52 protein-coding genes, 1 pseudogene and 2 riboswitches (1 of these 55 only partly in view) are annotated in these 55,986 nt (G+C 64.3%); of the genes and pseudogenes, 25 read left to right on the forward strand and 28 right to left on the reverse strand.

Annotation, left to right across the window (positions count from 1 at the left end; genetic code table 11):
- Positions 1–472 precede the first annotated feature (472 nt).
- A complete protein-coding gene (locus ACO550_RS01860; RefSeq protein WP_315596479.1) occupies positions 473–1,582 on the reverse strand; it encodes a 4-hydroxyphenylpyruvate dioxygenase family protein in 1,110 nt (369 codons plus the stop codon).
- 224 nt (positions 1,583–1,806) lie between these two features.
- On the opposite strand from ACO550_RS01860, the gene ACO550_RS01865 reads away from it, so the two are divergent.
- The 3 genes from ACO550_RS01865 (at position 1,807) to ACO550_RS01875 (ending at position 5,152) form a co-directional block, all read left to right on the forward strand.
- Positions 1,807–2,640 (forward strand): shikimate dehydrogenase, encoded by an 834-nt coding sequence (locus ACO550_RS01865; RefSeq protein WP_315596480.1) that lies wholly within the window; start codon positions 1,807–1,809, stop codon positions 2,638–2,640.
- 65 nt (positions 2,641–2,705) lie between these two features.
- On the forward strand, positions 2,706–4,031 hold the full coding sequence (locus tag ACO550_RS01870; protein WP_315596481.1) for an MFS transporter: 1,326 nt from the start codon (positions 2,706–2,708) through the stop codon (positions 4,029–4,031).
- Between the two features lie 56 nt (positions 4,032–4,087).
- Positions 4,088–5,152: a porin gene (locus ACO550_RS01875; RefSeq protein WP_315596482.1), complete on the forward strand. Its 1,065-nt coding sequence runs from the start codon at positions 4,088–4,090 to the stop codon at positions 5,150–5,152.
- Between the two features lie 49 nt (positions 5,153–5,201).
- Here the strand turns inward: ACO550_RS01875 and ACO550_RS01880 are convergent, their stop codons facing one another.
- The gene (locus ACO550_RS01880) at positions 5,202–5,969 is read right to left on the reverse strand and encodes an IclR family transcriptional regulator domain-containing protein (protein WP_315596483.1); all 768 of its coding nucleotides are present in this window, start codon (positions 5,967–5,969) and stop codon (positions 5,202–5,204) included.
- A gap of 134 nt (positions 5,970–6,103) precedes the next feature.
- Here ACO550_RS01880 and ACO550_RS01885 point away from each other — a divergent pair.
- Positions 6,104–6,970 (forward strand): annotated as a pseudogene (locus ACO550_RS01885) (sugar phosphate isomerase/epimerase family protein); the annotation flags it as partial.
- A gap of 92 nt (positions 6,971–7,062) precedes the next feature.
- Here the strand turns inward: ACO550_RS01885 and glmS are convergent.
- Entirely contained in the window at positions 7,063–8,901 is a 1,839-nt protein-coding gene (gene glmS / locus ACO550_RS01890) for a glutamine--fructose-6-phosphate transaminase (isomerizing) (RefSeq protein ID WP_315596484.1), read from the reverse strand.
- A 12-nt stretch (positions 8,902–8,913) separates the two neighbouring features.
- The gene (glmU, locus tag ACO550_RS01895) at positions 8,914–10,278 is read right to left on the reverse strand and encodes a bifunctional UDP-N-acetylglucosamine diphosphorylase/glucosamine-1-phosphate N-acetyltransferase GlmU (RefSeq protein WP_315596485.1); all 1,365 of its coding nucleotides are present in this window, start codon (positions 10,276–10,278) and stop codon (positions 8,914–8,916) included.
- Between the two features lie 266 nt (positions 10,279–10,544).
- On the opposite strand from glmU, the gene ACO550_RS01900 reads away from it, so the two are divergent.
- The gene (locus tag ACO550_RS01900) at positions 10,545–11,351 is read left to right on the forward strand and encodes a DUF6279 family lipoprotein (RefSeq protein ID WP_315596486.1); all 807 of its coding nucleotides are present in this window, start codon (positions 10,545–10,547) and stop codon (positions 11,349–11,351) included.
- A gap of 35 nt (positions 11,352–11,386) precedes the next feature.
- Here the strand turns inward: ACO550_RS01900 and ttcA are convergent, their stop codons facing one another.
- The 3 genes from ttcA to ACO550_RS01915 form a co-directional block, all read right to left on the reverse strand.
- Positions 11,387–12,322 carry a tRNA 2-thiocytidine(32) synthetase TtcA gene (ttcA, locus tag ACO550_RS01905; protein WP_315596487.1) on the reverse strand — a complete coding sequence of 312 codons (936 nt, stop codon included), beginning with the start codon at positions 12,320–12,322 and terminating at the stop codon, positions 11,387–11,389.
- 114 nt (positions 12,323–12,436) lie between these two features.
- On the reverse strand, positions 12,437–12,835 hold the full coding sequence (locus ACO550_RS01910) for a dihydroneopterin aldolase (RefSeq protein WP_315596488.1): 399 nt from the start codon (positions 12,833–12,835) through the stop codon (positions 12,437–12,439).
- 24 nt (positions 12,836–12,859) lie between these two features.
- Positions 12,860–13,666 (reverse strand): SDR family oxidoreductase, encoded by an 807-nt coding sequence (locus ACO550_RS01915; protein WP_315596489.1) that lies wholly within the window; start codon positions 13,664–13,666, stop codon positions 12,860–12,862.
- A gap of 28 nt (positions 13,667–13,694) precedes the next feature.
- Between ACO550_RS01915 and ACO550_RS01920 the strand changes: the two genes are divergently transcribed.
- Complete coding sequence (locus ACO550_RS01920) at positions 13,695–14,873, forward strand: class I SAM-dependent methyltransferase (protein WP_315596490.1); 1,179 nt, start codon at positions 13,695–13,697, stop codon at positions 14,871–14,873.
- Between the two features lie 9 nt (positions 14,874–14,882).
- Positions 14,883–15,077, forward strand: coding sequence for a DUF2905 family protein (locus ACO550_RS01925; protein ID WP_315596491.1), 195 nt, complete (start codon positions 14,883–14,885; stop codon positions 15,075–15,077).
- A 168-nt stretch (positions 15,078–15,245) separates the two neighbouring features.
- Here the strand turns inward: ACO550_RS01925 and ACO550_RS01930 are convergent, their stop codons facing one another.
- The 4 genes from ACO550_RS01930 to ACO550_RS01945 all read right to left on the reverse strand — a co-directional run bounded on the left by ACO550_RS01930 (position 15,246) and on the right by ACO550_RS01945 (position 20,394).
- A complete protein-coding gene (locus ACO550_RS01930) occupies positions 15,246–16,487 on the reverse strand; it encodes a multifunctional CCA addition/repair protein (RefSeq protein WP_315596492.1) in 1,242 nt (413 codons plus the stop codon).
- Between the two features lie 2 nt (positions 16,488–16,489).
- On the reverse strand, positions 16,490–17,179 hold the full coding sequence (locus ACO550_RS01935) for a glutathione S-transferase N-terminal domain-containing protein (protein ID WP_315596493.1): 690 nt from the start codon (positions 17,177–17,179) through the stop codon (positions 16,490–16,492).
- A gap of 156 nt (positions 17,180–17,335) precedes the next feature.
- Positions 17,336–18,358: an NAD-dependent epimerase/dehydratase family protein gene (locus ACO550_RS01940; RefSeq protein WP_315596494.1), complete on the reverse strand. Its 1,023-nt coding sequence runs from the start codon at positions 18,356–18,358 to the stop codon at positions 17,336–17,338.
- Between the two features lie 68 nt (positions 18,359–18,426).
- On the reverse strand, positions 18,427–20,394 hold the full coding sequence (locus ACO550_RS01945) for a lytic transglycosylase domain-containing protein (RefSeq protein ID WP_315596495.1): 1,968 nt from the start codon (positions 20,392–20,394) through the stop codon (positions 18,427–18,429).
- A 101-nt stretch (positions 20,395–20,495) separates the two neighbouring features.
- On the opposite strand from ACO550_RS01945, the gene ACO550_RS01950 reads away from it, so the two are divergent.
- Together ACO550_RS01950 and ACO550_RS01955 are read left to right on the forward strand one after the other, a co-directional pair.
- Positions 20,496–21,104 carry a 5-formyltetrahydrofolate cyclo-ligase gene (locus ACO550_RS01950; RefSeq protein WP_315596496.1) on the forward strand — a complete coding sequence of 203 codons (609 nt, stop codon included), beginning with the start codon at positions 20,496–20,498 and terminating at the stop codon, positions 21,102–21,104.
- 86 nt (positions 21,105–21,190) lie between these two features.
- Positions 21,191–22,471, forward strand: a complete 1,281-nt coding sequence (locus ACO550_RS01955; RefSeq protein WP_315596497.1) for a trypsin-like peptidase domain-containing protein — start codon at positions 21,191–21,193, stop codon at positions 22,469–22,471.
- A 1-nt stretch (position 22,472) separates the two neighbouring features.
- Here ACO550_RS01955 and ACO550_RS01960 read toward each other — a convergent pair whose 3' ends face one another.
- The 4 genes from ACO550_RS01960 to ahcY all read right to left on the reverse strand — a co-directional run bounded on the left by ACO550_RS01960 (position 22,473) and on the right by ahcY (position 26,123).
- Positions 22,473–23,249 carry a Mut7-C RNAse domain-containing protein gene (locus ACO550_RS01960; protein ID WP_485994034.1) on the reverse strand — a complete coding sequence of 259 codons (777 nt, stop codon included), beginning with the start codon at positions 23,247–23,249 and terminating at the stop codon, positions 22,473–22,475.
- 69 nt (positions 23,250–23,318) lie between these two features.
- Positions 23,319–24,149, reverse strand: a complete 831-nt coding sequence (gene metF, locus ACO550_RS01965) for a methylenetetrahydrofolate reductase [NAD(P)H] (RefSeq protein ID WP_485994036.1) — start codon at positions 24,147–24,149, stop codon at positions 23,319–23,321.
- 37 nt (positions 24,150–24,186) lie between these two features.
- Positions 24,187–24,534: a phage holin family protein gene (locus tag ACO550_RS01970; RefSeq protein WP_485994038.1), complete on the reverse strand. Its 348-nt coding sequence runs from the start codon at positions 24,532–24,534 to the stop codon at positions 24,187–24,189.
- Between the two features lie 170 nt (positions 24,535–24,704).
- Positions 24,705–26,123, reverse strand: coding sequence for an adenosylhomocysteinase (gene ahcY, locus ACO550_RS01975; protein WP_315593341.1), 1,419 nt, complete (start codon positions 26,121–26,123; stop codon positions 24,705–24,707).
- 129 nt (positions 26,124–26,252) lie between these two features.
- A riboswitch (S-adenosyl-L-homocysteine riboswitch) is annotated at positions 26,253–26,325 on the reverse strand.
- Between the two features lie 100 nt (positions 26,326–26,425).
- On the opposite strand from ahcY, the gene thiD reads away from it, so the two are divergent.
- Positions 26,426–27,256 (forward strand): bifunctional hydroxymethylpyrimidine kinase/phosphomethylpyrimidine kinase, encoded by an 831-nt coding sequence (gene thiD / locus ACO550_RS01980; protein WP_315593342.1) that lies wholly within the window; start codon positions 26,426–26,428, stop codon positions 27,254–27,256.
- 6 nt (positions 27,257–27,262) lie between these two features.
- On the forward strand, positions 27,263–27,715 hold the full coding sequence (locus tag ACO550_RS01985) for a PGDYG domain-containing protein (RefSeq protein WP_315593343.1): 453 nt from the start codon (positions 27,263–27,265) through the stop codon (positions 27,713–27,715).
- Here ACO550_RS01985 and ACO550_RS01990 read toward each other — a convergent pair.
- From ACO550_RS01990 to thiC, 6 genes are all read right to left on the reverse strand, one after another.
- Positions 27,712–28,188 carry a PaaI family thioesterase gene (locus tag ACO550_RS01990; RefSeq protein WP_315593344.1) on the reverse strand — a complete coding sequence of 159 codons (477 nt, stop codon included), beginning with the start codon at positions 28,186–28,188 and terminating at the stop codon, positions 27,712–27,714. The genes ACO550_RS01985 and ACO550_RS01990 overlap by 4 nt on opposite strands.
- 155 nt (positions 28,189–28,343) lie before the next feature.
- The gene (locus ACO550_RS01995) at positions 28,344–29,474 is read right to left on the reverse strand and encodes a thiamine phosphate synthase (protein ID WP_315593345.1); all 1,131 of its coding nucleotides are present in this window, start codon (positions 29,472–29,474) and stop codon (positions 28,344–28,346) included.
- The gene (locus tag ACO550_RS02000) at positions 29,471–30,319 is read right to left on the reverse strand and encodes a thiazole synthase (protein WP_315593346.1); all 849 of its coding nucleotides are present in this window, start codon (positions 30,317–30,319) and stop codon (positions 29,471–29,473) included. The genes ACO550_RS01995 and ACO550_RS02000 overlap by 4 nt, the downstream gene beginning before the upstream one ends.
- Before the next feature lie 6 nt (positions 30,320–30,325).
- On the reverse strand, positions 30,326–30,523 hold the full coding sequence (gene thiS / locus ACO550_RS02005) for a sulfur carrier protein ThiS (RefSeq protein WP_315593347.1): 198 nt from the start codon (positions 30,521–30,523) through the stop codon (positions 30,326–30,328).
- Between the two features lie 13 nt (positions 30,524–30,536).
- Positions 30,537–31,745, reverse strand: coding sequence for an FAD-dependent oxidoreductase (locus ACO550_RS02010; protein WP_315593348.1), 1,209 nt, complete (start codon positions 31,743–31,745; stop codon positions 30,537–30,539).
- Positions 31,746–31,925: 180 nt separating this feature from the next.
- The gene (gene thiC / locus ACO550_RS02015) at positions 31,926–33,803 is read right to left on the reverse strand and encodes a phosphomethylpyrimidine synthase ThiC (protein ID WP_315593349.1); all 1,878 of its coding nucleotides are present in this window, start codon (positions 33,801–33,803) and stop codon (positions 31,926–31,928) included.
- A 114-nt stretch (positions 33,804–33,917) separates the two neighbouring features.
- Positions 33,918–34,019, reverse strand: a riboswitch (TPP riboswitch).
- Positions 34,020–34,258: 239 nt separating this feature from the next.
- Here thiC and ACO550_RS02020 point away from each other — a divergent pair.
- On the forward strand, positions 34,259–35,941 hold the full coding sequence (locus ACO550_RS02020) for an acyl-CoA dehydrogenase family protein (protein ID WP_315593350.1): 1,683 nt from the start codon (positions 34,259–34,261) through the stop codon (positions 35,939–35,941).
- A gap of 169 nt (positions 35,942–36,110) precedes the next feature.
- Positions 36,111–37,652, forward strand: coding sequence for a methyl-accepting chemotaxis protein (locus ACO550_RS02025; protein ID WP_315593351.1), 1,542 nt, complete (start codon positions 36,111–36,113; stop codon positions 37,650–37,652).
- Between the two features lie 65 nt (positions 37,653–37,717).
- Here ACO550_RS02025 and ACO550_RS02030 read toward each other — a convergent pair whose 3' ends face one another.
- Positions 37,718–39,400 (reverse strand): GMC family oxidoreductase, encoded by a 1,683-nt coding sequence (locus ACO550_RS02030; protein WP_315593352.1) that lies wholly within the window; start codon positions 39,398–39,400, stop codon positions 37,718–37,720.
- A gap of 236 nt (positions 39,401–39,636) precedes the next feature.
- Between ACO550_RS02030 and ACO550_RS02035 the strand changes: the two genes are divergently transcribed.
- Complete coding sequence (locus ACO550_RS02035) at positions 39,637–41,040, forward strand: aldehyde dehydrogenase family protein (RefSeq protein ID WP_315593353.1); 1,404 nt, start codon at positions 39,637–39,639, stop codon at positions 41,038–41,040.
- Between the two features lie 24 nt (positions 41,041–41,064).
- Here the strand turns inward: ACO550_RS02035 and kdoO are convergent, their stop codons facing one another.
- Together kdoO and metK are read right to left on the reverse strand one after the other, a co-directional pair.
- Complete coding sequence (gene kdoO / locus ACO550_RS02040) at positions 41,065–41,952, reverse strand: Kdo hydroxylase KdoO (RefSeq protein ID WP_315593354.1); 888 nt, start codon at positions 41,950–41,952, stop codon at positions 41,065–41,067.
- 130 nt (positions 41,953–42,082) lie between these two features.
- Positions 42,083–43,246, reverse strand: coding sequence for a methionine adenosyltransferase (gene metK, locus ACO550_RS02045; RefSeq protein WP_315593355.1), 1,164 nt, complete (start codon positions 43,244–43,246; stop codon positions 42,083–42,085).
- 241 nt (positions 43,247–43,487) lie between these two features.
- Here metK and ACO550_RS02050 point away from each other — a divergent pair, with 241 nt between their 5' ends.
- From ACO550_RS02050 to ACO550_RS02065, 4 genes are all read left to right on the forward strand, one after another.
- Positions 43,488–44,414: a lysophospholipid acyltransferase family protein gene (locus ACO550_RS02050; RefSeq protein WP_315593356.1), complete on the forward strand. Its 927-nt coding sequence runs from the start codon at positions 43,488–43,490 to the stop codon at positions 44,412–44,414.
- Positions 44,411–45,304, forward strand: a complete 894-nt coding sequence (locus tag ACO550_RS02055) for a lipid A biosynthesis lauroyl acyltransferase (RefSeq protein WP_315593357.1) — start codon at positions 44,411–44,413, stop codon at positions 45,302–45,304. The genes ACO550_RS02050 and ACO550_RS02055 overlap by 4 nt, the downstream gene beginning before the upstream one ends.
- 14 nt (positions 45,305–45,318) lie before the next feature.
- Positions 45,319–46,185, forward strand: a complete 867-nt coding sequence (gene dapF / locus ACO550_RS02060; protein WP_315593358.1) for a diaminopimelate epimerase — start codon at positions 45,319–45,321, stop codon at positions 46,183–46,185.
- 75 nt (positions 46,186–46,260) lie between these two features.
- A complete protein-coding gene (locus tag ACO550_RS02065; RefSeq protein WP_315593359.1) occupies positions 46,261–47,070 on the forward strand; it encodes a polyphosphate kinase 2 family protein in 810 nt (269 codons plus the stop codon).
- A gap of 30 nt (positions 47,071–47,100) precedes the next feature.
- On the opposite strand, the gene ACO550_RS02070 is transcribed toward ACO550_RS02065, so the two are convergent.
- Positions 47,101–48,432 (reverse strand): DUF3734 domain-containing protein, encoded by a 1,332-nt coding sequence (locus tag ACO550_RS02070; protein ID WP_315593360.1) that lies wholly within the window; start codon positions 48,430–48,432, stop codon positions 47,101–47,103.
- A 52-nt stretch (positions 48,433–48,484) separates the two neighbouring features.
- Positions 48,485–49,162 carry an orotate phosphoribosyltransferase gene (gene pyrE / locus ACO550_RS02075; RefSeq protein ID WP_315593361.1) on the reverse strand — a complete coding sequence of 226 codons (678 nt, stop codon included), beginning with the start codon at positions 49,160–49,162 and terminating at the stop codon, positions 48,485–48,487.
- A gap of 30 nt (positions 49,163–49,192) precedes the next feature.
- Between pyrE and ACO550_RS02080 the strand changes: the two genes are divergently transcribed.
- Entirely contained in the window at positions 49,193–49,969 is a 777-nt protein-coding gene (locus ACO550_RS02080) for an exodeoxyribonuclease III (RefSeq protein ID WP_315593362.1), read from the forward strand.
- 10 nt (positions 49,970–49,979) lie between these two features.
- Here ACO550_RS02080 and ACO550_RS02085 read toward each other — a convergent pair whose 3' ends face one another.
- The gene (locus tag ACO550_RS02085) at positions 49,980–50,381 is read right to left on the reverse strand and encodes a type II TA system antitoxin MqsA family protein (protein ID WP_315593363.1); all 402 of its coding nucleotides are present in this window, start codon (positions 50,379–50,381) and stop codon (positions 49,980–49,982) included.
- A gap of 34 nt (positions 50,382–50,415) precedes the next feature.
- Positions 50,416–50,712 (reverse strand): type II toxin-antitoxin system MqsR family toxin, encoded by a 297-nt coding sequence (locus ACO550_RS02090; RefSeq protein ID WP_315593364.1) that lies wholly within the window; start codon positions 50,710–50,712, stop codon positions 50,416–50,418.
- A 163-nt stretch (positions 50,713–50,875) separates the two neighbouring features.
- Here ACO550_RS02090 and argC point away from each other — a divergent pair, with 163 nt between their 5' ends.
- The 6 genes from argC to ACO550_RS02120 all read left to right on the forward strand — a co-directional run.
- Positions 50,876–51,823, forward strand: a complete 948-nt coding sequence (gene argC / locus ACO550_RS02095; RefSeq protein WP_315593365.1) for an N-acetyl-gamma-glutamyl-phosphate reductase — start codon at positions 50,876–50,878, stop codon at positions 51,821–51,823.
- Positions 51,824–52,073: 250 nt separating this feature from the next.
- A complete protein-coding gene (locus tag ACO550_RS02100; RefSeq protein WP_019726269.1) occupies positions 52,074–53,273 on the forward strand; it encodes a tyrosine-type recombinase/integrase in 1,200 nt (399 codons plus the stop codon).
- Positions 53,270–54,334, forward strand: coding sequence for a PDDEXK nuclease domain-containing protein (locus ACO550_RS02105; protein WP_019726270.1), 1,065 nt, complete (start codon positions 53,270–53,272; stop codon positions 54,332–54,334). Before ACO550_RS02100 ends, ACO550_RS02105 begins: the two co-directional genes overlap by 4 nt.
- Positions 54,335–54,698: 364 nt before the next feature.
- Positions 54,699–55,208 carry a RadC family protein gene (gene radC, locus ACO550_RS02110; protein WP_019726271.1) on the forward strand — a complete coding sequence of 170 codons (510 nt, stop codon included), beginning with the start codon at positions 54,699–54,701 and terminating at the stop codon, positions 55,206–55,208.
- A gap of 283 nt (positions 55,209–55,491) precedes the next feature.
- The gene (locus ACO550_RS02115; RefSeq protein WP_019726272.1) at positions 55,492–55,842 is read left to right on the forward strand and encodes a DUF2958 domain-containing protein; all 351 of its coding nucleotides are present in this window, start codon (positions 55,492–55,494) and stop codon (positions 55,840–55,842) included.
- Positions 55,843–55,907: 65 nt separating this feature from the next.
- Positions 55,908–55,986, forward strand: partial view of a hypothetical protein gene (locus ACO550_RS02120; protein WP_019726273.1) — the start only. 200 nt of this gene lie beyond the right edge of the window; the window shows 79 of its 279 coding nt (coding positions 1–79); its start codon is at positions 55,908–55,910; its stop codon lies off the right edge, out of view.

The following is a 55,986-nucleotide window of genomic DNA, read 5'->3' on the forward strand; positions in this document are numbered from 1 at the left end:
TGTTGTTTGCATGATGATTGACAGGCTCCTGAAGGCTCTCTACGATCTCACCTGAGACGTCGGCAAGCTTTCCCCGCAAGGGCGCACCGGCGTAAAGAGTGAAAGGCCTCCCAATCGGGAGGCCTTTCGCTTTGTAGCTCACTGAAAACTGCCGGGCTATGAGACAACGCCGCAATTTCTATCCCGAGCGCGAATTGCGTTTTACTCAATCCGAAAAGAATAAAAACCAACAACCTCGTCTATCGTTTTTTCTTGAATTAATGTCTAGAACTATTCAAGCGTGGCAAAGAGACGACGCGATCAAAATGCGCGAAAAAAGATGTGCGCATGGCAATTGACAGTGTTGGATCGGGTCTCTAGGATTGACCCCGGCGCGTCGACAGGCACAACCCGCAAGGGCGCCCCGGCGTAAAGAGTGAAAGGCCTCCCAATCGGGAGGCCTTTCGCTTTGTAGCGCAATTAAAGACGCTACCTAGCCTTGCGCCAACGCTTCAAGCACCGGCAGGTTGCCCTCGCCAAAGCCGTGATGCCCGTCGCGCTGGACGATCTCGAAGAAGAACTCGCCCGCTTCGCGTCTGGCGAATGCCTGCAGGAAACGTTCGTGGCTGCCGTCGGGGCGCACGGCACCATCGATCAGTATGCCGTAGTGGCATAGTGCCTCGAGGTCCAGGCCGTGGCCGGGCAGGCGGGTATCGACCGATTCGTAGTAGGCGGCAGGCGGCTGGACAAACGACACGTCGTTGCGCGCGAGCGCGGCCGCGCTGGCGACCAGATCGTCGGTGGCTAGCGCGATATGCTGAATGCCTTCGCCATGTGCATCGGACAGGTAGTGGCGCATCTGGTCATGGCGCGCGGTACCTTTCTCGTATAACGGAATGCGAATCCGGCCACAGGGTGACAGCAGCACGCGCGACTCGCTCGCCAGTTGCCAGCGCGGATTGACCTCGTGGATCTCGCGGAAGCCAAGCACGCGTCGATAAAAATCGAGCCATTCATCGAGGTGGCCGGCATCGACCGCCTGCGTCAGGTGGTCCACACGCAGCAGGCCAGCATCGGCAGAATGCGCGGCGGCGGGCAGTGGCCGGAAGTCGACGTCGTAGATCGAGATGTCACCCACATCGCCGGGCCGCCCCTCCTTGCCGCGCCAGCGGTCAATGAAATAGATCACTGACTGGCCAATGCCCTGGATTGCGGGAATATTCAGTTCCATCGGCCCGACCGTGCCGCCTTCGAACGGCCACGCGCCAGCCTCCACCGCCTGCGCATAGGCTGCGGCAGCATCCTGCACGCGCAGTCCGACCGCACAGATCGACAAGCCGTACTCCGACGCGTAGCGCATGGCAAACGAATCGGGCTCCGCGTCGACGATGAAGTTCATCTCGCCCTGGCGATACAGGCGCACAGCCTTGTGGCGATGCTGGGCAATCGCGGCAAAGCCAAAGCGTTCGAATGTGCGTCCGAGCTGGGCAGGATCCGGTGATGCGAATTCGATGAATTCGTAGCCCTGGATGCCAAGCGGGTTGTCCCACGTCTGGAATCCATCGGCGCTTGGCACGAAGGCGTTTGCGGCGACGTCGGTCATGGTCTGTCTCACGAAAAAGGGGGCATCGGGATCATGCCCCGGACCCGGCCGGACCACCCCTCCGTAGAAACCCGTGCTCCGAGCATTGATCGCCCACTAGCGTTCATTAATCGCGCGAAGTTACGCGCGCTACGCTTGGCCTGCAGCCCTTGCGGCATCTACTGTTACGTCATGACAGGTTGCCGCACCGACGACCACCACTACCCAATCGCTCCGGAATTCACATGATCAATGGCAAGACGCTCCTCATCGCGCACCTCGGTTACCCGACCGAATCATTCAAGGCGCCGATGATCTACAACCCCTGGTTCGAGAAGCAGGGCATCAATGCCGTGGTAGTCCCGATGGGCGTGCAGGCCGACGACTACCCGGCGTTTTTTCGCTCGCTGTTCCGCCTGACCAATATCCGCGGCGCGCTCGTCACGATGCCGCACAAGGTCACTACCGTCGGGCTGGTCGATGAACTGACACCCACTGCAAGCATCGCCGGTGCGTGCAATGCCGTGCTGTTGCGCGACGATGGCAAGCTCGTGGGCGACCAGTTCGACGGCGCGGGCTTCGTCAATGGCATTCGCCGCAAGGGCTGCCAACTCGACGGTGCCCGTGCCATGGTGTCCGGCTGCGGCGGCGTGGGATCGGCCATTGCAGCATCGCTGGCCGCAGCCGGCGTGGCTGAACTGGCACTTTACGACACCCGCGATGCCACGGCACTGGCCTTGCGCGAGCGTCTGGCCGAGCACTATCCCGCACTACGCGTGACCACGGGTTCCAACGACCCGCATGGCTACGGCGTGGTGGTCAATGCCACGCCGCTCGGCATGAATGCGGGCGACCCCTTGCCGTTCGACATCGAGCGCATCGCACCTGACGCAATGGTTGGCGAAGTGGTCATGAAGTCCGAGTACACCCCACTGCTTCAGGCAGCTGCGGCGCGCGGCTGCAAGGTGCAGGTCGGCACCGACATGCTGTTCGAGATGATTCCGGCCTACCTGTCGTTCTTCGGATTCGGCACCGCCACACCCGACGCGCTGCGGGAGGTTGCAACGATCCGCTACTGACCCCTGCTGATCCGCTTCATAGACTGCATACACATAAATCACCACATCCCGGTGGAGACAGACAAATGACTACGACTCACAAGCCGCTGGCCGCGCCCCCTGCCATGAACGGCTCCATGTTCGACAAGATGCGCGGCAGCCTGGCGATTGGCAAAGTCCGCTGGGGCATGCTGGCCCTGGTGTTCTTTGCCACCACGCTCAACTACATCGACCGTGCCGCGCTGGGCGTGCTGCAGCCCGTGCTGGCCAAGGCGATGGCGTGGACCGCGCAGGACTACGCCAATATCAATTTCTGGTTCCAGGTGGGCTATGCGATCGGCTTTGCGCTGCAAGGCCGCTTTATCGACATGGTGGGCGTCAAGCGCGCGTTTGCGCTGGCCGTGCTGCTCTGGAGCATCGCGTGCGGCGCGCACGCGCTTGCGGCCAGCGCGGTCGGCTTCATGATCTGCCGCTTCTTCCTGGGCTTGACCGAAGCGGCCAACTATCCGGCCTGCGTCAAGACCACGCGCATGTGGTTCCCGGCTGGAGAGCGTGCCATGGCCACCGGCATTTTCAACGCAGGGACCAACGTGGGCGCAATGATCACCCCCGTAATGCTGCCGCTGATCCTGCAGGCATGGGGCTGGCAGGCGGCGTTCCTGGTGATTGGCGCGCTGGGTGCAATCTGGCTGGTGGTCTGGTGGCTCAAGTATGCAAACCCGGAACAGCATCCCACCGTCAGTGCCAGTGAACTTGCCTATGTGACCAAGGATTCCGAGCCTTCGCCGCAACGCATTCCGTATTCGCGCATCCTGCGCATGCGTGGCACCTGGGCGTTTGCGCTGGCCTACGCCATCACCGCGCCGGTGTTCTGGTTCTATCTCTACTGGCTGCCGCCATTCCTGAACCAGCAGTACCAGCTTGGCATCAGCGTGACGCAGATGGGGATCCCGCTGATCGTGATCTACCTGTCAGCCGATGTCGGCAGCGTAGGCGGTGGTGCGCTGTCGTCGTGGCTGATCAGCCAGGGCATGCAGGCCGTGAAGGCCCGGTTGCTGTCGATGCTGATCTTTGCCGTGTGCATCGCCTCGATCGTGTTCGCGGCCGGCGCCAGCAGCCTGTGGACCGCCGTGGCGGCCATCTCGGTGGCCATCGGCGCGCACCAGGCCTGGACCGCCAATATCTGGAGCATGGTGATGGACTACACGCCCAAGCATGTGATCAGCTCGGTGTTTGGCTTCGGCGGCATGATCGGCGCGATTGGCGGCATGTTCATGACGCAACTGGTGGGCTATGTACTGACCACCACCCATAACAACTACGCGGTCCTGTTCACGATGATTCCCTGCGCATACTTCATTGCGCTGACCTGGATGTTCCTGATGGCTCCACGCGAGGTCCCCACGGAATAACGCCCCGCTCGTCCCGCACGGAACCGGAATAACAACTTACAGGGAATCTGCAAACCATGAAGAAGCAACTGATGACGCTGCTCGCGCTTGGCGCGGGCAGTGCGGGGGCGGTCGCCCAAACGACGGGTGGCGTGACGCTGTACGGCCTGGTCGATACCACCATTCGCTACAGCACCCATGAAGACGCGGCCGGCCACGGCAAGGTGCAAATGACCGATGGCGTGCTGACCGGCAGCCGCTGGGGCCTGCGCGGCACCGAGGATCTCGGCAACAACCTCAAGGCGTGGTTCATTCTCGAATCGGGCTTCAATCCCGAAGTCGGCACCAGCCAGCAAGGTGGCCGGCTGTTCGGCCGCACCGCAGTGATCGGCCTCGATGGCGACTATGGCAAGCTGGCACTGGGCCGCCAGTACACGCTGGCCCACGAGGTGCTGTCATCGTATGAAGCCATGGCGTTTGCCAACAACTCGATCGTCGGCTACCAGGGTGGCAACTACACGGGCCTGCGCTACGACAACACGCTCAAGTACATCAAGGCCTTCGGTGGCTTGCAGGTAGCCGGCGCCTACACGTTTGGCGAGGTTCCGGGCAGCATCAAGAACAGCTCGGCCGCCGCTGGATCACTGGCCTACAGCTACGGCCCGTGGGAAGTGGGCGCGGTGTACCAGCAGACGCAGAACGTCACGTCGGCATTCTTCGGCGCCGTGCCCGCCGCGCAGGCCAGCAAACAGACTGTATGGGGGGTGGGTGGCACATACAAGGCCGCGCGCGGACAGTATTACCTGGGCTATACGAACAACCGGCTCGATGTGGCCGACTATCGCAATAATGTCGGTTACATCGGGGCACGCTATCCGATCACCGATGCCTTGAGTTTTATCGGCACCTTGCAGTACGACTGGTTGCGCCACGCGGGCCAGGGCGGCAAGCGGCTAACCACGGCCGGCATGCTCGACTACGCGTTCAGCAAGCGCAGCGACATCTATATCGAAGTCGACTACACCCATCTGCAGGGGCAATGGATCGCACTGAACAGCTCGCCGAATTTCTCCAACAGTGGCAACACCTACGGTAACGCCACGCGGCTCGGCGTGATGGCCGGCATACGGCACAAGTTCTGATCTTGCCAGGCAAGCCCGGCAACAGCACGCCGGGCAAAGCTGCGCCCTCCTACAGCACGCGCATGATCGACAATGCCGTGTCCTGCAGCACATGCAGGACACGGCCCAGCGCCTGCTCGGCGGTCTCGTCGCCAATCTGCATGTTGACCGACAGCGCGGCAATCACTCGCCCGTGCCGGTCGCGTAGCGGCACAGCCACGCCGCGCACGCCAATCTGCAACTGCTGCTCCACCACCGAATAGCCCTGGGCGCCAGCCTTGCGGACTTCCTGCAGCAGCCTGTCGTGCTGCAGGATCGTATAAGGCGTGTAGGGCGCCAGCACGACCTTCTCAAGCCACTCCCGCACATTCTCTTCTGGCAACGACGCCAGCATCATCACGCCGGCTGACGCCAGCGGCGCGGGCACGCGCGCCCCCAGCACGAAGCCGGTACTCATCACGCGGCTGGTGCTGGTGCGCGAGATAAAGACCAGCTCCCAGTCATCGAGCACGCTCAGGTAGGCGGCCTCGCCCACTGCCGCCGTGATCTGCTGCAGGAATGGCTGCACGGTGCGCGGCAGACGCGCCGAATCGAAGTACGACCAGCCCACTTTCAGCACGCGCGGCGTCAGGCTGAACAGCGTCCCTTCGCTGGTGGTGTAGCCCAGGTGTTCGAGTGTCAGCAGGTAGCGCCGCGCCGCCGTGCGGGTCAGGCCCGTCAGTTGCGCGGCCTGGGTCGGCGTCAGGCGCGGATGATCGTTATCGAAGGCCTCCAGGATGGCCAGCCCCTTTTCCAGTCCGGCGATCCAGTCGCGGCGGTTCATCGGTTCGTCATTCATGGCGTAAACCCGCATTTTGCGCGGCAGTCGATCCTGATGGCGCGATTGTCGCACGCTACGGGGCGAATAGTGGTTGTTGTGGCAACGGCCGACTTCTAACCTAGGGTCATTGCAGCCGCCTCCCTGTATGCGCCATGTCAGCTTCCAGCCTTCACCCCACCTCGATCGCAACCGTTTCCCTGTCCGGCACCCTGCCGCAGAAGCTTGAAGCCGCGGCGGCAGCCGGGTTCGATGGCGTGGAGATCTTTGCCAAGGATCTGGAGGACTTCGCGGGCACGCCAGCCGATATCCGCAAGCTGGCGGCAAGCCTGCACCTGGAAATCGTGCTGTACCAGCCGTTCCGGGATTTCGAGGCCATGCCCGCCGAACAGTTTGCAGCCAATATGGCGCGCGCCACGCAGGCGTTCGATGTAATGGAGCAACTGGGCACGGACCTGATACTGGCCTGCAGCAACGTGCAGGACACCGCGATCGACGACCCGGAGCGTGCTGCCGCCGACCTGTGGCAGATGGCCGAAGCCGCCGCGCAACGCGGCATGCGCGTGGGCTACGAGGCGCTGGCGTGGGGCCGCCACGTCAGGCACTGGCGGCAGGCGTGGGACATCGTCCAGCGCGCCGACCACCCTGCCCTGGGGCTGATCCTCGACAGCTTCCACACGCTGGCGCTGGGTGCGTCACAAGGCGAAGCGCTGGCCGACTCGCTGCGCGGCATCGAGGCGATTCCCGCCGATCGCCTGTTCTTCGTGCAACTGGCCGATGCGCCCCGCATGGCGCTCGATGTGCTGTCATGGAGCCGCCATCACCGCAACTTCCCGGGCCAGGGCGAACTCGCGGTGCTCGACTTCGCACGCGCCGTGCTGAAGACCGGTTACGCCGGGCCGCTCTCGCTGGAGATCTTCAACGACGTATTCCGCGTCACGCCGCCCCTGCCGGTTGCCCGCGATGGACTACACGCGCTGCAGTGGATCGAGGATCATGCCGCCGGCGCAGCGCTGCGCGCATGAAACCTTGGGACATGGCATCAACATAACAAAGGCCGCCCGAAGGCGGCCTTGGTTCATTGCTTCATCGGTTCACTGCAACGGCGCGGAAATTACTCCACGGTCACCGACTTCGCCAGGTTACGCGGCTTGTCGACATCGGTGCCACGTGCGCAGGCCGTGTGATAGGCCAGCAACTGCAGCGGCACCACATGCAGGATGGGAGACAGCGCGCCGTAGTGTTCTGGCATGCGGATCACCTGGATACCGTCCGACGACTGGATATGCGTGTCGGCATCGGCAAACACGTACAGGCGGCCACCACGCGCACGCACTTCCTGGATATTGGACTTCAGCTTCTCCAGCAGCGCATCGTTCGGCGCCACGGTCACCACCGGCATCGCCTCGGTCACCAGCGCCAGCGGGCCATGCTTGAGCTCGCCGGCCGGGTAGGCCTCGGCGTGGATATACGAGATTTCCTTGAGCTTGAGCGCGCCTTCCAGTGCGATCGGATAGTGCAGGCCACGGCCCAGGAACAGCGCGTTCTCGCGGCGTGCGAAATCTTCGGACCACGCGATGATCTGCGGCTCCAGCGCCAGCACGCCGTGCAGGGCAGCGGGCAGGTGTCGCAGGTTGGTCAGTGCATCAGCTTCCTGTGCCTCGGTCAGATGGCCGCGCACCTTGGCCAGCGCCAGCGTCAGCATGTACAGCGCAGCCAGCTGCGTCGTGAATGCCTTGGTCGATGCCACGCCGATCTCGGTGCCGGCACGCGTCAGGAAACGCAGTTCGGTCTCGCGCACCATCGCGCTCGTAGCCACGTTGCAGACCGCCAGCGTATGCGTATGGCCCAGCGAACGCGCGTGGCGCAATGCGGCCATGGTGTCGGCGGTCTCACCCGACTGCGAGATCACCACCACCAGCGCGCGCGGATTCGGCACCGTGTCGCGGTAGCGGTACTCGCTGGCCACTTCCACCTGGGTCGGGATCTTCGCGATCGATTCCAGCCAGTACTTGGCCGTGCAGCCCGAGTAGTAGCTGGTGCCGCAGGCCAGGATCAGAATGCTGTCGATCCCGGCAAAGACCTGCTCGGCGTTATCGCCAAACAGCTCCGGCGAGATCGCGGCAATGCCTTCCAGCGTGTCGCCCAGTGCGCGCGGCTGCTCGAAGATCTCCTTCTGCATGAAGTGGCGATACGGACCGAGATCCACCGCGGCGGCATGCGCTTCCACCACGCGCTCTTCGCGCTGCACTTCGTGGTCGTGCACGTCGCGGATCGTCGCGCCGGCGCGCGTGAGTTCCACGACGTCGCCTTCTTCCAGGTAAATGATGCGGTTCGCGGTACCGGCCACGGCCAGTGCGTCCGATGCCAGGAATGATTCGTCAGTGCCCAGCGCCACCACCAGCGGCGAACCGGCACGCGCGCCCACCACCACATCGGGCTGGTCCTTGGCCACCACGGCAATCGCGTAGGCACCATGCAGGCGCTTGGTCACCGCGCGCACCGATGCGAACAGGTCGCCACGCGTGGCGCTGCTCGGATACGTGTAGGCCTGGTGCACCAGGTGAGCCACGACTTCGGTATCGGTCTGCGATTCAAAGCCGTAGCCAACCGCGCGCAGTTCGTCGCGCAACGGCTCATAGTTCTCGATGATGCCGTTGTGCACGAGCGCGATGGTCTCGTCCGAGAAATGCGGGTGCGCATTGACCGTGTCGGGCTTGCCGTGCGTGGCCCAGCGCGTGTGCGCGATACCAATCTGGCCACCCAGGCCGGACGACTGCGTCTGCGTATCCAGATCGGCCACGCGCGACACCGTGCGGGCGCGCTCCAGGATCGCGTCACGCACCACGGCCACACCGCACGAGTCATAGCCACGGTATTCCAGGCGACGCAGCCCTTCGATCAGGACGGGAACGATATTGCGGTGCGAAACCGCGCCGACGATGCCACACATGCTGTGAACCCCTTATTTTTTCGGTTGCTTGACCGGACGCTGCCAGGCATCGATGGTCATCTGCTTTGCGCGCGACAACGTGAGCTTGTCGGCCGGCGCTTCCTTGGTCAACGTGGTACCGGCACCGATGGTCGCGCCGCGACGTACGGTCACGGGCGCCACCAGCTGCGTATCGGAGCCGATGAACACATCGTCCTCGATGACGGTGCGGTGCTTGTTCACGCCGTCATAGTTGCAAGTGATGGTACCCGCGCCAATGTTCACGCGCTGCCCCACGGTGGTATCGCCCACGTAGGCCAGGTGATTGGCCTTGCTATGGTCGGCGATCTGGCTGTTCTTGATCTCGACAAAATTGCCGATGTGCACATCCTGGCCCAGTTCGGTACCGGGCCGCAGCCGCGCATACGGACCGATACGGCCGTCCGGCCCGATCTTTGCTTCCTCGAAATGGCAGAACGGTTGCACGCGTGCGCCAGCGCCCACGGTGGTGTTGCGGATCACGCAGTGCGCACCGATGTGCACGCCATCCTCCAGGTGTACCTGGCCTTCGAATACGCAGCCTACATCGATGGTCACGTCGCGCCCGCAGGTCAGCTGGCCGCGCACGTCGATGCGCGCCGGATCCAGCAACGTGACGCCCGCTTCAAGCAGGCGTTGGGCGATATTGAGCTGGTGGATGCGCTCGACTTCGGCCAGCTGGACCTTGCTGTTGACGCCCAGCGTCTCCCACAGCTCGGCCGGCTGGGCCGACACGATCTCCACGCCGTCGCCGGCGGCGCGTTCGATGGTGTCGGTCAGGTAGTACTCACCTTGCGCGTTGTCGTTGCGCAGCGTGGACAACCAGCGGCGCAGATGCGCCGTCGGGCAGACGATGATGCCGGTGTTGATCTCGCGGATCGCACGCACTTCCTCGCTGGCATCCTTCTGCTCGACGATGCGGACGATATTGCCTGCGGCATCGCGAACGATGCGGCCGTATCCGGTAGGATCGGGCATCTCGACCGTCAGGACGCCCAGGCGCTCATTGCCGGCGGCCTGCACGAGATGCGCGAGCGTGGCGGCGGACGTCAGCGGCACGTCGCCATACAGCACCAGCGTGGGCTGGCCGTCATCGAGCAGCGGCAGCGCCTGCATGACGGCGTGGCCCGTGCCCAGTTGCTGCGCCTGCTCGGCGAAGGCAACATCGTCGGCGGCCACGGCTTCGCGCACGCGCTCGGCACCGTGGCCAACCACCACGACCAGTCGCGATGGCGACAGCGTGCGGGCGGTGTCGAGCACGTGGGACAGCATCGAGCGGCCGGCAACCGGGTGCAGTACCTTGGGCAACGCGGAATTCATGCGCTTGCCCATGCCCGCGGCAAGAATGACGATATTCACAAGGAGGTTCCTAAGTGAGTGTGTCTGAGAAAAAACTGAAGAATCCGATCCTGGGAGCACTGCGGCCGATGTGGCCAAACCGTTGCCACGATTGGGCTGGCGGGCGATTCACCGGCCCCGGAAACATGCGCGCCGATTCTAGCATGCGCCCCCGTGCCACACCGGGTCGATCACTTGGCGTTACGGTTGTTCACATTTGGTCACGACGCGTTTTTGCATGGTTTGCAGCATTTACCATCATTGCGGCGTTGGGCGGATGCAACGCCATGAAGCTCGGCTACCAGCAGGGCGACAAGCTGGCCTACTGGTGGGTAGACCGCTATGTGGATGTGTCGGATGCGCAGGAACCGCCGACCAAGGAGGCCATAGCGCGCTTTTTTGCCTGGCACCGGCGCGCCCAGCTTCCCGAGATTGCCAGTGTGCTGACCCGGGTAAAGGGTGAAGTGGCCGGCCCGGTGGATGCGGGGATGATCCGCCAGGTGCAGCAGGACACCAACCGGCTGGGACGCCAGGCGTTCGAGAATGCCATTCCCGACCTGGCCGACCTGACACTGACGCTGACGCCCGACCAGCTCAAGCGCATGGAAAGCAAGTTTGCCGAGAGCAATGCCAAGTACCGCAAGGAATTCCTGAAGCCGGACCCCGCAGCCCGCACCGAGGCGCGCTTCGACAAGATCATGGACTACTCCAAGCTGATCTACGGCAGCTTTTCAAGGGAGCAGGAGCAAACGATCCGTGACGCGATGGGGCCGTATATGCAAGGGGCCGAAGCCCGCTATGCGGAGCGCGTAAAGCGGCAGCAGGAATGGGTCGCGCTGGCGCGCGAGATATCCACCACGCGCCCACCCAAGGCGCAGGCCGAAGACATGCTGCGCAAATACGCCGACCACTGGCAGCGGCCGGGCACCGGCGAACAACGCAGCACCGCGGCCGGCGTGGACCTGACCGTCAAGATCGCAAACCTGACCACCGCCGAGCAGAAGGCCCACGCATCGGACCGTTTCCAGAAATGGATCGACGATACCCGCTCCCTGATGCGGGACAGCGGCGGATCGTCGCAGGCGGCAAAGTAGGCGCCGGCCGCGCAGGTCGCCACCCAGGCCGCCGCTCAGGTTGCGGATTGCGGGGCTTGCTCGCCAGCCTTCTGCAGCTTGTCGAACCGTACGAACTCCATGCGGTTCGCATCGACACTGCCGGTGAACGTCAGTGCCTGCTGGGTATAGGTGGTCTCACCGAACAGCGATGCTTCATCGACCTTGGCCAGGCCCGTGGCGAGCCCCGTGAACGGGAACAGGTCAGTATCGGCCAGGTGCGACGGCACCACGTTGCGCAATGCCGCGAAGATGTTGTCGATACGGCCCGGGTTTTCACGCTCCATGGCCTGCAACATCTCGCTCACCTTCTTGCGTTGCAGGTTTTCCTGCGAACCGCACAGGTTGCACGGGATGATCGGGAATTCCATCGCACGTGCATACGACGCGATGTCCTTCTCCGCGCAATATGCCAGCGGGCGAATCACGATGTGCTGGCCGTCATCGGTGGCCAGCTTCGGCGGCATCGCCTTCATCTTGCCGCCAAAGAACATGTTCAGGAAGAACGTGTTGACGATGTCGTCGCGGTGATGGCCCAGCGCAATCTTGTTGGCGCCAAGCTCCTTGGCCGTGCGGTAGATCACGCCACGGCGCAGGCGCGAGCACAGCGAGCACGTGGTCTTGCCCTCGGGCACCTTTTCCTTGACGATCGAATAGGTGTCGGCTTCGACAATCAGGTATTCCACGCCCAGCGACTTCAGGTACGCGGGCAGGATATGCTCGGGAAACCCGGGCTGCTTCTGGTCCAGGTTCATCGCAATCAGCTTGAACTGGATGGGCGCGCGCTTCTGCAGCGCCATCAGGACCGACAGCATCGTGTACGAGTCCTTGCCGCCGCTCATGCAGACGAGCACGGTGTCGCCGTCCTCGATCATGCCGAAGTCGCCGATGGCCTTGCCGGTCAGCGACTGCAGGCGGGTTTCAAGGCGGTAGAAGTTAGCGGAGTGACTCATAAGACGCACCTGTAACGGGTGTGGGCGCTGAACAATGGCCCGGTCACCCGAAAGAAAAGCCGGAATTGACGGGGCGATATTCTACTGGACCGGCCCGTCCGGCGCTGTTCCGGCTCAGCCCTGCTTGATATGGAAGACTTCGACGCCCACCGACTCGCAATCGGGATAGACATCGGGCTTCTCGGTCGACACACGCACGGCGCGCACCTTCGGGTGCTGCAGCATGGCGTGCGCGACGTCGTCGCACAGCGTTTCCTGCAGGTGGATATGGCCCTGGGCCATGCGCGCGGCCACCGTATTGCGCATGAAGTCGTAGTCCACGACTTCCTCAAGCTTGTCGGCATGGGGTGTGGTCTCGGCCAGCGACACGAACAGGTCGATATTCACCAGCACGCGCTGTTCGCCCTTTTTCTCGAATTCATGCACGCCGATATTGATCTGCACTTCGTAGTTGCGCAGGAACATGCGACGGCAGTCGTGCAGGCTGGGATGGGAAAGGGCGGCAAAGGTCATGGCGGGGGCAATCAAGTTACGGCTTTATTCAGTCAGGAACATCACGTCGCGGGCCAGCGGCATCAGGTGCTGGCCGCCGTCGACATACAGCGTGGTGCCGGTCACGGCGCGCGCCACGGCCAGGTAGGCCACGGCCTGCGCAATATCGTCCGGCGTGGACGATTTGCCAAGCGGGGTCATGCCATGCGCACGGACAAAGCCCGGGTCGGACTGGTCGCCGGACACCAGCGTGATGCCGGGGGCCACGCCCACCACACGCAGGCGCGGCGCCAGCGCCTGGGCCAGCTGCACGGTGGCGGTCTGCAGCGCCGACTTCGACAGCGTGTAGGACAGGAAGTCCGGGTTCAGGTTGTTGAGCTTCTGGTCCAGCAGGTTGATCACCACGCCGCGCTGCTCGGTCTCGTTGCCATCGGCGCCAAGCGCCTTGTGCATCTCTCGCGCCAGCAGCAGCGGTGCGGCAACATTGGTGCGCATGTGCGTGTCGAGCGAACCATACGAGAAGCTGGTCGCCACGTCGTACTGGAACAGCGATGCATTGTTGACCAGGCACGACGGCACGCCGAGCGCATCGATGCAGCTGGCGATCAGCCTGGAGGTGGCGGCTTCGTCGGACAGGTCGGCCTGCAGCACCGCGGCGCGGCGCCCCAGCTTGCCGATCTGCGCGGCCAGCGCATCAGCTTCGTCGCGCGAGCGATTGCAGTGGACGGCCACGTCCCAGCCCTGCGCGGCGAGTTCGAGTGCGATGGCCCGGCCCAGCCGGCGTGCGCCACCGGTGACCAGCGCGACGCCGCGCGAGCCACCGGATTGAGCGCCAGTGGCGCCCTGATTCATTGAGTCTGGCATTGCTACAATTCGCGGTATGCAGAAAGTCGCTAGTCTACCCCTTCCCCCCGCCGATGCGCTTGACGCGTCGACCGCCCTTTCCACTGTCATTGGCGACGCCATCGCGGCCGCTGGCGGCTGGATCGGCTTCGATCGCTATATGTCGCGCGCGCTCTATGCCCCGCGCCTGGGCTACTACAGCGGCGGCGCCGCCAAGTTCGGCCGCGACGCCAGCGATGGCAGCGACTTCATCACCGCCCCCGAACTGACCCCGTTTTTCGCGCGTACGCTGGCCCGCCAGCTGGCGCCACTGATCGGCATGAACCTGCCGCGCGTGATGGAATTCGGCGCCGGCACGGGTCGCCTGGCAGCCGACCTGCTACTGGCGCTGGAAGCCGAAGCGGCGCTCCCCGAGACCTACTACATCGTCGAACTGTCCGGTGAACTGCGCGCGCGCCAGCAAGACACACTGACGCAACGCGCCCCGCACCTGGCCGGCCGCGTGACATGGCTCGACGAACTGCCCGAACGCTTCGAAGGCGTGATCGTCGGCAACGAGGTTCTCGACGCGATGCCGGTTCGGCTGTTCGCGCGCAACGGCGGCATATGGCACGAACGCGGCGTGGCGCGCCACGACGGTACCTTTGCATTCGAAGACCGGCCACTCGACGACGCGGCCGTGCCCGCGGCTTTGAAGGATGTGCCCGGCGATCACGACGTGGTCACCGAGACCCATGCCGAAGCCGAAGGTTTTACGCGCGCAGTCGGCGCCATGCTCGAACGTGGCGCGGCCTTCTTCATCGACTACGGTTTCCCTGCGTCGGAGTATTACCACCCGCAACGCGTGGGCGGCACACTGATGTGCCACTACCGCCATCATGCGCATCCGGATCCGTTTTTGTATCCGGGCCTGCAGGACATTACCGCGCACGTGAACTTCAGCGGCATCGCGCAGGCGGCAGTGGAAGCCGGACTGACCGTGGCGGGCTTTGCCTCGCAGGCGCGCTTCCTGATGAATGCCGGCATCACCGACCTGATGATGTCGCTGGACCCGTCCGACGCCCGCGCTTTCCTGCCGCAAGCCAATGCCGTGCAGAAGCTGCTGAGCGAAGCGGAAATGGGTGAGCTGTTCAAGGTCATTGCCCTGACCCGCGACCTCGACGATGCGTTGCCGCTGGCGGGCTTTGCGCGCGGCGATCGAACCTTTGCCCTCTGAACATCAATCATGCTGCGCTGGACCCTGACCATCTTCCTGTGCGTGATCGTGCTGTCGGCCTCGCTGCCATGGCTGCAGAAGATCGGACTCGGACGACTGCCCGGCGACGTCCGCTTCAGGCTGTTCGGCAAGGAATACGTGCTGCCGTTCGCGTCGACGATCCTGTTGTCGCTGGTGGCACTGGTGATCGGGAAGTTTTTGTAGCTGGCTGCATCCCGCCTGTTTGCTCCCCTCTCCCGCCCGGCGGGAGAGGGGTTGGGGGAGAGGGCATGAGGTTCTGCTTGCCGACTCTCGCAAATTGAACCGCTGACCCTCTCCCCCGCCCCTCTCCCGCTCGCGGGAGAGGGGAGAAAACAATGGGGTCAGCGTGCCCTATTCCGACAACCCCAGCCGCTGCGCAACCGCTGCCACCCGCGCCTGGTGCACGCGATCCTTGATCAGTTCCACCTTGTCCGCGCACGCTTTCGCAATCGCGCCCGCATCGACCGATGCCGCCGCATCGCGTGCGGCCATCAACCGCCCGGTCTGCGGATAGTCGCGGTCTTCGAAGCCCAGCCGCCCGCGCGCATCGGCCTCGCACGCCTGCAACGCTTCGGCAAAGCGACCCGGTTTGCGCAGCGCGTCGCAACGCTCCACGAGCCGCGTCAGCGCAGCGGCCCCGAATTCGGTCGAGCGGTGGATATTGCCGTGTTCGCGTGCCACCAGCAGCGCCAGTTCGCGGCAATCGTTCGGTACGCGCAGTCGCTGGCAAACCGCTTCCAGCAACTTGACGCTGCGCTGCTCATGGCCGATATGGCGTGGCAAGACATCCTCGGGTGTGGTGCCCTTGCCCAGGTCGTGCGTGAGCGCGGCAAAGCGCACCGGCAGCGATGCATCCGTGCGGGCCGCGTAGTCGACCACCATCATCACGTGCACGCCGGTGTCGACTTCCGGATGGTAGTCGGCACGCTGCGGCACGCCCCACAGCCGATCGAGTTCCGGCATCAGCCGCGCCAGCGCGCCGCATTCGCGCAGTACATCGAACATGCGCGATGGCCTGGCCTCCATCAGGCCACGCGCCAGTTCCTGCCACACACGTTCCGGCACCAGCGCGTCGACTTCGCCCTGCTCGACCATCCTTTGCATCAACCCAACCGTCTCGGGCGCCACCGTGAACGCGTGAAAACGCGCCGCAAAGCGCGCTGCCCGCAGGATGCGCACGGGATCCTCTGCAAACGCATCGGACACATGGCGAAACACACGTGCCGCCAGATCGCGCTGGCCGCCGTATGGATCGACGATCGGGCCAATCAGGTTGTCGTGTTCATCCACGGCCTGGGCCATCGCGTTGATGGTCAGGTCGCGTCGAACCAGATCGTCTTCAAGCGTGACATCGGGGCCGGTGTAGAACGCAAACCCCTTATAGCCCACCGCCGTCTTGCGCTCGGTACGTGCGAGCGCGTACTCGGCCTTGGTAACGGGATGCAGGAAAACCGGAAAATCCTTCCCGACCGGCTTGAAGCCGGCGGCTTCCATCTGCGCCGGCGTGGCCCCCACTACCACGTAGTCGCGGTCCTGGCTTGGCGCGCCCAGCAACTGGTCACGGATGGCCCCGCCAACGGCATACACCTGCATGATCAGCCCGTCACGATGATCGCGTCGGGCCGGTCCGGCTGCGTGCGGTACGGTTCGTCAGCCACCACGAAGTCGCGCTCCTCGCGCGCGCCGGCCACCCATTCCTGCATGGCAGGCAATGACAGGATGAAGTCGGCATAGGCCTTGGCGGCTTCGGGCAGATGCACGCCATAGGTGGCAAAGCGGCTGACCACGGGGGCATAGAAAGCGTCGGCGATCGTGAACTCGCCAAACAGGAACGGGCCCTTTGCGCCGTGACGCGTGCGCAGGTCGGTCCAGATCGCCGCGATGCGATCGATATCGCGCTGCACTGCCACGCTCCAGCCAATGCCCGGCAGTACCGCGGTGCTGTTCATCGGCATCTGGCTGCGCAGGTTGCCGAAGCCGGCGTGCATCTCGGCGCAGACCGAACGCGCCACGGCCCGCGCGGCCGCATCGGCCGGCCACAGATGCTTCGCCGGAAAGCGCTCGGCCACGTATTCCGAGATCGCAAGCGAATCCCACACGGTCACGTCGCCATCGATCAGCGCGGGCACCTTGCCGGCGGGCGAGTAGCGCGCGATCTCCGCGTCGAACGCCTTCGTGAACAGGCGCAGCGGGATTTCCTCGAACGCGATACCGGCATGGCGCAACAACAGCCAGGGGCGCAGCGACCAGGACGAATAGTTCTTGTTGCCGATGACGAGCTTCATCGCGAATTCCTTGGGGGCGGAGATCTGGGGTGCAACGGGCGCCGGCGTGCGGCCAAGCGTCCCGAACCAGACATTCTATCTATCCGGCGCGGGGCCTCCAAACGAAATGCGCTAGCAAGGCTGTGAGCGCTGATCACAACGCCGTTGGGGGCAGCTTTACCGATGCACGCTGCCGCGCATTGCCTGCAATGCGGTGTCGCGGCTGCGGCCACCCAATACATCGGTCATCACCACTTCCAGGCTGACCGGATGCACACCGAGCTCTGGCGCCATGGGCTGGGCCAGCACATTGTCGAGACGCATCGAGTCGAGGTTGTCGCGCGACAGTACCGTACCGCCGGGCATATGTTCGAGAACCGCCGCCTGCATGCGCGCCAGCGCATCGGGCAGTGCAATCACGGGCCGTGGATGCCCCGATGCACGCCCGGCAAACTTCACCAGTTCCTCGAGCGTGTACACCTGCGGGCCGCCCAGATCATAGGTGCGGCCAACGGTCGACGGATTGGCCATGGCATTGACGAATGCCTGCACCACGTCCATCACGAACACGGGCTGGAAGCGCGCATGGGCACAGGCCAGCGGCACCACCGGCGCCATCTGCTGCAACTGGGCAAACAGGTTCAGGAAATGATCATCGGGACCGAACACCACCGATGGCCGCAGGACGGTCCACTGCAGGCCGCTTTCGCGTACCAGGCGTTCGCCCTCGCCCTTGCTGCGCAGATACATGGAAGGGCCATGCGTATCGGCACCCAGCGCGCTCATGTGAATCAGCCTGTGTACGCCCGTCCGGTTGCATGCCTCCACGATCTGGCGCGGCAGGTCGACGTGCGCGGCGGCGAATTGCGGCCCGTAGGGGTCGGCGCGATCGCCATGCAGCACGCCCACCAGATTGACCACGATGCCATCGACACCGAGCGATCCGATCGCATCGTCAAGCACGGCGGCATCGGCCAGTCCGAGCTCGACAACCTCCACGCGCGGCAACAGCAGCAGGTGCTGCGCGTGTTCGACATTGCGCGTGCCGACCACGATGCGGTCGGGGGCGATCGGACTATCGGGATTGGAGGCCGGTTCGAGCGGCGCGCCTGACGCTGACGCCGCGCCGGCCAGGCGGGACACGAGGTGGCTGCCGATAAAGCCGGCGCCCCCGATGACTAGGACATTGCTGGTCTGCATGGTGGGCTCCGTGACAAACGCGATGCGCTGGCATTCATGCGCGTTCCCGTGTCACGGAGCCGGGCCGATCAGGGCAGGCTGGTCGTCGTGACCGAGGACGGCGCGACCACTCCCAGCCGGTCTTTCAGCGACTGGGGACGGCCACTCATCAATGCAGCATAGTACGTAGCGTTGGAAAGCACATTCTTGACATAGACGCGCGTTTCCGTGAACGGGATCGTCTCTGCAAAGATCGCGCCTTCCACGGGCCGCGAGAGGCTGGAACGCCATGATTTGGGGCGTCCCGGGCCGGCGTTGTAGCCTGCCGAGGCCAGCGTCCATGAACTATCGAGATCCGTCAGCACCATGCTCATGTAATTTGTACCGAGCAGGATATTGATATTCGGATCGCCCATCATCGACGGCGAGAAGTCCGTCATGCCAATCTTTTTGGCCACGTACTTCGCCGTGGCGGGCATGACCTGCATCAAGCCATGCGCACCGGCAGACGAACGCGCGTTCATGATGAAGCGCGATTCCTGGCGGATCAGGCCATAGGCCCAGGCCATGTCGAGGCCCACGTCATCGGTGGCACGCTGCATGATGTCGCGATACGGCATCGGGAAACGCTGTGCGAAATCGTGTTCGGCCTTGGTACGGTCAGACGTATTGACGGTACGGTCGAGCAGTTCGATCTTGCGCGCGTACTCGGCGGCAGCCAGCAGCTCGCGGTCGTTCATGCCGCGCAGTTCCCAGTTCCATTCGCGATTGCCTTCGAAACGCAGGTTCAGGTCGTAGAACTTCTGTGCACGCACAAAGCCGGGACGCGTGCGCATGGCCATGGCCTCGGCATCGCTGACCGCGGTGCGCGCCGGCAGCGTGATGCGGTTGCCCAGTTCTTCATTGGCCAGTTGGCCGTAGAAATTGAACTGGCCGGCGATCGACTGGAATTGCGCCTGCGCATCGCTGGTGCGGCCATCGGCCTTCAGTGCGCGGCCATACCAGTATGTCCAGGCCGGATCCTTGGCGCGCAGTTCGGGGCGCATCAGTTCGATCGACTGGCGCACCTGCTTCCAGTCGCCCTGGCGCAATGCGGCGCGCACGCGCCATTCCTGCGATTCGTCGGACAACCACTGGTTGCCGCCCAGGTCCATCTGGCGGCGATAGTAGCCCGCGGCTTCCGGCATCAGTTTCTTGGCCGCGAACTGGCCGATCACGCCCCACGCGGCACCCTGCTCGTCGCGCGACAGGTTGCCGACCATGGTGCTCAAATAGGCCGAAGCCTGCGCGGGATCGTTGCGCGCCATCTTGACCACGGTAGCCAGCGGATCGCTGTCCGCGCGCGCATCGGGCACGGCGGCGGCGATCTTCGCGGCCAGCGTGGTGTAGTTCTGTTCCAGCGCCTGGCGTGCCTGGAAGGCCACGTCGCTGCGCTGGATCTGCTGGCTTTGCGCCAGATAGCTGATCAGGTCCACGCAGCCGTCGCCCAGGTAGCGCGGGTCGACCAGTACGGCTCGTGCTTCGGCCGCCACGTTCTGGCCCTTGAGCGCCTTCGACAGCAGCGCGTAGCACTCCACCTGCGTGTCGTCCTTGAGCACGAACTGCGGATACTGGATATCGAAGTTGGCCCAGTCGCGTTTCTTGCCCAGCACCAGCAGCCAGTCGTTACGCATGCGATCGGCAATGGCCTCGCCCTGGTAGCGCTGCAGGAATGCGGCGATTTCGGCATCGGGTGTATCGATGCGCGGCTGGCCACCGGCATCAAACATCTGCGGCTTGATGCGGAAATATTCGACGTAGGACGGAATCGGGTAATCGACCAGCGTGGCGGAAATCGCGGCGGCGCGATCCACGTCATTCTTGCGGGCGGCTTCGCGCAGCGCGACGAAGGCATCGTCCGGAGTCGACGGAATGGTCTGCACGGCCGGCTGTTGCGTGGCCGGGCGCGGCTGCGGCGCCGGTTTTTTCTGCGCATGGACTGGCGTGGCCAGTAGTGCCCCCGCAAATGCGAGCCAGGCGGCGCGGCCTGCATGGCGCAGATATACTCCCTTCGGCATTCTTGCTATCCCTTAAGTGGTCGCGCGTGCCCATGATGGAGACAGGCACGCAAGTTCTTGTTTGTCTCTGAATGTCTGTTCGCCGGCCATTATTGCACGCCATGCCCCCAACCCAAGCCCCGGACAACGGTCCAGACGCCCGCCAATTCGATGCTGCCGAAGCGCGCCGTGCATTGCGCCGTCAACTGCTGGCGCTACGCGCCGCGCTGCCCGGACGCATGGCGGCCGACGCCAGTATCGAACACGCGCTCGGGCTTCTGCTCGAACGCCTCGGTGTGCGGCGGCTAGGCTTCTACTGGCCAATCCAGCAGGAATTCGATGCACGCCAGGCGGTAGCACAATGGCTTGCCGCCATGCCCGGGCGCATGGCCGCGCTGCCCGTGGTCAGCCGCCCCGGCGCGCCGCTCGATTTCCATTCCTGGACCCCCGAGACGACAATGCGCGCCGGCCACTACGGCATTCCGGTACCCGACGGCACCGAGGCCGTGTTGCCCGACGCGCTGCTCATTCCCTGTGTCGGTTTCAACGACGATAAGTTCCGGCTAGGCTATGGCGGCGGCTTCTACGACCGCACGCTGGCAGCCATGGCGCAGCTTGGCGCAACGCCGCTGGCCATCGGCATCGGCTTCGACGCGTGCCGGATTCCACTTGTTGCGCAGGCGCACGACCTGCCGATGGACTGGCTGGTGACGGAACGGGGTGTGATGTAATCTGGCGGGCATCGCGCGGGTCACACATCAATAGCCGGTGACGCCTCCACGGGGCGTCGGCACCGCGAACAAGAAAAATAGCCTTCATGAATAAGACAACCCTGAAAGCGGCCGCTGGCCTGTTCACGCTGTATTCCCTCGTTCCTGCCCCGGCACTTGCGCTCGACGCGGGCCAGTTGCTGGCCAAGGTCAGCCCAAGCGTCTTTACGGTTGCCACGCTCGGACCGCAGCGCGCGCCGCTCTCCACCGGCTCCGCCGTGGTCACCGCGCCGGGCCAGCTGGTGACGGCCTGCCACGTGCTGGCGGGCGCCAAGACCGTGATGATCCAGCGCGACAATGTCAGCTACGGCGCCACGCTCGATGCCCCAGACGTCGAGCGTGATGTTTGCCTGCTCAAGGTGGCCAACTTCAACGCGCCGGCGGTAGGCATCGCAGCCGGTGCGCCGGCGTTCGGGCAACGCGTATTCACGGCCGTCGCGGCCGAGGATGGCCGGGTATCGATCAACCAGGGCACCGTAGCCGGCCTGCGCGCCGGACCCGACGGCGGCCTGGACCGTATCCAGGCAACGGTCGCGCCCACCGCCGCCATGAGCGGCGGCGGCCTGTTCGACGACAGCGGACGACTGGTGGGCGTGCTGACACGCGGCGCGCAAGGCGAGAAGCTCGCCAGCGCGTTGCCGTCCGCATGGATTGCCACCGCCCCGGCGCGCAGCGCGCGTTCGCTGGCCGACTACAAACCCACGGCAGTACTCGCCGCACCCGCTGCACCTGTCGCAGCCGCCAGCCCGGCTGCACCCGACACGGCGCCGCAAGTCAGCGAGCCGCCACGCGTAGGCGAAACCTGGCGCTACGAACTGACCGACCGCCTGACCAAGCTCAAGCGCGAGGTGGTGTATCGCGTCGACCGGATCGATGGCGACAAGGTGATCTTCAACCAGGGCGCCCGCGTGGAATCACTCGACGGTCGCCTGCAGAAGATGACGTCGCCGATTGGCGGTGAAATCGACAATCTTTCCCCTCCCGGAGGTTGGGTCCCTGCCGATGCAAAGGTCGGCATGCGCTGGAAGTACACCTACAAGGCGCCCGGCAGCGATTCGCGTACGGAGCTGACCGGCCGCATCACCGGCGAGAGTCCGTTCCGCCTGTCCACGGGCGAAGTTCGCGCGTTGCGCATTACCTACGACGGTACGGTAATGCGCTCGTTCTATGGAGCGGGCGCCGTAGGCAATACGGTGTCGGTGCCCTACAAGATCTCGCTCTGGTATGTGCCCGAGCTGCGGCGCGTGGTGCGCTTCGATGCGAGCTATGCGCACCGCTATGACCGGCTCGATGAGAGCCTGGTGCTGGTCGACCACCGTTTCGAATAATTCAGTCCGCAGCGCAGTCCCGGGCTGGTTCCGGGTCCGGGCTGCGCAGCAGCGCAGACACCAGTTCCTGCATCCTGCGCCAGTGCGAGCCTTCCCAGAACACGCGCCGGCAGTGCGGGCATGTGACAAAGCGCTGATGACGCTCGAATACGCCCTCCGGCACGCGTCCCTGTGCGTCGGCCTTGTCGATCCGGTGCAACGGTACATTGCAGTCGAGGCATAACGAGAACGGCCGGGCGCTGTTGGCGAGATCGAGCCGCGCGAAGATCTCGCGCGCCTGTAGCGCCGACTTGATCGCGCGTACATAACAGCCGTGCGTGATCTCGCGCCGCTTGAGCAGTTCGCGGTCGCGGGTCAGCACGATACGGTGCTCATCGGCGGCAATGCGCGCGATCTCGCGATCCTCGAAATGATTGTCGTAGAGCGTGTCGAAGCCGGTCATGCGCAGCAGGTGCGCCAGGCCTCCCAGATGGGCATCGGCAACGAAGCGGATTACCCGCAGCGGTTGCTCGCGGACCCGCAGCAATGGCGAGATATCGAGTGATTCGAACTTCGGATAGACCGCCACGCGGTCTCCATCCTGGACCACTTGCTCGAACACCGCGGACTCGCCGTTCACGAGGATCAGTTCGACCTCGGTATGCGGCACGCCGAGTGCCTCGATCATGTGCTTGACCGTGGCCGCCCGTGCGCAGGGGCACGACAGATCCCGCCGGCGCTGCGATGGCGCCAGGAAATCATTCAGTTCCTCGTAGAAACGGAAGGTGGCGGTGACCATGGCGTCGAGTATGACACCATCGGCCGCGCCGCAGATACACGATGATCTGCCGGCGCGGCGAGCCGGAGATTACAGCTTGAGCCGCTGCCAGATCGCCTTGGTGGCGCTGGCCGTGTTCAGCGTGTAGAAGTGCAGGCCCGGCACACCCGCCTGGAGCAGGCGTTCGCACAGTCCCGTCACCACATCGAGGCCGAACGCGCGGATCGCTTCCTTGTCGTCGCCGAACGATTCGAGCTTCTTGGCCACCCAGCGCGGCACTTCGGCGCCGCACATTTCAGAGAAGCGCATCAGTTGCGAATAATTCGTGATCGGCATGATGCCGGGCACGATCGGCACATCGACGCCCATTGCGCGCACATCGTCGACAAAGCGGAAGTACGCGTCGGCGTTGAAGAAATATTGCGTGATCGCCGAGTTGGCGCCGGCCTTCACCTTGCGCACGAAATTTTCCAGGTCGTGACGCGGCGAGCGGGCCTGCGGATGGTACTCGGGATACGCAGCCACTTCGATATTGAACCAGTCGCCGGTTTCCGCGCGGATGAACTCGACCAGTTCATTGGCGTAGCGGAACTCACCGATTTCGCCCATGCCCGACGGCATGTCGCCGCGCAGGGCCACGATATGGCGAATGCCGCCATCGCGGTAGGTCTTGAGAATGTCGCGGATGCTTTCGCGCGAGGAGCCCACGCACGACAGGTGCGGCGCGGCCTCGATACCCTCGCGCTGGATTTCCAGCACGGCGTCGAGCGTGCCCTGTTGCGTGGTACCGCCGGCGCCGAACGTCACCGAGATGTACTTGGGCTGCAGCGGCGCCAGTTGCGCACGCGTATTGCGCAGTTTCTCCGCGCCTTCCGCGGTCTTGGGCGGGAAGAATTCGAAGCTGTAGTAGCGGTCAGTCATGATTGGCACGCCGCGCGGGCGGCGCCCCGCAAAAGTGTCAGTCGCGGTCGCCGAGCAATACGCTCGACAGGATCCACGAGATCACGCTGTAGAGAATGGAGCCGAGCAACGCCGAGCCAAAGCCGTCGACGACAAACCCCTGCAGCAGGTTGCCGACAAACAGGAACAGCAGCGCGTTGATGACGAAGATGAACAGGCCCAGCGTCAGCAACGTGACCGGCAGTGTCAGGATGACCAGGATCGGCCGGATCAGCGTATTGACCAGCCCCAGCACCAGCGCGGCAAGCATTGCCGAGCCGAAACCGCCAAGATGGATTCCGCTGATCAGGCTACCCACCAGGAACAGCGATGCGGCATTGATGATCCAAACGGCCAACAGTCTCATGGGAGTCCTTTGTTGTGGTTGGTTCTGGTCTTTGAGTGGCGTCAGTCACTGCACGGTTTGTACAAGCCGCATCGCGCAGTTGGCGCGCTGCCCTCTCCCCCACCCCTCTCCCGCACGCGGGAGAGGGGTGCCCGCTACAAACGGCGGGAGTGGGGATCGGGCGGTACCGATCAGTAGCGGTAGTGGTCGGCCTTGTACGGGCCTTGCTTCTGCACGCCGATGTAGGCGGCCTGCTGGTCGGTCAGCTCGGTCAGTTGCGCGTTGAGCTTGCGCAGCTGCAGGCGTGCCACCTTCTCGTCCAGGTGCTTCGGCAGCACGTACACGCCAACCGGGTACTTGCCGCTGTCGCGCTCGGCCCACAGTTCGATCTGGGCGATGGTCTGGTTGGCGAACGAGCTGCTCATCACGTACGACGGGTGGCCCGTGGCGCAGCCCAGGTTCACCAGGCGGCCCTTGGCCAGGATGATCAGCTTCTTGCCGTCCGGGAACACCACGTGGTCAACCTGCGGCTTGATCTCGTCCCATTCGTACTTCTCGATCGACGCGATGTCGATCTCGTTGTCGAAGTGACCGATGTTGCAGACGATGGCCTGGTCCTTCATCTTTGCCATGTGGTCATGCGTGATCACGTGGTAGTTGCCGGTGCAGGTCACGAAGATGTCGCCGTGTTCGGCGGCGTAGTCCATCGTCACCACGCGGTAGCCTTCCATGGCGGCCTGCAGTGCGCAGATCGGGTCGATCTCGGTCACCCACACCTGGGCCGACAGCGCGCGCAGCGCCTGGGCGCTGCCCTTGCCCACGTCGCCGTAGCCGGCCACGATGGCGATCTTGCCGGCGATCATCACGTCGGTGGCGCGCTTGATGCCGTCCACCAGCGATTCACGGCAGCCGTACAGGTTGTCGAACTTGCTCTTGGTCACCGAGTCGTTCACGTTGATGGCCGGGAACTTCAGTTCACCCTTTTGTGCCATCTGGTACAGGCGGTGCACGCCCGTGGTGGTTTCCTCGGTCACGCCGCGGATGGCTTCCAGGTTACGGCTGTACCAGCTCGGATCCTTGGCCAGCTTTTCCTTGATGGCCGCGAACAGGTAGGTTTCTTCCTCGCTGGTCGGCTTGGCAATCAGCGATGCATCCTTCTCGGCGCGGGCGCCCAGGTGCAGCAGCAGCGTGGCGTCGCCGCCGTCGTCCAGGATCATGTTCGGCGTCTCGCCGTTGGTCCAGTCGAAGATGCGGTGCGTGAAGTCCCAGTATTCCTTCAGCGATTCGCCCTTGAACGCAAATACCGGCGTGCCCGTTGCGGCGATCGCGGCGGCGGCATGGTCCTGCGTCGAGTAGATGTTGCACGAGGCCCAGCGCACGTCGGCGCCCAGTGCCTTGAGCGTTTCGATCAGCACGGCGGTCTGGATCGTCATGTGCAGCGAACCGGCGATGCGGGCACCCTTGAGCGGCTGGGCGGCGGCGAATTCGTCGCGGATTGCCATCAGGCCCGGCATTTCGGTTTCGGCGATGGCGATTTCCTTGCGGCCCCAGCCGGCCAGGCCGATGTCGGCCACGATGTAGTCTTGCTTGAGGTCAGTCACAGCGTTCATGAGTCACTCCGTTCGATGTAGAAGTGGACGCAGGGACGGGAGGAATGTGGCCGCGCCACGCACGATGCACGTAGCACGTGACATTTGGCTGGCAGGCAGACAGGTCGACTCGCGTCCGTGCAAACCACGGAACAGCGAGCGCCGTTGAGACAGTCCGAGCCTGGCGAATGGCGAGCCATCCGTTGCAACGCTCCTCGGAGTGGCGGTATTGTAGCGTGCCTGTTCGCGACCTGTGGCGCGAACCCCTAGATTTTTTCCGGCTTTTTGCCAGCTTTTTGTTTCCGATTGTTCGCGCCTTGCACATGCTCCCCACGCCACCCCGCACCCTGACCATCGCCGGTTCCGACTCCGGTGGCGGCGCCGGCATCCAGGCGGACCTGAAGACCTTTGCCGCGCTCGGCTGTTTTGGCACGAGCGCGATCACGGCCATCACGGCCCAGAACACGCTGGGCGTGACCGGCGTGCATGCCATCCCGGCCGACATGGTGGCCGCGCAGATCGACGCGGTGGCCAGCGATATCGGCGTGGATGCGGCCAAGACCGGCATGCTCGGCACGGCCGCCATCGTCGAGGCCGTGGCCGGCGCCGTGGACCGTCACGGTATCCGCAAGCTTGTGGTGGACCCGGTCATGATCTCGACCTCGGGCGCCACGCTGTCAGACGACGCAACCAGCCAGGCAATGGTCAGGCTGCTGTTCCCGCGTGCGATGCTGGTCACGCCGAACCTGCCGGAAGCGTCTTACCTGCTGGGCCGCCGCATCGCGCGTCGTGCCGAGATGGAAAGCGCCGCCGCCGACCTGCTGGCCATGGGTTGCCAGGCCGTGCTGCTCAAGGGTGGGCATCTGGAGGACGATGGCCCCGGCGCCACGGGTCTCGATGACCTCCTGATGCTTGCCGACGGCACCACGCGCGTGTACACGCATCCGCGCATCGACACGCCGAACCTGCACGGCACCGGCTGCACGCTGGCTGCCGCCATCGCCGCGCAACTGGCGCGCGGCAACGCGCTGCCCGACGCCGTGGGCACCGCGCTCGACTATGTCGCCCAGGCAATTGCCGCCGGCGCGCAGTATCGCATCGGGGCCGGCAACGGCCCGCTCAATCACGGCTTCGCGCCACGGGTACTGGGGTAAATCGACATGCAAACGCTGACCAACGTCGACTTGCGCGACGACCCTGCCGCGCGCTGGTACGTAAAGAATGAAACCGTACAGGTGGTTTTCGCCGCCGAACCGGGCGAACTGATCAGCCGCGAAGGCCCGAACCGGTATGGGCGCGGCGATGCCATCGTGACCGGCGCCACGGGCGACCGCTGGGTGGTCTCCCGCGAACGGTTCGACGCGCGCTACGTCGCCGCCGGGCCGCACGCCCATGGCGAGGCCGGCCCCTATCGGAACCAGCCGGTGCCGGTGCTAGCCCGGGAAATGGCGCAAGCGTTCGCGATCGAGCGCTCGGCTGGTGGCGACGTACTGACCGGCAAGCCGGGCGACTGGCTGATGCAATATGCGCCCGGCGACTATGGCATCACCGAGCGAGTGCGGTTCCTGGCCGTCTATCGACCGGCCGAAACGTCGCCGGCGCCGCAGGGTTAATTTCCGCCGGCCAACTGCACGAGCTTGAACGACGCGCGGGCCACGCAGCACACCGTGCCTGACGCGTCGCGGGCCTCGCCCTCGCAGAAGGCAATCTTGTTGCCACGGCGAATGCAACGCGATTCGAACGTCAGTTCCCCGCGCGCGGCCGACAGGAAATGCGTCGACATGTCGATCGTGATCACGCCCACGTCCAGCGGCGCGTGCGAGCGTGCCGCGCCGCTCAGCGTGAAGTCCAGTACCGCCATCAATGTGCCGCCATGCACGTCACCACGGCTGTTCACCACATTGGCATTGGCCGGCAGGCGCGTGCGGCACAGGCCCTCTTCCATGTACTCGGGCTGCAGGCCCAGCAGGCGCATCAGCGGAATGTCGATGCCGAAGTAAGGCTTTTCGGGGGTGCCAGGCGCGGCGGGGATGATCTGGGTCACAGCTGTTTCCTCTCTGCAGGGTTCCGTATGGCGGAACCTCATTCCTTTGATGACTGGATGGAGAGGATATGCGGAATGGCGTGGCACGACCAGCGTCAATGGCCGGTTAGCGCCCAAACTTTCGCTCCCCTCTCCCGCCTGCGCCGCCTCCTGGAGAGGGCTGGGGGAGAGCCGGAGCGTCAACACCGACGCAACGGTCACACAAACAACGCGTTCAGCCCGTTCACTGCCGCAGGCACATCGCTGGCCTCGGTAATCGCGCGCACCACGGCCGCGCTGCCCACGCCCACGGCCAGTACCTCACGCATATTGCTGGCATTCACGCCGCCGATACCAACCAGCGACGGAATCACCGGCTTCATCAGCTTCACGTACGACTGGAACCGTCCCATGCCTTGCGGCTGGGTCGGCATGATCTTGGTCGTGGTCGGGAAGATCGCTCCGAGCGCCAGGTAGCTGGGCGCAAGCGCCGCCACCCGCAGCATTTCGGCATAGCCATGCGTCGAGACGCCAAGGCGCAGACCCGAGGCGCGAATCGCATCGAGATCGGCTTCGTCTAGATCTTCCTGTCCGAGGTGGATGCCGTAGATACCGCTGTCACCGCCGCAGGCGGCGTGATGGTCGATGGCCACGCGCCAGTGGTCATTGATAAACAGCCGTGACGCCGAGCCCTTGGCGGCCTTGGCGGCGCGCGCAATCTCGGCCTTCACGGCGGCGGCATCGTCGGACTTGAAGCGCAGTTGCACGGTCGGCACCTGCAGCGGCACGAGCTTTTCGATCCATGCCGCCGTGGGCATGACCGCATAGAGGCCAAGGTCCGGAGGGCACGGCGCGAACGCCTTCGCAGGTTGGTCGGGAGACGCCAGCGCTGCGTGGCGAACGCGCGGAAAGCGTGCAAAGTCGCTCGGCCAGGTCGCGCTGCCCGGCTGCCATGCGCGGGCGATGCACAACGCATCATGCGCCGGGAAATGCAGCGACAGTGCCGCACACAGCACCGCCACGAAGGCCGGCGAATGCGCGGTGTCGTCGTCGGCGCCCACCTCGAGCACCCAGGTGCCCATCGGCGAACGCACGGTGTCGATCCAGCGGCCGCCCTCACGCTCCGATTCGATCAGCACGGCATTGGCCGCGCTGACACGGTCGATCTCGACGGCGGTCGCCTCGCCATCCGATAACACCACGTCGTGATGGCCCAGCGTAGCCGGCGCGTTGGCAACCTGCCATGCCTGCCACGGCGCTTCGTCACGGCCGAACATCGTGGCGAAGCGTTGCATCAGGTCTTCGAACATTGCGGCGTCGATGGCCGCGGCAACTCCCTGGCGCGTCATGCACGATCCTCCGCGCCTTCGGCATGCCAGAACGGCATGCCAACCACGGGCGTGCTGGCCTGCGCCACCTCACGCTCGGGCATCGGCCCGGCGAGGTACGCGGTACGGCCCGCCTCGACGGCCAGCGCAAATGCGCGTGCCATGTTCACCGGATAAGCGGCCTGCGCCACGGCAGTATTGAGCAGCACGCCGTCGTAGCCCCACTCCAGCACCTGAGCCGCGTGCGACGGCAGGCCGAGGCCCGCATCGACGATCAGCGGCGTATCGGGCAAGCGGTCGCGCAGCGTGCGCATCGCGTGCGGGTTCACCGCGCCCCGGCCCGTGCCAATCGGCGCAGCCCACGGCATCAGCGCCTGGCAGCCCACGTCGAGCAGCCGACGGCACAGCACCAGGTCCTCGGTGCAATACGGCAGCACCTTGAAGCCTTCCTTGATCAGCGTCTCCGCCACGGCGGGCATGTTCAGCGTATCGGGCTGCAGCGTGTAGTCATCGCCAATCAGTTCGAGCTTGATCCAGTCGGTCTCGAATACCTCGCGCGCCATCATGGCCGTGGTGATGACTTCCTGTGCCGCGAAGCAGCCGGCGGTGTTCGGCAACACCGGTACGCCCAGCTTGCGCAGCATCTGCCAGAACGTCTCGCCACCGAGCGTCTGGCCATCGCCACTGCCCACCGCGGTCTGGCGGCGCAGCGCAACCGTGATCATGGCCGGGCGCGACGCTTCCACGGCGGCCTGCAGCGTGGCAGGCGACGGGTAGCGGGAAGTGCCCAGCAGCAGGCGTGAATCGAATGATTCCCCGTACAGCACGAACGGATCGCGCAGGGTTTCGGCAGGTTCGAATGTCATGGTGGCTTAGCCTCCCGTCACGGGTTGCACGAGGTCGATCTGGTCGCCCGCGGCGAGCGATGTATTGGCATGCGCGGTACGCGGAACAAACTGGCCATTCACCGCGGCGGCGAATGGCGGCGCGATGGCGGCTGCCGTCACCGCGTCGGCCAGCGTCGCGGCATCGGGCAGTTCCAGCGATCGGCCATTGAGCAGGATTTGCATGATGTCTTCTTGATTAATGCAGCGTGCCGCCCGCATCGGCCAGCACGCCGTGCGCAGGCTGCGCTGGCTCCTGCACCGACTCGATCATGCCGGGCCAGCGTAGCGCAGACGGCACCGCATGCGCGGCCGGATCGCCGGCCAGCATGGCGCGCACCACGTGGCATGCGGCTTCGGTCACGGCCGGCGCAATCAGCCAGCCGTGCCGATACAGTCCGTTCACGCGCACCACACGCGCTTGCTGGTCCACCCGGATCGCGGGCAGATGGTCGGGACGCGTGGGTCGGCGCTGCACATTGAGTTCAAGCACGCGCGCCTCGCCAAACGCGGGATGCAGCGAGTGCGCGGCCGACAGCAGTTCGAGCGCGGAACGCACGCTCATCGGCGAGTCGTCCTCGCTTTCGATTTCGGTGGCGCCGATCACGTAGAGATCGTTGGGCTTCGGCGCGATGTAGATCGGGTAGCGCGGATGCAGCAGGCGCACCGGGCGATGCAGCTTCACATCGGGCGCGTGTACGCGGACCACTTCGCCACGCAGGCCGCGCAGGCCCGGCAGGGCCTTTTCGCGGGCGCCGGACGAATCGGTCCACGCGGCACGTGCGCCAAGGCCGCGACAGTCGAGCACCACGTCGGCACGGATGCCGAGCGACGGCAACGCATCGGCGTCGACTTCGCCCGCTTCCCACACGCAGTGCATGCCGCCCGCAATCGCGCAGGCCAGCAATGCGCGCATGGCGCCACGGTTGTCGAGCTGCCCTTCGCCTTGCAGCAGCAGGCCCTGGGGAAAGCGCCCGGCCAACGCCGGCTCCACCTGGCCCACGCCATTGCCGTCGAGCGCGCGCAGGCGTGCCTGCACCAGTTCGGGAGGCGCCACCGCGCGCATGCGGCCGGTGAACAGCGACACTTCACTGCGGTCACGTGCGTGCCACACCACGAGCGTGCCATCTTCCTGGAAAAACACGGGTTCGGGCAGCGCCTGGATCCAGCTGCGCCACAGGTCGACACTGGCAATGCCGAGGTCAACGATACGCCGTTCGGCGATTGCCGATTCGGCCAGCGGCGCCAGCATGGCCGCCGCGACATGCGCGGCGGAACCGCTGCCGTCGGGGCCGCCACGCTCCACCAGCGCCACGCGGGCGCCTGCGCGTACCAGTTGCCAGGCGGACAAACGCCCGGCCAGGCCGGCGCCAAGGATGGCGACATCGAAGGACTGTACTGCTGTCATGGGCTTGTATGCCGGCGGCATGGGCAAACGGTTGCGCCGTCCGGCCTCCAGTTGGGTGAATACCGCCGCGCCGCGTGGGGGCGCCGCGCGCGGGACTCTGGTACTTCTGTTACTGCGGTGATGCCACTACCGGGCACGGCCGCGAGGCCGTGCCCGTCCTGCAAGACAATGCGTGGTGGCTTACGAGTAGATCTTCGCGCCCGACTTCACGAACTCGATCGACTTCTCTTCCATGCCACGTTCGGCCGCGGGCAGCGATGCCGCGTAGTCGCGCACTTCCTGCGTGATCTTCATCGAGCAGAACTTCGGCCCGCACATCGAGCAGAAGTGGGCGATCTTCGCGCCTTCGGCCGGCAGCGTTGCATCGTGGAACGAACGTGCACGCTCGGGATCGAGGCCCAGGTTGAACTGGTCTTCCCAGCGGAACTCGAAGCGCGCCTTGGACAGCGCATTGTCACGCAACTGCGCGCCAGGCCAGCCCTTGGCCAGGTCGGCGGCGTGGGCGGCGATCTTGTACGTGATGATGCCTTCGCGCACGTCTTCCTTGTCCGGCAGGCCCAGGTGTTCCTTCGGCGTGACGTAGCACAGCATGGCCGTGCCCATCCAGCCGATATTGGCGGCACCAATGCCGCTGGTGATGTGGTCGTAGCCCGGCGCGATGTCGGTGACCAGCGGTCCCAGCGTGTAGAACGGCGCCTCGTAGCAATGCTTGAGCTCTTCGTCCATATTGGCCTGGATGCGCTGCAGCGGCACGTGGCCCGGGCCCTCGATCATGACCTGCACATCGTGTTCCCATGCCTTGGCCGTCAGTTCGCCCAGCGTGCGCAGCTCACCGAATTGCGCGTCGTCGTTCGAATCGGCGATACAGCCCGGACGCAGGCCATCACCGAGGCTGAACGACACGTCGTACGCCTTCATGATTTCGCAGATCTCGTCGAAGCGCGTGTACAGGAAGTTTTCCTTGTGGTGGGCCAGGCACCACTTGGCCATGATCGAGCCGCCGCGCGACACGATGCCGGTCACGCGATCGGCGGTCATCGGCACGTAGCGCAGCAGCACGCCGGCGTGGATCGTGAAATAGTCCACGCCCTGCTCGGCCTGCTCGATCAGCGTGTCGCGGAACATTTCCCAGGTCAGGTCCTCGGCGATGCCACCGGTCTTGTCCAGCGCCTGGTAGATCGGCACCGTGCCGATGGGTACCGGCGAGTTGCGCAGGATCCATTCACGCGTTTCGTGGATGTGCTTGCCGGTGGACAGGTCCATGATGGTGTCGGCGCCCCAACGGATCGACCACACCATCTTTTCCACTTCCTCGGCCAGCGACGACGTCACGGCGGAGTTGCCGAGATTGCCGTTGATCTTCACGCGGAAGTTGCGGCCGATGGCCATCGGCTCCAGTTCCGTGTGGTTGATGTTGGCGGGGATGATCGCGCGGCCGGCGGCAATTTCACGGCGCACGAATTCCGGCGTCATGTCTTCCGGACGCAGCGGCAGCGCGGCGCCGAGCGCATTGCCCGGGTGCTGGCGCAGCAGCGCCTTGTACTCGGGCTTGTCGTAGAGCGCCTGCAGGTTCAGCGATTCACGCAGCGCCACGTATTCCATCTCGGGCGTGATGATGCCGCGGCGCGCGTAGTGCATCTGCGACACATTCGCGCCAGCCTTGGCGCGACGCGGATTGGTCAGTTGCGCGAAACGCAGGTGCGCGGTGGCCGGATCGTTGGCACGTGCCAGGCCGTATTCCGACGACAGGCCGGGCAACACTTCCGTATCGTTGCGTTCGGCAATCCACTGGGCGCGCACGGGTGGCAGGCCGGCCTTCAGGTCGATATGCACGTCGGGATCGCTGTACGGACCCGAGGTGTCATAGACCGGGATCGGCGGGTTGGCCATCTCGCCCTTGTCGGTGCGTGTGGCCGTTTGCAGGATCGTGCGCAGTGGCACACGAATGTCCGGGCGGCTGCCGGTCAGGTAGGTCTTGCTGGAAGCCGGATAGGCAAATTTCTGGTCGAGATCGCTTTCCAGCGATTCAAACGAAGCGGCGGGGGCAGTACGGGCCATGGGTGTCGTCCTCTCTCTTGCGGGGATGGACGAAACCAGGAGCCCTGTGAGCCGGCCTGCGCGGCTGGGCCGGCGGCGGCGTCCCGGTGCGGAAATCCCGCGGGACAAGAGCGATTCGGTTCATGTGAAACTTCCCACGCCGGTACTAGCCGGATCGGGTTCGAAGGGACTCTCTCAGCCGCCCGGCCCATCCGGACGGCACCCCTGTTTCATCCAACGGGGTGAATTTAAGCACAAGGGCTTGCGCCGCGCTACCCAAAATTCTGTCGCGGCTGTCGTGCATCACGGTATCGGAATGCCATGCTGCGCTGCACGATACGCGCAAAGTGGGCAGGGCGACGCTTCGCGGACCAGTTTTCCCATGTGTATTGCGAACGGCTGGATTGCCGTACCATGGCCCGCAGCAGGTAGTCCGTATTTCAACAGCGGCCGCCAGTGCCGCCCCAGGAGATGTCATGACCGCCACATCCGTCGCCTTGGATAGCGCGCACACTCACGGCGTGTTCAACCAGGTGCCCGACCTTGCCGGCTACAACCTGTTCGACACCGATCCCGGCCTGCGCACGACACTGGACCGGCTCGGCGGCAGTTGGCACACCGATGCGCTGTCCACCTATGGATCAAGGCTCGGCGAAGCCGAGGTACAGGGTTGGGCGGCCGATGCCAACCGGTTCGCGCCGGAACTGCACACGCACAGCCGCACCGGCGAACGCATCGACCAGGTTCAGTTTCATCCCGCGTGGCATCAGCTGCTGGCATTGCTGCGTAGCCAGCAACTGCAGGCCCTGCCATTCGTGCAACCGCGCGCGGGGGTATGGGCCGCGCGCACGGCCGGTTACTACCTGCAGGCCCAGGTCGAATCGGGGTCGCTGTGTCCCACCACGATGACGCTGGCCAGCATTCCTGTCCTGGGCAAGGAACCGGCCCTGTTCCGCGATCTCGAACCCCGCCTCTACGCGAAGGAGCACGATCCGCGCGACCTGCCCTGGCGCGACAAGACTGCCGTGATGATCGGCATGGGCATGACGGAAAAGCAGGGCGGCTCCGATGTGCGCGCCAATACGACCGTGGCCATGCCCGTGCGTGGCGAGGGGCGCGGGGCCGAATATGCGCTGACCGGGCACAAATGGTTTTTCTCGGCGCCGATGTGCGATGCGCACCTGGTGGTGGCGCGCATGGGTGCGGCCGATGGCCCCCTGTCATGCTTCTTCGTGCCGCGCTTTCGCGACGATGGCAGCAAGAATCCGATCCTGATCCAGCGGCTCAAGGATAAGCTCGGCAACCGTTCCAATTCGAGCAGTGAAGTGGAATTCCGCGGCGCCACCGGCATCCTGATCGGCGAGGAAGGCCGCGGCATTCCCACCATCATCGAGATGGCCACCAATACCCGGCTCGATTGCGTGATCGGCAGCGCGGCGCTGCTGCGCGCGGGACTGGTGCAGGCGCTGCATCACGCGCGCCATCGCATGGCGTTCGGCAAGCTGCTGGCCGACCAGCCGCTGATGCGCAATGTGCTGGCCGACCTGGCGCTGGAGTCCGAGGCGGCCGCGCTCATGATGATGGCGCTGGCCAATGCGTTCGAACACGCCGACGACGATCCGCTGGCCGCGGCCTGGAAACGCGTGATGACGCCGGCCGCCAAGTTCTGGATCTGCAAGCGCGCGCTGGAAGCCACCGGCGAGGCCATGGAAGTCTGGGGCGGCAACGGCTATGTCGAGGAAGGGCCGATGGCGCGGCTGTATCGCGAAGCACCGGTCAATTCGATCTGGGAAGGCTCGGGCAACATCATGTGCCTTGACGTCTTGCGTGCGTTGCAACGCAACCCCGACGATGGCGCACGCATCATGCAGGACCTGGCGCGCCTGTCCAATGGCCACGCCGCGGTGCGCGCGGAACTGGCGTCGCTGCAGGCCATGCTGCACGGTCCGGCCGATGCGCTCGAAGCCAGCGCGCGCCGCTTTGCGCAGGGACTGGTACTGACCGCGCAGGCGGCGCTGATGATCGCGCATGGCCACGCAGAATCGGCCGAGCAGTTCGTGGCAAGCCGTCTGGGCCGCCAGCATGGCCGTGTCTTCGGCACGCTGGATGCAGATATCGGCACTTTGATCCGCATCACGGACCGCGCCTGGCCTCGCTGAACTTATAGTGTGCGGAGATCGCACAGCACGTGCTGCATTGCGGCATGTCCATCTTCAGGGGCCATGCGCCCCGCCGTAAACGTTGTGGCGACGGGCTCCCGCCCGCTGCGAAAACCAAGTCGCCACAACGGACGGCACGCGCCAAGTAACGTGTGCCGCCACATCCCCCATGAATATCAGCAAACGTCTGCTTCTCACGCTGTCCCTCGCGTTACTCGCCTTACTCTTCGTCGGCCTTGGCGGTATCTGGCAGATGAACCAGTCGGAAAAACGCTTCGAATACTTCAACGACAACACGCTCGGCAGCGTGCGTGACCTCAACAACGTCAGCAATGCGCTGGCCAACATCCGCGTGGCACTGTATCGCCATGCCATGACCGACGACGTCAACGCAAAGGCCGATGCCGAAGCCATGCTGGAGCGCTCCAACAAGCGCTTCGACGACCTGCTGGCCAAGTACGAACGCGATGATATTTCCGACGAAACCGACCGGAAGTTTCTTGAGGCCGATCGCGCTGCCATCAAGCACTACCGGGACCAGTTCGGCGCGTTTCTCGAACGCTCCAGGAACAGCGACTTCGCCGCCACCCAACAGATGCTGACCGCGGGGGAGCTGCACCTGGCCTCCACCGCCGTGCGCAAGAACCTGGACGAGCATCTCGAATACAACACGAAGCTTGGCGACGAAGCCGTGGCGCACAACAAGGCACAACATCAAACATCGGTACGCGTATTTTCGATTGTGATCGTGATCGCGGTCGTGCTCACGGCCTTCATGGCGATCGGACTGTATCGTCGCATCCGCAGCAGCCTTGAAGAGATCCAGGGCACGCTGTTGCATGTCAGCACGTCGCTCGATCTCGATCGCCGCGCGCCGGTAGACCGTCTCGATGAAGTCGGCCTGACCGCGCAATCGTTCAATACGCTGATCGAGCGCGTGTCCGGCACGTTGCGCGAAGTACGCCGCTCCACCGATTCGGTGAGCGTGGCCGCCGCGCAGATTGCCGCGGGCAACGTCGACCTGTCGTCGCGCACCGAGCAGCAGGCCGCATCGCTGGAAGAAACCGCATCGAGCATGGAGCAGCTCACGGCCACCGTGCGCCAGAATGCCGAGAATGCGCGCCAGGCCTCGTCACTGGCATCGAATGCGGCCCTGGTGGCCGATGAAGGCAATCATTCCGTGCAGCAGATGGTGGATACGATGGGCGCCATCAGCACCAGCTCGGAGCGCATCGCCGAGATCACGAACCTGATTGAAGGCATCGCCTTCCAGACCAATATCCTGGCACTGAACGCCGCCGTGGAAGCGGCGCGTGCCGGTGAGCAAGGCCGCGGCTTTGCGGTGGTGGCCGGCGAAGTGCGCAGCCTGGCGCAACGCTCGTCGAGCGCGGCCAAGGAAATCAAGGAACTGATCGAGGCATCGGTCGACACCGTGCGCACCGGCTCCACGCAGGCGGAAGGCGTAGGCAACACGATGACCGAGATCCGTCATGCCGTGAAGCGCGTGTCGGACATCATCGCCGAGATCTCGGCGGCATCGCAGGAACAGAGCGCGGGTATCGAGCAGGTCGGCCATGCCGTGGGCCAGATGGACCAGGTTACGCAACAGAACGCGGCGCTCGTCGAGGAAGCGGCTGCCGCCGCGCAATCGCTGGACGAACAGGCCGGCAAGCTGCGCGACATGGTGGGACAGTTCCAGATGCGCGGGTAATCTGCTGTCCGTGTTCTCCCCTCTCCCGCGTTGTGGGAGAGGGGAGCAAACCAACCAGCAGCAATTCAATCCGCCACCGCTGTCTCCGTAATCCGCAGCGTGACATGCGGCGCATAGCGGATCAGGTCATGCGCACGCTCGCCGATCATGATCGCCGGTGCGTTGGTGTTACCACCAATCAGCGTCGGCATGATCGACGCATCCACCACCCGCAAACCCTCCACGCCGCGCACGCGCAACTGCGGGTCCACCACGGCCAGCGCGTCCATGCCCATGCGGCATGTGCCTACCGGGTGATAGATCGTATCGGCGTGCTTGCGGATCAGCGCGCGCGCCGCGTCGTCGTCACTGCCGTCCAGCCGCAGTCCTTCCGAGTACAGCTCCCGCCCGCCGAACACGGCCAGCGGCGCCTGGGCAAAGATGTCGCGCACGATGCGCAGGCCAGCCAGCATGTCCTCCATGTCCTGCGGATCCGACAGGTAGCGCGGGTCGATGCGCGGGGCGTCGCGCATGTCCGGTGAAGCCAGTCCGACCAGGCCACGGCTACGCGGCCGCAGCACGCAGACGTGGCAGGAATAGCCATGTCCGAAATTCACGCTGCGCATATGGTTGTCGGCCATGCCCACCACAAAGTGCAACTGCAGATCGGGTTCGGCCAGTCCGGGGCGGCTGCGTACGAACGCACCGGCTTCCGCGAAGTTCGAGGTCATCATGCCGGAGCGGTCACGCCGGTACCGCAGGTATTCGCCGATCAACCTGCGCACCGCGCCGGGCGATATCCCGAACAGCTCGGGCGCCGCCACGCGCTTGTGCAGGATGATGTCGAGGTGGTCCTGTAGATTGCCGCCAACACCGGCCAGGTCATGCACCACGGCAATGCCGTGCTCCTGCAGATGTCGGGCCGGGCCCACGCCCGAAACCATCAGCAATTGCGGCGAGCCGAACACCCCCGCCGAGACGATGACCTCGCGACGCGCACGCAGCACGACCTCCTGGCCATCGCGCCAGGCCAGCACACCCACCGCGCGACGCTTTTCGAAGAGGATGCGAAGCACCTGTGTGCCGGTCATCACCTGCAGATGGCTGCGCCCGCCATTGCGGTTACGGTCGCGCTCATTGCCACCATGCAGGTAGGCACGCGCCGCATTCCAGCGTTCACCGTTGTGCTGCGTGACCTGGTACCAGCCAACACCCTCCTGCTCCTCGCCATTGAAATCGTCGTTGCGCACGATGCCGGCATGCTGAGCCGCATCGATGAAATGCTGGCCAAACGGATTGGGCGAGCGCAGGTCGCTGACATGCAGCGGACCGGTGCCACCATGCAGCGGATCGTCGTCGTGGCCGGCCACGCGTTCGTTGCATTCGGCACGCCGGAAATACGGCAGCACGTCGTCCCATGCCCAGCCGTCGCAGCCCGCGGCGGCCCAGCCATCGTAGTCGCTCGGGCGGCCGCGCACATAGATCATGGCGTTGATCGACGAAGATCCGCCCAGGCCCCGGCCGCGCGGCTGATAGCCGCGCCGGCCGCCGAGTTCGTCCTGGGGCACGGTCTGGTAGCCGTAATTGCGCGCGCCGGCGCGCGGCAGCATGGCCGCACAGCCAGCGGGTGTGCGCACCAGCACATGATGATCGTGTGCACCTGCCTCGAGCAGCGCGATCGTGTCGCTGCCACTGTCAGCCAACCGCCCCGCCAGTGCACAGCCGGCCGAGCCGGCGCCCACGACGAGATAGTCAAAAGTCGTTTCCATCTGTCTCCCCGCGTGTCCGGTGCCGATCCAGTCCCCGGCGGACGTCCGCTGCGAAAATAAAGTGTAGGCGCTGCCGTCGGGCCGGTGAAGGGGGCAGAGGGCGGCAGCCCGCATTGGCGCCCGCCGGTGCGAGACGTTTGAAGGGAAGGCTCGATTGATTCCATTGATATAACGCGCGTGCTGCCTTATGGTGCGCGATGGCCCATGGAATACAGCCCCCGGGAAGGAGACCGCCAATGAGAGAAGTGCCCGCCATGTCCACTGTGTTCGATGCCATGCGCGCCGCATCGCGCCACGACCAGAGCCCGGCATGGGAGGTCCGGGCCGACCGGTTGCGCCGGCTCAAGCGCCTGGTGCGCGACAACCACCTGGCCATCGCCGAGGCCATCAGCGCGGATTTCACCAATCGGCCACGTCAGGAAACCGCGTTGCTGGAAGTTTTCCCGAGCCTGGCCGGTATCGATGATGCACTGCGGCATGGCAAGCGCTGGATGCGTGTGCGCCGGGCCCGCACCGGACTCTGGTTCAAACCTGCAAAGTCGCGCCTGATGCCGCAGCCGCTGGGCGTGATCGGCATCGTGGTGCCGTGGAACTATCCGCTCTACCTGACCATCGGCCCGCTGGCCGGTGCGCTGGTGGCGGGCAATCGGGCCATGGTCAAGCTGTCGGAATACACGCCACGTTTTTCCGAACTGTTCGCGCGGCTGGTGCAAGCCACGTTCGCGCCCGATGAAGTGGCCGTGATCAACGGCGATGCCGACGTGGCCGCCACGTTCAGCGCGCTGCCGTTCGACCACCTGCTGTTCACGGGCTCGACCAATGTCGGCCATCATGTGATGAAGGCCGCCGCGGCAAACCTGACGCCGGTGACGCTGGAGCTGGGCGGAAAGTCGCCGGCCATCATCGGTCCCGGCGCCGATTTCGAACGCGCGGTGGAACGGATCCTGGTTGGCAAGCTGCTCAACGCGGGCCAGACCTGTATCGCGCCGGACTATGTACTGGTGGCAGCCGAGCAGCGCGACCGCTTTGCGCAGGCCGCGCGACGCGTGGTGGATCGGCTCTATCCCGATATCGCGCGCAACCCCGACTACACCAGCATCATCAGCCCCCGGCATTTCGACCGGCTGGTATCGATGATCGACGCCGCTGGTGCGGCCGGCGCTGGCGTGGTGCCATTGACCGATGCGATGCCCAACGCCACTGTACGGCAGTTGCCGCCGGTGCTGTTGATCGACGTACCGGACGACGTCAAGGCCATGCAGGAGGAGATCTTCGGGCCGGTGCTGCCCGTGGTGACCTATCGCAGCATCGACGACGCCATCGCATTCGTCAACGCGCGGCCGCGACCTCTGGCGTTGTATGTATTCGACAAGCACAGCAATGTCGTGGATCGCGTGATGCAGCAGACGGTGGCCGGTGGCGTCACTGTCAACGACACGCTGTTCCATATTGCCCAGGACGACCTGCCGTTTGGCGGTGTCGGCCCAAGCGGCATGGGTGTCTATCACGGCGAGGCCGGCTTCGAGACGTTCTCGAAACTCAAACCGGTGTTCCACCAGGCCAGCTTCAATGGCGCGGGCCTGCTCAAGCCGCCCTACGGCAAACGCTTCGAGTCGATGCTGAAGATGCTGATGCGCTAGGGAGGCAGGTCGGAAGGCGTGTTTTCAGGCCGCCAGCATGGGCTTGCCCAGCATGCGCGACAGCACGGCCTCTGGCGAATGGGTACGGTCGCCGATCGCGGCCGGATCCAGATAGATCGTCTGTTCCATCATCGCCTTGCCGCGCATGGCCGCATGCAGCAACTGGTCGCTGAACACGATCCATGTGGCGCCGGGCGGGAAATGAAACTCCTGCTGCGGCACCGTCTTCTGGTACTCGAGATCGGCCTTGGCCAGGTCATGCAACTGGAGCATGCGGTGGTCGTACTCGCTGCGCGTGCGCTTGGTGATATGCAGCGTCTTCATCAGCCATGCCTGGCCCGGCCACATGCCATGTGTCTGGGGCACGAAGCGCTGCGCGAAATCGCCGAACGGCTCGCCCACGCGCCACACCCGCGACGCTTCCGGATCGATATTGTGGAAGACGCGCAGCAGGCGCTTGCCCAGCATCGGATTCGACGGAAACGAATCCACGTGCAGGCGTGTATCGTCCTTGCGCCAGCTCACCGGGCGGCCGGCGATCTCGCTTGGCCGCAGCGAGGTGCCCGCGCGCGTCATGTGCGGCAGGTATTCGGGCAGCAGCGCGCGGATCAGCGCTTCGCTCGACTGCGCATAACGGTGGATCAGGTTGTAGAGCTCGGTCAGGTCCTGCTCGGTACCAGCGGCGCCGCGCACGGCCCGGTCGTCGGCACGCAGGTTGATGTTCTTTGACTTGCCATCCGAGTAACGCGGATCGAGAAAGCGCTCTTCGCCAGGCTGGAAGCGGAAATGCAGGTTCGGGAAGTACAGCACGGCGCCCTGCTCCAGCTCGCGGCGCAGCGTGGCGCGCGTTTCGGGTGTTACCTCGGGCGACCAGTCGGTGTACGGCTGGGTGCGGATCAGGTCCAGGGACATGGCGGTTCCGTGAAGATCGGTTTGACCGGATTCTACTCGCTTGGCGCCTCGCGCCAACGTGATGCGCCGGCAACAAAAAACCCCGCGGTCCGGATGGACCAGCGGGGTTTCGAGCAAGCCCGGGAAAGGCTTACAGACCGGCGGCGGCGCGCAGCGCAGCTGCCTTGTCGGTGGCTTCCCACGAGAATTCCGGCTCTTCACGGCCAAAGTGACCGTAGGCGGCGCTCTTCTCGTAGATCGGACGCAGCAGGTCCAGCATCTGCACGATACCCTTCGGACGCAGGTCGAAGTGCTCCTGCACCAGCTCGGCAATCTTCTCGTCGGAGATCTTGCCGGTGCCTTCGGTGTAGACGGTCACGTTGATCGGGCGAGCCACGCCGATCGCGTAGCTGACCTGCACCTGGCACTGACGCGCCAGGCCGGCTGCCACCACGTTCTTGGCCACATAGCGAGCGGCGTACGCGGCCGAACGGTCGACCTTCGACGGATCCTTGCCCGAGAACGCGCCACCGCCGTGCGGCGAAGCGCCACCGTAGGTGTCGACGATGATCTTGCGGCCGGTCAGGCCGCAATCGCCTTGCGGGCCACCGATCACGAAACGGCCAGTCGGGTTCACCAGGTACTTGGTGTCCTTGAGCATGTCGGCCGGCAGCACCGGCTTGATGATCTCCTCGATCACGGCTTCGCGGATCTGGGCCTGCGAGATGTCCGGTGCGTGCTGGGTCGACAACACCACGGTATCCACGCTGTGCGGGCGGCCATCCACGTAACGGACCGTCACCTGCGACTTGGCATCGGGACGCAGCCAGGGCAGGCGGCCGTCACGGCGCAGTTGCGACTGGCGCTCCACCAGACGGTGTGCGTAGTAGATCGGGAACGGCATCAGTTCCGGCGTTTCGTCGCAGGCGTAACCGAACATCAGGCCCTGGTCGCCAGCACCCTGGTTCAGGTAATCGTCCGATGCACGATCCACGCCCTGGGCGATGTCCGGCGACTGCTTGTCGTAGGCCACCAGCACCGCGCAACCCTTGTAGTCGATGCCGTAGTCGGTGTTGTCGTAACCGATGCGCTTGATGGTGTCGCGTGCGACCTGGATGTAGTCGACGTTCGCCGTCGTGGTGATTTCGCCTGCCAGCACCACCAGACCAGTGTTGCAAAGCGTTTCGGCCGCCACACGGGCGTACTTGTCCTGGGCAAGGATGGCGTCCAGGACCGCGTCCGAAATCTGGTCGGCTACTTTATCGGGATGGCCTTCGGAGACAGATTCCGAAGTAAAGAGGAAATCGTTCGACACGATCTTGTTTCTCCAGGTTGGTTAGCTTCGCGCGCCAGCCTCGGGAAACGATGCGGCGACGCTTTAGCGGAATTTAGGCCACTCGGGTAGAGCGGCATCGCCCCGCAAGTTGTCAGTTAACTCGGCGATGCCGGGTATTATACGCGCCTGCCGGCTTCGTTGCAGCGCGCCAATGATGAAAACGCCACAGCCGCTGCCCCGATGCCGCCCGTACTGAAGAAGTACCAAGGAATTCCCCGGCTTGTCGCCGGAATATGTCCCTGACGCCGTCATGACCTTTCTCTTCTGGCTTATTTCCCGCCTGCCCCTGCGCGTACTGCATGCGTTCGGCGGAGCACTTGGCCTGCTCGTGGCGCGACTGCCCGGCCGCTACGGTCGCCGGCTGGTGGAAAACTTCCGGAATGCCTACCCGGACGCCACCGATGCCATGATTGCCGAGGCGGCCCGCAATACAGGCCGCATGATGGTGGAGATGCCGTATTTCTGGAGCCGCAAATCGATCACGGTGCGGACCGACAACTTTGAAAGTTGCCTGTGGCCGCATATGAAGCGCCTGCAGGAACAGGGCAATGGCCTGATCATCCTGACGCCACACATGGGCTGCTTCGAGGTGTTGCCACAGTCGCATGCCGAGCAACGCCCCGTGACGGCGATGTTCAAGCCACCCAACCAGCCCTGGCTGCGCGAGTTCGTCGAACGCATGCGCACCCGGCACAACCTGGCCATGGCCCCTGCCAACCCGCGTGGCGTGCGAATGGTGGTGCGCGCGCTCAAGCGCGGCGAGGCCGTAGGCATCCTGCCCGACCAGGTGCCAAGCGGCGGCGAAGGAGCCTGGGCGCCATTCTTCGGCAAGCCGGCCTATACGATGACGCTGGTGCACAGGCTGCAGCAACTGACAAAAGCCCCCATGGTCATGATCATTGCCGAGCGCTTGCCCCGCGGGGTGGGTTATCGCGGACATCTGCGCGTTCTCGGCGACGACGGCATGCTGCCGGCCGACCCCGTGGCCGCGTGTGCCATGATCAATGCCAACATCGAGCAGATGATCGCGGTTGATCCAACCCAGTATCTGTGGGGCTACAACCGCTACAAGCATCCGGCCGGCGCCGAGTTGCCGCCTGAAACCTTCGGTGCCGCACCGACCGTTTCCACCAACAAGAACCAATGAGCCGCATTTTTACCTGGCTCGGCATCGGGCTGCTGACCGTGCTGGGCAAACTCCCTTATTCGTTCGTGGCCCGCTTCGGCGAGGCACTGGGCGGATTCCTGTACCTGATCCCGAACCCGCGCCGCGAAGTGGTGCGTGCCAACCTGCGCCTGTGTTTCCCGGACAAAAGCGATGCCGAAATCGAGGCGATGTCGCGCGAAACCTATCGCAAGGTGTTCCGCAGCTTTGCCGAGGGCGGCATCTTCTGGACCTGCGACGATGCAAAGATGCGCCGGCTGGTGCAGATCAATGACCAGGCCAACCTGGTGGCACTCGACGGCACCCCGCACATCCTGGTGACGCTGCATCTGTCGGGCCTCGAAGCGGGCGCGATCCGGCTGACGATGCACCTGCGCGACAACGTCGGCCGCTCCGGCGCATCGCTTTATACCGTCCAGAAGAACAAGCTGTTCGACGATTTCCTGAAGGTCGCGCGCGGCCGCTTTGGCGCGAACATGATTTCGCGCAATGACAGCGTGCGCAACATCCTGCGCGTGCTCAAGAAAGGCGAGGCCCTGCAACTGATCTCCGATATGGATTTCGGCGAGCGCGACTCGGAGTTCGTGCCGTTTTTCGGGGTACAGGCCCTGACGCTGACTTCGGTCTCGCGCCTGGCGCGGCTGGCGGGGGCCAAAGTGGTCCCGATCTACACGGAACAGCTTCCCGACTACAAGGGCTATGTGCTGCACATCCTGCCGCCATGGGACAACTACCCGGGCGAGGACGTGACCGACGATACGCGGCGCATGAATGCCTTCTTCGAAGAAGCCATCCGCCCGCGCGTGGCCGACTATTACTGGGTACACAAGCGCTTCAAGCACCGGCCGCCCGGCGAACCCGACATCTACTGATTACAATTGCGAACATGAAACTCCAGTTCACCAAGATGCACGGCGCCGGCAACGATTTCATCGTGCTGGACGGCATCCACCAACAACTCGACCTGACCGACGCGCAGTGGCGCGCGCTGGCCAGCCGGCATTTCGGCATCGGCGCGGACCAGATCCTGATCGTCGAGAAATCCACGCGCGACGACGTCGATTTCCGCTACCGGATCTTCAATTCCGATGGCGGCGAGGTCGAGCACTGCGGCAACGGCGCGCGTTGCTTCGTACGCTTTGTCACTGACAAGGGCATGACGGACAAGCGCTCGGTGCGCGTGGAGGTCATGAACGGCGTGATCACGCTGACGCTGCAGGACGATGGGCAGGTGACCGTAGACATGGGGGCACCCGAACTGATCCCGGCGCGCGTGCCGTTCGTGGCCGATGGCCTGCCGACGCGTCGCGAGGGCGATGACACGCTGTACGGACTGGAAGTCAACGGCCGTACCGAATGGATCTCCGCGGTATCGATGGGTAATCCGCATGCGGTGCAGGTAGTGGACGATGTGGAACAGTTCCCGGTGCTGCAGGATGGCCCCGTGATCGAGCATCACAAGTCGTTTCCGAAGCGCGTCAACGCGGGCTTCATGGCCATCGTCGACCGCCATACCATCGAACTGCGCGTGTTCGAGCGCGGCGCCGGTGAAACCCTTGCCTGTGGCACCGGTGCCTGTGCGGCCGTGGTGGCCGGCATCCGCCGCGGCCTGCTCGACACGCCGGTCAGGGTGCGCACGCACGGTGGCGAATTGTCGATTGCGTGGCAGGGTGCGGGCCAGCCCGTGCAGATGACCGGCCCGGCCACCACCGTGTTCGAAGGGTCTATTGACCTGTCCACGTTGCCTGCCTGAACATTAGGGCTCTTCCCGCCATCTGGCGGGGATCTGTGGAATGCGGGGTGGCTCCACCCCGCCACCGGAGAGCCCATGAGCCTGGACGATTTCCGCATCACCACCGGCAAGCAGTTCAAGCTTGCCGCGTTCGACGCCGGCAGCAAGCCACTGTCCACCGGCAGCAAGTCTTCCGACGTTGCCCATCTGGACGAGTTGGGCGCCCAACTGGACGCCGTCCAGGACATCTTCTACGCCGAGCACAACCACAAGCTGCTGATCGTATTGCAGGGCATGGATACCAGCGGCAAGGACGGTACGGTGCGGTCGGTCTTCCGCAGCTTCGATCCGCTAGGTGTGCGCGTGGCCAGCTTCAAGGCGCCCACGCCCGAAGAACTCGCACGCGACTACCTGTGGCGCGTACACGCCCAGGTGCCGCGCAAGGGCGAAATCGTGATCTTCAATCGCAGCCACTACGAGGACGTGCTGATTACACGCGTGCACGGATGGATCGACGATGCCGAATGCGAGCGTCGCTACAAGCAGATCCGCGCGTTCGAGCAAATGCTCGTGGAGACCGGCACGACGATCATCAAATGCTTCCTGCACATCTCGAAGGGCGAGCAGAAAAAGCGGCTCGAGGAACGGATCGCCGATCCGCAGAAGCACTGGAAGTTCGACATGCAGGACCTGGCCGAACGTAAGTTCTGGAAGGATTATCAGCAGGCCTACGAAGATGCGATCGCCGCCACGGCAACGCCGGAGAGCCCGTGGTACATCGTGCCCGCGGACTCCAAGAGCCATCGCAACCTGATGGTGGCCGAAATCCTGAAAGCGGCCTTCGACACCCTCAAGCCAGCGTATCCACCGCCCAAGCCTGAACTGGCCAAGGTGGTGGTCGACTAGGTCAGGCTCTACCAGGTCAGGGTCGACCAGTCAGCCATCGCCGTTGCCGCGATGCACGTCGTGCGTCACGAACGGCCGTTCGGGGCCGGGCATGGCTAGCCAGTGCGGGTGCTTGAGCGTATCGCGAATGTCATCGAGACCGCTTGACCAGTGCTCATGCATCGTCAGCACGCCAAACTGATAATCCTTGGCGCTGCCTTCGAATGTCTTGTCGCGATAGATCAGCTGGATCACGTTGCGGCGCGCGTCGCATGCGTGATCCGCCGCGCGCTTGTACCACGGGTCATCGCGCCTTGACGGCGGCACCAGTTCCATCAGCTCACTGAGCATGCGGCGATAGTTCTGTTGCTCGCGCATGTAGTCGGTAATGGCACGCGTGCGGCTCGAATACTGGATGTCCTTCTGGCGCTCGGCCACATCGAGCAGGTTGTGTGGCAGCTTGCCGCGCGCGCTCCACAAGTCCACCTGGAAAATCAGCGCATCGCGGCGCGGCTGGGCCTGCAGCACTTCCTGCAACGGCGTATTCGAGACCAGCCCACCATCCCAGTAATACTCGCCATCGATCTCGACGGCCGGAAAGCCGGGCGGCAGCGCACCGGAGGCCATGAAATGCTCGGCGCGCAGCGTCATGCGCGTGTTGTCGAAATAGGCGAAATTGCCGGTGTGCACATTGACCGCCCCGACCGACACGCGCATTTCCTTTGGATGGTTGATGCGATCGAAATCGACAAACCGTTCGAGCGTGGCCTTGAGCGGTGCCGTGTCGTAGTAACTGGCGCTACCCGGATCGTCGAAGCGCGCCCACAGGTCCGTAATGGCGCGCGGCGTAAAGAACCCGCGCTGGCCTTCCACCAGCGCACGCGTGGCGTTGAGGCTATCGAACCAGACGCGCATGGGCTCTGGCCACAGCGGCGCGGCTTCGGTCAGCAACTCCAGCGGCAGCCCGGGCAACCACGGCTGGGCGCAGATGTATTCCCAGAACGCGCGCAATTGCGCGACCCGCGTTTCGGGAGGATTCCCGGCAATCACGGCCGCATTCAGCGCGCCGATCGAAATCCCGGCGATCCAGTTCGGGTGGATGCCGCCTTCGGACAGACCCTGGTAGACACCAGCCTGGTAGGAACCCAATGCCCCGCCACCCTGCAGCACCAAGGCACGAATCGCGTAGGCCTCGTGAGCCGGGCCATCATGTGGCGGCGCGTCTCGCGCGCAATGCTCGACTGGCAAGGCGCGCGGCGTTGCCGCAGTCTGCTTCGCCTTGGCCGGCGTGGCTGCATCTGCAGCCGAATCCTGTGGTGGTGCGCCCTGCTCGCCTATTTCACGCTGAACTGCTGACACGTCCTGCCGCCGTTTTTTCGCCACGCCGCGCTCCGAAATGAAAAACGGCCCCATGCGGGGCCGTTGTAGTGTGCTGTCAGACGCCGTACTTCTGACGATAGGCAGCCACAGCGTCGCGAGAGTTCCCGAGCGCCGGGTCCTGCGATGCATCCAGGTATGCCAGCAGGTCCTTCAGCGTGGCAATGGCGATGACGGGAATCCCGTATTCGCGCTGCACGTCCTGCACCGCCGAATGCGTGCCAATATTGTCGGCCGTACCGCTCTTCTCCATGCGGTCCAGCGCGATCAGCACTGCGGCAGGCTCGGCACCCGCGGCCCGGATCATCTGCATCGACTCGCGCACCGACGTACCGGCGGAAATCACGTCGTCGACGATCACGACCTTGCCCTGCAGCTTCGCGCCCACCAGCGTGCCGCCTTCGCCATGATCCTTGGCTTCCTTGCGGTTGTAGGCAAACCCGACGTCACGTCCCATGCCGGCCAGTGCCACGGCCGTGGCCGAGGCCAGCGTGATGCCCTTGTAGGCCGGTCCGAACAGTACGTCGAACTGCAGCCCCGAACCGATCAGGGTCTTCGCGTAGAATTGCGCCACCTGGCCCAGCATTGCGCCCTGGTTGAACAAGCCCGCGTTGAAGAAATACGGCGATTTGCGGCCAGCCTTGGTCACGAATTCGCCGAATGACAACACGCCCGCGTCCAGTGCAAAGCGGATAAAGGACTGGCTCAGGTCTTCCGGCGTCGTCTGCTGCGTCATCTTTTCTCTCTGAATTCAAAATTTCCCGAGATGTTACGGATTATCAGCGCCAACCTCAACGGCATCCGCTCAGCCTCCAAGAAAGGCTTCTTCGAATGGATGGGCAAGCAGGACGCGGACATGGTCTGCGTCCAGGAACTCAAGGCACAGGAAGCCGACATGACCGAGGCGTTCCTGGCGCCACACGGCTATCACGGCTTTTTCCACTATGCCGAGAAAAAGGGCTATAGCGGCGTGGGCCTGTACACGCGCCACAAGCCCGAGCGCGTCATCACCGGCTTTGGCTGCGCCGAATTCGATGCCGAAGGCCGTTATGTAGAGGTGCAGTATCCGCACCTTGCAGTGATCTCGGTCTACGTGCCGTCCGGCTCCAGTTCCGAAGAGCGCCAACTGGCCAAGTTCCGCTTCATGGAAGCGTTCCTGCCCCACCTGCTGCAACTGAAGGCCAGCGGGCGCGAGATCGTCCTGTGCGGTGACGTCAACATCGCGCACAAGGAAATCGATATCAAGAACTGGAAGGGCAACCTCAAGAACTCGGGTTTCCTGCCCGAGGAGCGTGCCTGGATTGGCGAGCTGTTCGACAACCACGGCTATGTGGACGTGTTCCGCCAGCTTGACCCTCGCCCCGAGCAATACACGTGGTGGAGCAACCGTGGCCAGGCCTACGCCAAGAACGTGGGATGGCGCATCGATTACCACCTGACAACTGCGAAGATCGCCGGCACGGCCAAGGTCTGCTCGATCTACAAGGACGAGAAGTTCAGCGACCACGCCCCGTTGTCGATCGACTACGACTATCCGCTTTAAGGCACGCAGGCTAGATCGTCCGGATTTCCTCGAGCAGGTTAGGGTGTCGGTCAAGCAACTTCAACAGCTTGACCAATGCCAGCGGCGGCTTGGTGCGGCCGGTCTCGTAGCGCGAGAACGCGTTCACGCCGCCGCCGAAGATCTCGCCGGCTTCCTTCTGGTCGAGGTGCAGCTTCTTGCGGACCGAAACGATAAAGGTGGGATCGACCAGCGAGGCGTTGACCTGCCTGTTGAAGGCCAGGGCGATCTCGTCAAGCCGTTCGTGCTCGTCACGGGATAGCACGCCTTCCCCGCATAGCGGGCACCATTCGGCTTCCACATCCTCGAAAACCGTGGACTCGCCCCGATAGGTGTATGGCATGTCGCGGCGCCCCTTGATCAGTTGGGCGCCACCGCATTCTGGACATTTCATTTTGCTGCCATCCTTCCGGCCTTCCGGCCATGTGCTAACGCACCTTGAACGACACGACCAGCAAATCGCTTTCCACGGTCAGCTTCACGTAGAGGCTCCCATACGGCGTGCGCGGATGATAGACATCCTGCCAGACCCGGTGGTCCCGGTATGTCGTCATACTCTTATGAAAGTCGCCCGGGCATAACTTGCTCACTACCGCCACGGCCTCACCCCGCGAAATTTCCATCGCCTGATGATCCCGCGCCGCAGACGCGGTGAACGCCACCCGTCCTTCCGCAATCAACGCCCTGACCCGCTCCAGCTTGTAATGCGCCGTCGACTTCTCCATGCGATATTAACCTAGTTGGTTATTTTTCTCCACCGTCGAACCGTACCAAACCGCAACCGCGAATTTGGCGTAAACCCTGCGTCCGACCCTCAACCTCGCTACAATGCAGGTTCTCGCATCTTCGGGATACGAGACTTTTCGCATTTTTCAGAGTGAGTCCGCCATGGTTTTCAAAGTGTTCGTCGATGGTCAGGAAGGCACCACCGGTCTCCGGCTGCTTGACTATCTCTCGGGTCGCAGCGATGTGGAGCTGCTGCGCATTGCCGATGACAAGCGCAAGGACCCGCAGGAGCGAGCACGCTTTCTGAACGCCTCGGACGTGTCTTTCCTGTGCCTGCCGGACGTGGCCTCGCGTGAAGCCGTATCGCTGGTGACCAACCCGAATACCTGCGTGATCGATGCCAGCACGGCATTCCGCACGTCCGACGACTGGGCTTATGGCCTGCCCGAACTGACCCGTGGCCAGCGCGAGAAAGTGCGCAACAGCAACCGCATCGCGGTGCCGGGCTGCCACGCCAGTGCCTTCGTGCTGGCCGTGCGTCCGCTGGTGGAAGCGGGCCTGATGCCGGCCGACTATCCGGTCTCGGCGTTCTCGCTGACCGGCTATAGCGGCGGCGGCAAGTCAATGATTGCCGAGTTCGAAGCCGGCGGTAACCCCAAGCTGAACAGCCCGCGTCCGTACGCGCTGGGCCTGACCCACAAGCACCTGCCGGAAATGCGCGTGCAGGCTGGCCTGAAGCAGGCGCCGATCTTCAACCCGATCGTCGGCAACTTCCTCAAGGGGCTGTCGGTCACGGTGCCGGTCTATCCGTCGCTGCTGTCGCGCAAGGCCGATGCCGAGGCAATCCTCGACATCTACCGCAAGCACTATGAAGGCGAGCAGTTCGTGCGCGTGCACCCGTACAACAGCGACGACAACCTCGACAAGGGTTTCTTCGACGTACAGGCCAGCAACGACACCAACCGCGTGGACCTGTTCGTGTTCGGCAATGAAGAACGCCTGAACCTGGTGGCACGCCTGGACAACCTGGGCAAGGGCGCGGCCGGCGCGGCGGTGCAATGCATGAACGTACGGATCGGCGCCGACGAGGCCAGCGGCCTGCAGGCATGAAGGCTTGAAGGCCTGAACAAGCGCGACGTTCTGCGGCGCGAATGAAAAACCGGCTCCTGGGAGCCGGTTTTTTTATTTCACGATGACTCCAGCACCGAACTTTGCTGGACTGCGCTAGAACCCGATACAGAAGGTTTATCAATAACTTACGCGCGTCCATCATATGCCGGTGCTTTCTGAAACCTGACCCGGCTTCCGCTCTCATGGCTCCCATGTGGCTCTTGGAAACGGGTCTTTCCGAGGAGTCATCATGGCCAAGATCAAGCTCACCAAGACCGCCGTGGAGGCGGCGCAACCCCAGCCGCAGGCCGTCGAACTACGGGATACCGTGGTGCCTGGCTTCCTGTGCAAGATTACCCCGGCGGGCCGCCGCGTGTTCATGCTCCAGTACCGCACGAACGCGGGCGAGCGACGCAAGCCCGCCCTGGGCCTGTTCGGGGAACTGACCGTTGAACAGGCCCGCGTCATGGCTCAGGACTGGTTGGCCGAGGTTCGCCGGGGCGGCGATCCTGGCGGCGCCAAGGCCGATGCGCGCAAGGCGCCCACCGTCACGGAGCTGTGCAAAAAGTTCATGGAGGAATACTCCAAGAAGCGCAACAAGCCCAGCACGCAGGAGGGCTATCAGGGCGTCATCGACCGCTGCATCATTCCACTGTTGGGCCGCAAGAAGGTGCAGGACGTGAAGCGGCCCGACATTGCCGGCCTGATGCAAAAGCTGGCCTACAAGCCGACCGAAGCGAACAAGGCTTTCGGCGTGTTGCGCAAGATGTTCAACCTGGCCGAAGTGTGGGGCTACCGTCCCGACGGCACGAACCCGTGCCGTCACGTCCCGATGTACCCACCTGGGAAGGAAACCCGGCTCATCATTGATGACGAACTGGCGTTGATCTTCCGCCACCTGGACAAGCTGGAAGCGGAAGGTCTGGAGAACTACGTCATCCCCTTGGCAATCCGCCTGCAATTCGAGTTCGCCGCGCGTCGCTCCGAAATCTGTCCGCTCGAATGGAGCTGGCTGGACTTCGAGAACCGGCGAGTGGTGTGGCCCGACAGCAAGACGGGCGGCATGTCCAAGCCCATGAGCGCGGAAGCCTATCGGCTGCTCTCGACGGCGCCACGTCGGGAAGGCTGCCCGTATGTCCTGCCATCGCCCAACGACCCGGACAAGCACCTGACCTTTGGCGAGCACTATGGCGGATGGTGCCGGGCGCTTAAGGCCGCCGGCGTGCCGCACGTCGGCACGCACGGCATCCGCCATCGTTCGACGACCGACATTGCCAATTCGGGCGTGCCGACCAAGGTAGGCATGAAGCTGACCGGGCACAAGACCGTGGCGATGTTCATGCACTACGTCCACACCGAGGACAAGCCGGTACGCGAGGCGGCCGAGCTGGTGGCGAGCCGTCGTCAGGCGATCACGGGTGCGCGGCAGGCCGAGGGAGTAGCAGCATGAACCGGCGCAAAGTATCCGTGGCGTCCTCCGCAGCGCCTTCGGCGCTGCTGGGCGACATTCGGGCATTGATTGAGGCGGCGCGGCAGCGCGCCGTCTTGGCGGTCAATGCCGAACTGACCCTGCTGTTCTGGCGTATCGGCCAGCGCATCCATACGGAGGTGCTGGCCGGCCAGCGGGCCGGGTACGGCGAGGAAATCCTGCCGACCCTGGCGGCGCAGCTTGTGCGCGACTACGGGCGCAGCTTCGCGGACAAGAACCTGCGCCGCATGGTGCAGTTCGCCGCCACCTACCCGGACGAGCCAATTGTCGTGACGCTGTCACGACAATTGAGCTGGTCGCATTTCCTGGCGCTGCTGCCGCTGAAAGACCCGCTCCAACGGCAATACTACGTGCAGATGGCGAGCGCCGAACGCTGGAGCGTGCGGACGCTGCGCGAGCGCATCGACTCGATGCTGTACGAGCGCACGGCGCTGTCGCAGAAGCCGGGCGAGACGATCGCGCAGGAGCTGGCGACGATGCGCGATGCGCAGCGCATGACGCCGGCGCTGGTCATGCGCGATCCCTACATTCTCGACTTTCTCGGGCTGCGTGACACCTGGCAGGAAAGCGACTTGGAAGCGGCCATCATCCGCGAAATGGAATCCTTCCTGCTGGAGCTGGGGGCCGGTTTCTCCTTCGTCGCCCGGCAAAAGCGCATCCCGATTGACGACGAGGATTTCCACCTCGACCTGCTGTTCTACAACCGCAAGTTGCGGCGGCTGGTGGCGGTGGAGTTGAAGGTCGGCGAGTTCAAGGCGGCCTACAAGGGGCAGATGGAGCTTTACCTTCGCTGGCTGGACAAGCACGAACGCGAGCCGGAGGAAGCCTCGCCGCTGGGCATCATCCTTTGCACCGGCAAGAAGCGCGAGCAGATCGAATTGCTGGAGCTGGACAAGTCAGGCATCCACGTCGCCGAGTACCTGACTGCCTTGCCGCCGAGGGGCGTGCTGGTGGAACGGCTGCAACAGGCAGCAGAGCGGGCGCAGTTGCAGATCGAGCAGCGCAAGACGGACACCGAGTAGTCCTGTCCCAAGCAGTCGGGCATCCCGGCGTTCCGCCGTCGCGCTGTCGTGCTGCGCATCGAGCCTCGCTGCGCGAGTCTCGCCCCTTGCGGGCTTCCATCGTTCCCTCGCTTTGCTCGGCTGACGCCTTCGGCCCTGACGGGCCTGCGCGCTCCGCTTGCCCCAAAAGCCGAGGGTGTGCAGTGGGCGGGGTGTAGGCGGTCTTGCTGTTCCCTTCACCGTATCACGGCGTTCTCGCCGTCAAGGGCGGCGCGCGCTGTTGCGCGCTTGCGTCCTGGCGGCCGTCTGCGACCCCTGACTGCTTGCGCTGCGCCGTGCTGGACACGGTTCCGGGCAATTCCGCCCGAGCAACCGGAGCACGATCATGTCGCAACTGTCCTTTTCCTCGTTCGATGCCGCGCTGATGGTGCGCGACTCCCAAGGTCATTACCTGCCGGCGACGGCCGACCAGATTCTGGAGGCCGCGCGCCAGGCCATCGAGCACAAGATGCAGCGCGGTGCCTCATTCAGTTCACCGTCGGAAGTCAAGGAGTACCTGCGCGCCAAACTGGCCGGCTTCGAGCATGAGGTGTTCGCGGTGCTGTTCCTCGATTCGCAGCATCGCCTTATCGAGTATGCCGAGATGTTCCACGGCACCATCGACAGCGCATCGGTGTATCCGCGCGAAGTGGTGAAGGAAGCGCTGCGGCTCAACGCGGCAGCGGTCATCGTTTCGCACAACCACCCGAGCGGCAATCCAGAGCCAAGTGCGGCCGACAGGGCATTGACGTTGCAACTCAAGAGCGCGCTGGCGCTGGTGGACGTTCGCACGTTGGATCACATCATCGTGGCGGGCAGCCTCACTACGTCCTTCGCCGAACGTGGCTTGATCTGACCGAGGGGGCTTCGGCCCCCTTTTTGCTGCGCCTGCTGGCGCAACTCCGGCCCTCGCGGGCCTGCGCGTGCTACGCACTTGCCCCAAAGCCGGAGGTGCGTGGAGGTTGTGAGGGAGGCGGTCTTGCTGTTCCCCTCATCGTGCCACGGCGTTCTCGCCGTCAAGGGCTGCGCGCCAATGGCGCTTGCGTCCTGGCGGCCGTCTACGACCCCTGACTGCTTGCGCTGCGCCGTGCCCCGGAAGGGTCGGGCAATTCCGCCCGGCAACCTTTCAGGAGTTCACCATGAACAACGTACTTATCACTGCCGAGCAGCGCGTCGTGCTGCTGGCCAACGGCAGCACATCGCTGGAGAACCCGGACTTCGACCCAGCCCCGGTGGTCAAGCTGTTCACGCCGGACGGCGGCGCGACCTGGCTGCTGACCGAGATTGACCCCGACGACCATGACCACGCTTTCGGTCTTTGTGACCTGGGGCTGGGGATGCCGGAACTCGGCTGGGTCAGCTTGAACGAGCTGGCGAGCGTGCGCGGCGGGCTGGGCCTGCCGATCGAGCGCGACCTGTCTTTCCGTGGCGAAAAGCGGTTGAGCGCCTACGTGCGCGATGCGCGGCTGGCGGGGCGGATCGTCGTCTGACCTCGCCCTTGGAGCGCCTCAAGGCGCTCCTTGCGCTTTCTCGATCATTTCAGGAGATCAATGCCATGAGCAGCCATCACGACTACATCATCGAAATCACGGCGCAGCACGATGCGCTCAAGCCCTTCGCGCCGGAGAACGGCC

The sequence above is a fragment of the Cupriavidus sp. genome (genome assembly GCF_057315035.1).

What these genes read in the sequence shown, in the direction of transcription:
- ACO550_RS01860 (WP_315596479.1), bottom strand. Translation starts at nt 1,582, where the DNA reads ATGACCGACGTCGCCGCAAACGCCTTCGTGCCAAGCGCCGATGGATTC.
- ACO550_RS01865 (WP_315596480.1), top strand. Translation starts at nt 1,807, where the DNA reads ATGATCAATGGCAAGACGCTCCTCATCGCGCACCTCGGTTACCCGACC.
- ACO550_RS01870 (WP_315596481.1), top strand. Translation starts at nt 2,706, where the DNA reads ATGACTACGACTCACAAGCCGCTGGCCGCGCCCCCTGCCATGAACGGC.
- ACO550_RS01875 (WP_315596482.1), top strand. Translation starts at nt 4,088, where the DNA reads ATGAAGAAGCAACTGATGACGCTGCTCGCGCTTGGCGCGGGCAGTGCG.
- ACO550_RS01880 (WP_315596483.1), bottom strand. Translation starts at nt 5,969, where the DNA reads ATGAATGACGAACCGATGAACCGCCGCGACTGGATCGCCGGACTGGAA.
- glmS (WP_315596484.1), bottom strand. Translation starts at nt 8,901, where the DNA reads ATGTGTGGCATCGTCGGCGCGGTTTCGCACCGCAATATCGTTCCCGTC.
- ACO550_RS01900 (WP_315596486.1), top strand. Translation starts at nt 10,545, where the DNA reads ATGAAGCTCGGCTACCAGCAGGGCGACAAGCTGGCCTACTGGTGGGTA.
- ttcA (WP_315596487.1), bottom strand. Translation starts at nt 12,322, where the DNA reads ATGAGTCACTCCGCTAACTTCTACCGCCTTGAAACCCGCCTGCAGTCG.
- ACO550_RS01910 (WP_315596488.1), bottom strand. Translation starts at nt 12,835, where the DNA reads ATGACCTTTGCCGCCCTTTCCCATCCCAGCCTGCACGACTGCCGTCGC.
- ACO550_RS01915 (WP_315596489.1), bottom strand. Translation starts at nt 13,666, where the DNA reads ATGAATCAGGGCGCCACTGGCGCTCAATCCGGTGGCTCGCGCGGCGTC.
- ACO550_RS01920 (WP_315596490.1), top strand. Translation starts at nt 13,695, where the DNA reads ATGCAGAAAGTCGCTAGTCTACCCCTTCCCCCCGCCGATGCGCTTGAC.
- ACO550_RS01925 (WP_315596491.1), top strand. Translation starts at nt 14,883, where the DNA reads ATGCTGCGCTGGACCCTGACCATCTTCCTGTGCGTGATCGTGCTGTCG.
- ACO550_RS01930 (WP_315596492.1), bottom strand. Translation starts at nt 16,487, where the DNA reads ATGCAGGTGTATGCCGTTGGCGGGGCCATCCGTGACCAGTTGCTGGGC.
- ACO550_RS01935 (WP_315596493.1), bottom strand. Translation starts at nt 17,179, where the DNA reads ATGAAGCTCGTCATCGGCAACAAGAACTATTCGTCCTGGTCGCTGCGC.
- ACO550_RS01940 (WP_315596494.1), bottom strand. Translation starts at nt 18,358, where the DNA reads ATGCAGACCAGCAATGTCCTAGTCATCGGGGGCGCCGGCTTTATCGGC.
- ACO550_RS01945 (WP_315596495.1), bottom strand. Translation starts at nt 20,394, where the DNA reads ATGCCGAAGGGAGTATATCTGCGCCATGCAGGCCGCGCCGCCTGGCTC.
- ACO550_RS01950 (WP_315596496.1), top strand. Translation starts at nt 20,496, where the DNA reads ATGCCCCCAACCCAAGCCCCGGACAACGGTCCAGACGCCCGCCAATTC.
- ACO550_RS01955 (WP_315596497.1), top strand. Translation starts at nt 21,191, where the DNA reads ATGAATAAGACAACCCTGAAAGCGGCCGCTGGCCTGTTCACGCTGTAT.
- ACO550_RS01960 (WP_485994034.1), bottom strand. Translation starts at nt 23,249, where the DNA reads ATGGTCACCGCCACCTTCCGTTTCTACGAGGAACTGAATGATTTCCTG.
- metF (WP_485994036.1), bottom strand. Translation starts at nt 24,149, where the DNA reads ATGACTGACCGCTACTACAGCTTCGAATTCTTCCCGCCCAAGACCGCG.
- ACO550_RS01970 (WP_485994038.1), bottom strand. Translation starts at nt 24,534, where the DNA reads ATGAGACTGTTGGCCGTTTGGATCATCAATGCCGCATCGCTGTTCCTG.
- ahcY (WP_315593341.1), bottom strand. Translation starts at nt 26,123, where the DNA reads ATGAACGCTGTGACTGACCTCAAGCAAGACTACATCGTGGCCGACATC.
- thiD (WP_315593342.1), top strand. Translation starts at nt 26,426, where the DNA reads ATGCTCCCCACGCCACCCCGCACCCTGACCATCGCCGGTTCCGACTCC.
- ACO550_RS01985 (WP_315593343.1), top strand. Translation starts at nt 27,263, where the DNA reads ATGCAAACGCTGACCAACGTCGACTTGCGCGACGACCCTGCCGCGCGC.
- ACO550_RS01990 (WP_315593344.1), bottom strand. Translation starts at nt 28,188, where the DNA reads ATGAGGTTCCGCCATACGGAACCCTGCAGAGAGGAAACAGCTGTGACC.
- ACO550_RS01995 (WP_315593345.1), bottom strand. Translation starts at nt 29,474, where the DNA reads ATGACGCGCCAGGGAGTTGCCGCGGCCATCGACGCCGCAATGTTCGAA.
- ACO550_RS02000 (WP_315593346.1), bottom strand. Translation starts at nt 30,319, where the DNA reads ATGACATTCGAACCTGCCGAAACCCTGCGCGATCCGTTCGTGCTGTAC.
- thiS (WP_315593347.1), bottom strand. Translation starts at nt 30,523, where the DNA reads ATGCAAATCCTGCTCAATGGCCGATCGCTGGAACTGCCCGATGCCGCG.
- ACO550_RS02010 (WP_315593348.1), bottom strand. Translation starts at nt 31,745, where the DNA reads ATGACAGCAGTACAGTCCTTCGATGTCGCCATCCTTGGCGCCGGCCTG.
- thiC (WP_315593349.1), bottom strand. Translation starts at nt 33,803, where the DNA reads ATGGCCCGTACTGCCCCCGCCGCTTCGTTTGAATCGCTGGAAAGCGAT.
- ACO550_RS02020 (WP_315593350.1), top strand. Translation starts at nt 34,259, where the DNA reads ATGACCGCCACATCCGTCGCCTTGGATAGCGCGCACACTCACGGCGTG.
- ACO550_RS02025 (WP_315593351.1), top strand. Translation starts at nt 36,111, where the DNA reads ATGAATATCAGCAAACGTCTGCTTCTCACGCTGTCCCTCGCGTTACTC.
- ACO550_RS02030 (WP_315593352.1), bottom strand. Translation starts at nt 39,400, where the DNA reads ATGGAAACGACTTTTGACTATCTCGTCGTGGGCGCCGGCTCGGCCGGC.
- ACO550_RS02035 (WP_315593353.1), top strand. Translation starts at nt 39,637, where the DNA reads ATGAGAGAAGTGCCCGCCATGTCCACTGTGTTCGATGCCATGCGCGCC.
- kdoO (WP_315593354.1), bottom strand. Translation starts at nt 41,952, where the DNA reads ATGTCCCTGGACCTGATCCGCACCCAGCCGTACACCGACTGGTCGCCC.
- ACO550_RS02055 (WP_315593357.1), top strand. Translation starts at nt 44,411, where the DNA reads ATGAGCCGCATTTTTACCTGGCTCGGCATCGGGCTGCTGACCGTGCTG.
- dapF (WP_315593358.1), top strand. Translation starts at nt 45,319, where the DNA reads ATGAAACTCCAGTTCACCAAGATGCACGGCGCCGGCAACGATTTCATC.
- ACO550_RS02065 (WP_315593359.1), top strand. Translation starts at nt 46,261, where the DNA reads ATGAGCCTGGACGATTTCCGCATCACCACCGGCAAGCAGTTCAAGCTT.
- pyrE (WP_315593361.1), bottom strand. Translation starts at nt 49,162, where the DNA reads ATGACGCAGCAGACGACGCCGGAAGACCTGAGCCAGTCCTTTATCCGC.
- ACO550_RS02080 (WP_315593362.1), top strand. Translation starts at nt 49,193, where the DNA reads ATGTTACGGATTATCAGCGCCAACCTCAACGGCATCCGCTCAGCCTCC.
- ACO550_RS02085 (WP_315593363.1), bottom strand. Translation starts at nt 50,381, where the DNA reads ATGAAATGTCCAGAATGCGGTGGCGCCCAACTGATCAAGGGGCGCCGC.
- ACO550_RS02090 (WP_315593364.1), bottom strand. Translation starts at nt 50,712, where the DNA reads ATGGAGAAGTCGACGGCGCATTACAAGCTGGAGCGGGTCAGGGCGTTG.
- argC (WP_315593365.1), top strand. Translation starts at nt 50,876, where the DNA reads ATGGTTTTCAAAGTGTTCGTCGATGGTCAGGAAGGCACCACCGGTCTC.
- ACO550_RS02100 (WP_019726269.1), top strand. Translation starts at nt 52,074, where the DNA reads ATGGCCAAGATCAAGCTCACCAAGACCGCCGTGGAGGCGGCGCAACCC.
- ACO550_RS02105 (WP_019726270.1), top strand. Translation starts at nt 53,270, where the DNA reads ATGAACCGGCGCAAAGTATCCGTGGCGTCCTCCGCAGCGCCTTCGGCG.
- radC (WP_019726271.1), top strand. Translation starts at nt 54,699, where the DNA reads ATGTCGCAACTGTCCTTTTCCTCGTTCGATGCCGCGCTGATGGTGCGC.
- ACO550_RS02115 (WP_019726272.1), top strand. Translation starts at nt 55,492, where the DNA reads ATGAACAACGTACTTATCACTGCCGAGCAGCGCGTCGTGCTGCTGGCC.